This window comes from bacterium (assembly GCA_035307765.1).
Classification (GTDB): Bacteria; Sysuimicrobiota; Sysuimicrobiia; order Sysuimicrobiales; family Segetimicrobiaceae; genus Segetimicrobium.
In genome coordinates this window covers 1-57,671 of the sequence record DATGHU010000051.1, presented here as the reverse complement: position 1 = coordinate 57,671, position 57,671 = coordinate 1, and the positions used below count along the sequence as shown (strand labels likewise).

The window sequence follows — 57,671 nt, the reverse complement described above, 5'->3', positions numbered from 1 at the left end:
GGACGTTGCGCCCCCCTCTACCCTTCGAGAGGTTGTGTGCAATTGGAGCGACCAAACGATAGACGCCGCGAGGGGCCTGAATGTCGGGCCGAGATCCTCGATTGTTGCGGCCCGCCCCGACGGGGCCCGAGAGCCAACTCGCGTAAGAGGATCCGCGGGCTGACCGCCTCGCACGCCCCCTGGGGGGAGCCCTACAACCGGCAGGTGGGCAGGCGCGGGATCAACCGCCCCGTTCCCGGCGATCCCGTGACCCGCCCGTGATCGAACACCACTTCCCCGCGACGCATGGTCAGAACGGGCCACCCGGTCACGGACCGCCCGGCGAACACCGAGTAGTCGCATCGAGAGAAGCGCGGGGCGCCGACCGTCCGCGTCAGGTTCGGGTCGAAGAGCACCACGTCGGCGTCGCTGCCGACGGCGATGCACCCCTTCGCGGGGTAGAGGCCGAACAGCTTTGCCGCGTTGGTCGACGTGACCTCGATGAAACGCTCCAGCGAAAGTCGCCCGGTCCGCACGCCCTCTGAGTAGAGCATCGGCATCTGCAACTCCAAGCCCTCCACCCCGGGGCGCAGCGTCGCGACCGACAAGGCGGGGTCCAACTTCGCCGCCAAGCTCCACGGCGCGTGATCGCTGCAGACGGTGTGCACGGACCCCTGCCTCAAGCCGTCCCAGAGAGCGGCGACATCGGCCGCGTCCCGCAGCGGCGGCTGTCCGACGTACTTCGCCCCATCCGGCTCGCCGAAACGCTCCCGGGTCAGGTGGAGGTAGAGGGGCCGCGTCTCCACGTACACCGGCAGTCCGTGCGACTGGGCGCGGCGGCAGACGTCGAGCGCGGCTGCGGCCGACAGATGCACCACATAGACGGGCGCCCCGGTCGCCGCGGCGAACGCGACGGCGCGCTCGGTGGCCACGGTCTCCGACACCACCGGCCGGCTCTCGGCGTAGTGGCGGAGGTCCGAGCGACCCTCGGCGATCAGGCGCGCCGTCGCCCGAGCGATGATCGCGTAGTCCTCGCAGTGTATCATCGTGATCAGTCCGGCGGCGGCGGCGCGCTCGGTCGCCTCGAGAAAGCCGGCCACCTGGCGGTCGAATCCCGGGGTCACCATGAAAAACTTGAGGCTGGTGTGCCCCCGATCGCGCAGGGTCAGGATCTGATCCAGCGCCGCGGGGGTCGGCTCACGCAGCACCGGGTGCAGGATGAAATCGGCGATCGCCCCCTCGCGCACCAGCGCGGCCTCGCGGTCGAGCCCATCGAGGGGCAGCTCGCCGTCGCGCAGAAAGGTCATATTGCCGAGGGTCGTGATTCCCCCGGCCAGGGCAGCCGCGGACCCGCTGGCGATGTCGTCGATCCACACCGGCCCCTCCTGGGGTGAGCGCAGGCCGGGGGTGAGGTGCACGTGGGCGTCGACGCCCCCCGGCAGAACCAGAAGGCCGGCGGCGTCGATCTCGTTCGTGCCGGACATCGGGCCGCCGATCTGGGCGATCCGCTGGCCGTCGATCCCCAGATCGGTCCGCGCCGCCCCCGCGGGGACGGCCAGGCGGCCGTTGCGGATCACGATGTCGAAGACGGGCATGTCGGGCTCCCCCCTCATCGTGATCGATCGCCCGCGAGCGCTACGGAGACAGCCGCTCGATCCGCCAGCGCCCGGCCTCGACCAGGCGGTAGCAGAGGCGGTCGTGCAGCCGGTTAAGGCGCCCCTGCCAGAACTCGACCACATGAGGGGCGATCCGGTACCCGCCCCAGAAGGGCGGCCGGGGGACCTCGCGATCCCGGTACTCCTCGGCGAGCGCGCACACCCGCGCCTCGAGCACCGCTCGGGCGGGGATCACCTCGCTCTGGCGCGAGGCCCAGGCGCTCAACTGACTCTCCCTCGGGCGGGTGCGGAAATAGGCGTCCGACTCGTCGGCGGAGATCCTGACCACGGGGCCCTCGGCGCGAACCTGCCGCCCGCCCCTCGGCCAATAAAACAGAATCGCCCCCGCGGGGTTCTCCGCCAGCTCGCGCGCCTTGCGGCTCTCATAGTTCGTGTAGAAGACAAAGCCCCGCCCGTCGAGCCCGTTGAGGAGCACCGTCCGGACCGAGGGGGCGCCGTCCCGCGCGGACGTGGCGACGATCATCGCCGCGGGAAGCCGCAGTCCGGCCGCCACCTCCTCATCCAGCCAGCGGTGGAACTGGACGAACGGATCCGGGTGAACGTCGGCCTCGTCGAGCGACCGCCCCGCGCGGTCTGCGTGCGCGGCGGCGGATGTGCGGTCCGCGGGACCCTCCACGAGACGCGCTACAGGATCTCAGACTGGGGGTTGGGCTGGCCTTCGGCGAACCGCGTCGGACGAAGGGCGTGGATGTCCAGCGTGTGGGCGCGCCCGTCGAGCATGATTTCGGCGAGCAGCTGGCCGAGCACCGCGGAGTGCATCACCCCGTGTCCCGAGGAGCCGTTGATCAGATACAGCCCGTCCATCCCCGGCGCCGGCCCGACCAGCGCGTGTTTGTCCGGGGACATCTCGTAGAGCCCGCACGAGCACCGGCCCAGATCGATCTCCGCCTCGCGGAGGCAGGGCACGCGGTCGTAGGCCCGGGGCAGCAGCCCGTCCAACCATTCCCGGTCGAAGGTCGTGTCAAACGGATCCACGGTGGGCGTATCCTGGGGCCACAGCAACCACGCCCGCCCGTCCCGAACCCGGAAGTGGAAGCCGTCGTCCACGTTGATGGTCATCGGCGTCTCACCCGGCAGCCGGGGAAACGGCTGGGTGACGGCGGTCTGCCGCCGCAGCGGACTGACGGGAATCTCCACGCCGGCCGTCCGCGCCACCAGCCCGGCCCAGGCCCCCGCGGCGTTGACCACCCGGCGCGTCGCCACGTCCTCCCGGCCGGTCCGCACCCCCACGATGCGGTCGCCGTCCACGAGACACGCCGCGGGTCCGCACCCGTACTCGAACGCCACCCCCAACCGCTGTGCCGCCTCGAGCAACCCGCGCATGATCTCCAGCGGCACGATGTACCCGTCGGTGGGTCCGAAGATCCCGCCGATCAGATCGTCGGCGCGCACGGACGGGGAGAGTCGGCGGAGGTCCGCCTGGTCCACCTCCCGCACGTCCGTCAGGCCCGCCGCCCGCTGGACGGCCATCGCCGCCCGCAGGCTCCGCAGCTGCGCCTCCGTCTTGGCCATGAAGAGGTAGCCCACCGGCCGGTAGCCGGGATCGACTCCCGTCTCCTCGTGAAAATGTCGCAGCCGCTCCCGCGCCAGCAACGAGAGGCGCACGTAGACCTCGGTGGTGAACTGGCTGCGGAACCCCCCCGTGGCCTTGCCGGTGCTCCCCAGGCCGGACGCGTCGAACTGCTCCAGCACGACCACGTCCCGGCACCCGCGCCGGGCCAGATGGTAGGCGACGCTCGCCCCCATCACCCCGGCCCCGATGATCACCACCTCCGCCGTCCCGTGCATCAGTGGCGGCGGGGGGGTTTCCACGGAATGGGAGGCGTGCGGCGGTGCCAGTCGGTGATCCCCTGAAACGCACGCCCGAAGTCGATCAAGGTCCCCTCCTCAAACGGCCGGCCCACCAGCTGGATCGCCACCGGCAGCCCCGAGGAGGTGAACCCGCACGGCAGCGACAGGGCGGGAATGCCGACGAGGTTTCCCGCCGGCACGAGCGCCACGCCCATCCCGCCGCCGCCGCGGGAGCGCCACAGCGGATCAATCGGCTCATCGATCCGCCCGGCCGGCGCGAACCGGGTGGGCGCGATGATCACGTCGACTTCGGTGAAGAGGCGGGCGAACGCGTCCTGCAGCAGGCGGCGGATGCGCATCGCGTTGAGATAATCGACCGCGGTCACCTCGAGGCCCGCGCGCAGTCCGATCGCCTGCCGGCGGTCGGCCAGCGGCGGCAGTCCACGGCCCCTGAGCAGCCCCTGGAACGCCGCCGACCCCTCGGCACGGATGATCGTCCTCGCCGCCGCGTCGATCGGGAGATCCGGGAGCGCGATGCGCTTCCATCGCACGCCGAGGCTGCGCACCGCCGCCACCGCATCCTGCATCACGCCCCGGGCCGAGCGGTGCATGCCCTGCTCAAAGTCGCCGGCCACGTACCCCACCCGCAGCGCGGACAGCCGCTGCCGGGCCTTGCGCGTCATCCGGAAGACACGGCCCGCCGACCCCGGGTCGCGGGGATCCGGGGCGGCGATGGCCTCGAGCACCAGCCCGCAGTCCTCCGCACTCCGGCACATCGGGCCGATCTTGTCCATCGTCCAGGCCAGCGCCATCGCGCCGTACCGGCTGACCAGCCCGTAGGTGGGGCGCAGTCCGGTGACCCCGCAGTTCGAGGAAGGAGAGAGGATCGATCCCGAGGTTTCCGATCCGATGCCGAACGGCACCAGGCCCGCCGCCACCGCGGCGCCCGTCCCGCTGGACGAGCCCCCCGACCAGTGCTGCGGGTTCCACGGGTTCCGGCACGGCCCTTGCAGGGACGCCGAGGCATATCGGTACCCTCCGCCCCCCGCGAGCTCGATCATCGCCAGCTTCGCCGTCAGCACCGCGCCCGCGCGCCGCAGCGACTCCACCACCGCCGCGTCGTAGTCGAAGGTCTGGCGCGCGAAGGGCGGAGCCCCCCAGGTCGTCGGCGCGCCCACGGCGGCGAGGAGGTCCTTTGCCCCGTAGGGGATCCCCAGCAGCGATCCGCGGTGCCGGCCGTCCCGCAACATGCGGTCCGCCGCGTGGGCCTCGCGCACCGCGCGTTCGTGCATGATGCTGGCGACGGCGTTGTATCGGCCGCCGATCGATTCGAGACGGTCGAGCGCCGCGCGCGTCAGCTCGACCGACGAAAACTGCCGGCGCCGCAGCCCGTCCCCCAGTTCGCCGATGGTGAGGTAGAGGGGCGTGTCCATGGATCAGACCCTGAACACGACGGCCGGCTCTGTGGCCGGCGGCACTTTCACGTCCTGGAGACGCTGGCCGGTCTCGCGCTGGGCTTTCTGCACCTGGCGCAGCTCGGCCGCGGCGGAACCGCGGGGCCGCCGCCTCGGGGGTGTTCGGGCGGGGGACCGTCGGGCCTGCGGGCGGGACCGTCGGGTGGGCATGTCACTCAGTACCACGCCGCGCGATCGTTTTCCTCGGAGCCGCCGAGGCGGCCGCGCCCTCAGCCACGCCGGCGGCGGGACCAGACCTCGGGGTTCACGAGGCGCGGCGGCCGCTCGTCCGCCAGCACCTGCAGGACCTGTTCGGCGGCGGAGACGGACAGCCGGCGGTTCGTTTCGTCGCTCAGCCCGGCGATGTGGGGGGTGACGATCACGTTCTCCAGAGCGTAGAGGGGGTGCGGGTGCGCGGGTGGTTCCGGATCGAACACGTCGATGCCCGCGCCGGCGAGTCGGCCGGCCCGAAGCGCATCGGCGAGCGCGTCCGCATCGACCACTCCGCCGCGCGCGCAGTTGATCAGGTACGCCGTCGGCCGAAGCAGGGCCAGTTCTCGCGCGCCGATCACGTGGCGCGTCTCCTCGCTCAGCGGCGTGTGGACCGTGAGAAAGTCCACCTCGGGGAGGAGCGCGTCGAGATCCCCCCGCCGCTCCACCCCCGCCGCCGCGAACGCCGCGTCCTCCAGGAACGGGTCGTAGGCCAGGACGCGGCTCCCGAAGGCGGCGGTGCAGATGCCCGCCACCCGCCGGCCGATGAATCCGAACCCCACGATGCCGACGGTCTTGCCGGACAGCTCGGTGCCGAGCTCCGCGCCCAGCAGGCGCTCACGGCAGGCCCACCCGTCCCGCCGCAGCCGACGGTCGCCGGCCACGATCCGCCTGGCGAGCGCGATCATCAGGCCGACCGTGTGCTCGGCGACCGGGTTCGGGCCGACCCCGGCGTTGTTGACGACGGGGATCCCGGCGGCGGTCGCCGCGGCGACATCGATGTTGTCGAATCCCGCCCCCGCGGTGCCGATGACGCGGAGCCGGGACGCCGCGGCGATCACCTCCCGGGTGATCCGGGCGGGCAACCGGACGAGCACCGCGTCGGCATCGCGCAACGCCGACCGAAGTCGGTCGGGGGCCGCGGCGGCGGGGACGATCTCCACCTGGGCGCGCGCGGCGAGGAGGTCCTCGCCGACGCGGTGGAGCATCGAGTTCAGCAGGACGATCCGAGCCATCCGGCGCGCTCACTACCCGCTTCCCGTGGAGGGCGCTCCCCCCACACTCGCCGACGCCGACCGCTCAGGGGGAGATGGCCCCCATCGCGAGCAGCGCTTCGACCGTCTCGCACAGCGGCAGGCCGACCACGTTCGTGTACGATCCGTCGATCCGCTCCACCATGAACGCCGCCCGCCCCTGAATCCCGTAGGCGCCGGCCTTGTCGAAGGGACGATCCTCCTCGACATACGCCGCGATCTCCCGATCGCGCAGCGCCTTGAAGGTGACGCGCGTGCGCACCGCCTCGACGTGCACCCGATCGGCCGCGGCGTCGTACACCGCCACGCCGGTGACAACCTCGTGCACCCCTCCGGAAAGCGCGCGCAGCATCCGCTCCGCATCGCCGCGGTCGCGGGGCTTGCCCAGCGCCTCCGCGCCCCGCACGACCACGGTGTCGGCGCCGATGAAAAACCGCCCCGCCCCGGCCGCGGCGCGCGCCACGGCCCGGGCCTTCGCCTCGGCCAGGCGGCGGACGCGCGCCTCGGCGTGCTCCCCCGGATGATCCTCCTCGGGGATGCCGCTCGCCACCGCCCGCACGGCGATCCCGGCGGAGGCCAGCAGGTCACGCCGCCGCGGCGACGCCGACGCCAGCACGATCGTCTCCCTACAGGTGAACACGGGACACGCGGCGGGTCACGCCACGCCGGCGCCGGAAAGATGCAGCGCCCGCGCCAGGTGGGCCACCTGCGCGAGCGCCTCGGGCAGCGTCAACCGCCGATAGTCGACGTCGGCGACGAGCAACCGGACGCCCAGCGCCTCGTAGCGGGCCGCGAGATCGACCGTCACCGGGTTGGCCAGCCCGGGACGGACGGTGAGCAGCAGGTCGGCCATGGAGCGTCCGGCGTCCGCCACGTACCGGCGAAGCCGGTCGAGACGCTCCGCCACCTGCTCGGGGGTCAGGTTCAGGGGATGCCAGCCGTCGCAGACTTCGGCCACGCGCCGGAGCGCGACGTCGCCCTCGCCTCCCCCCAGCACGGGCAGCCGGGGGCCTTGGACCGGTTTGGGATCCATCCCGAACGGCGCGAGATGATAGAACGCCCCCTCGAACCGCACCGGATCGGGACCCCAGCACGCCCGCAAGATTCGGATCGCCTCCCGCATCCGCCGACCGCGGTCCTCAAACGGTTGCCCCAGCAGGTCGAACTCCTCGCGAAGCCACCCCGCGCCCACCCCGAGGAGCATCCGGCCGCCGCTCAAGTAGTCCAGGGTGGCCACCGTCTTCGCGACGATCAACGGGGGACGCAACGGAAGGATCAGCACCGAGGTGCCGAGGCCGACCCGTCGGGTCACCGCCCCCACCCAACTCAACGCGGTGAAGGCATCGAGGTAGGAAATGGTCGACGGCCACGGGGCTTTCCGGTCCGCTCGGTACGGGTAGGCGCTGGTGTGCTGCTCGGGAAACGCGATATGATCGGTCACCCACACCGACGCGTACCCGAGCGATTCCGCGAGCGTCGCCACCGCGGTCAACGCCTCGGGGGTGGCGAGCGGCCCCGCGCCCGGCAGGGTGATCCCGTACTCCATGGCGGATGAGGGTTAGCGACCCGCGGCGAAATGTCCTGCCGCCTCCGGGGATGTGGGAGGGGCGCCTGCGCCCCCGGAGAATGTTGTGCGGAACCCGAAAGGGCAGACCTCATTCCCTGCGCATGCCTGAGCAGACGACCGACCTCGACATCATCCGGCGGGCGTACGGCGTCGCCGTGCGCGACCTGCGGGCGTGCTACAACCCCGACGGCATCGTCGCCGGGCGCCTCCACTTCAATGCCTACTGGGCGCGGGATGGGCTGTGGGCGTCGTTCGGCGCGCTCGCGCTCGGCGATCACGCGCAGGCGCTGGCGGAGCTCGATACCTTCATCAAGTACCAGTTCCCGTCGGGGAAGCTCCCGGTCCGCGTGGAGTTCGTCGGGCACCACATCACCGGCTACAACACGCTGAGGAGCCGCCCCAAGGTCGTGGGGCGCGCCGGCGGCATCTTCTCCGATCCGATCGACCCCACCGCGCTGTTCATCATCGCGGCACGGGAGTATTTCGAGCGCAGCGGCGACGTCTCGTTCTGCCGGCGGTTCGATCCGACGATGGACCGGGCGATCCGCTGGCTGGGGCGCCACGATCGCGACGGCGACGGGTTGATCGAGAGCTACTGGCTCGCCGATTGGATGGACTCCATCATCAAGGCCAACAAGGTCTTCAACCTGAACGTCATCTACTATCAGGCTCTGCGCGCCTACGCGGCGCTGAAGGACGTGAACGGTCAGGCCGACGAGGCGCGGGAGATCGGCCGCGCGGCCGACCGGACCTTCCAGCGCCTGCAGATCTTCTGGAGCGGCGACCACTTCACCGACTGGATCTGGGGAGCGAAACGCGGGGGATTTTCCTCGGACGGCAACGTCCTCGCCATGTTCTTCGGGGTGGCGACCCTGGCGCAGGCCCGCGGGATCCTCGGCCGCATCCGGGCCGGCCGGCTCGACGCGGACGCGCCGCTCCGCGTGGTCGATCCCGTCTACCCCCCGTGGCAGGTCTTCCCGATGTACTATCTCGCCGGGATCCCCGACTACCACCGAACGATGATCTGGCCGTGGTTGGGGACCCTCAACGCCGTGTGCAAGGAGCGGTACGGGGACCGAGCCGGGGCGTTCGCCGACCTCGCGCTGATCGGGGGGTGGTACCTGCGCCACAACGCCGTGAACGAGGTCTACGATCGAACCGGCACGCCGATCTCCCGGCGATTCTACACCGCCGAGGTCCCCTTCGCCTGGAACGCCGGGGTGTACGTGTACGCGGTCCACGCCCTCGGGCTCGGCGAAGGCTTTACCGTCTGAGCGTCTCCCGCATCGGCCCCCGCCTTTCTAGGTGATCGTCACGTCCAGCCACCCGTGCGGGGTCACGCGGACGCCCTCGCCGCGGTGGGCGACCACCGTCGTGGTATCCGACTCGAAGATCGCCGGACCGACAACCCGCGCCCCTGGGGGGAGGTCGTCCCACCGGTAGACGGGGACCTCCGTCCACCCCCCGAGGTAGGCGCGCCGCTGCTTCGCCGGCGCGGCCGTTCCCCCGGCCGGGATCCGCGGCTCGACGGGGGTGACCGGGAGCTCGCCGACGACCGTGAGGCGGGCGTTGACCAACACGACATCCTGATCGGCGGCGCTGTACGTGTACAGCGCCTCGTGGCGGCGCAGGAATCGCGCCACGACCTGGTCGACCAGGTCGGGCGCCTCCAGATCGAGCCCGTCGAGCGGGACGTTGATCTCGAAGATCTGCTCTCCGTACCGCATGTCGAGCGATCGCCGAAACGTGGGGGCGACGGCGTCCGCCGGGCCGAGCCGCGTCCGCCCCTCGGCCTCCATCTCGGCGAAGAGGCGCCGGAGCCCCGCCGCCCCGACGCGGCGCACCTCACCCACGCGGGTGCGCACGAGCTCGTACCGAAGATCGGTGGCCAGCATCCCCCAAGCCGACAGCACCGCCGCGATCCGCGGGACGACGACGCGGGTGATCTCCAGCTGGCGGGCCACCCGGGTGACGTGTAGCCCGGCCGCGCCCCCAAACGCGAGGAGGGCGAAGCGGCGGGGATCGACGCCGCGGCGCACCGAGACGATCCGGATCCCCTCCGCCATCGTGGTGTTGACGACGGCGTGGATCCCTTCCGCCGCCTCCACGGCCGAGCACCCCAACCGGCGGGCGATCCGCGTCACTTCCCGATGCGCGGCGTCGGCGTCGAGGTGGGTGCGGCCGCCGAGAAAATTGTCGGGGTCGAGGTACCCCAGCACCACGTTCGCGTCGGTGACCGTGGCCGCGTCTCCGCCGCGCCCGTAGCAGGCCGGCCCGGGAACCGCCCCCGCACTTTGGGGCCCGACGTGGAGGATGCCGCCGAGATCGACGCGGGCGATCGATCCGCCCCCCGCGCCCAGCGTGTGGATGTCCAGGCTGGGCAGGGCGACCTTGTGGCCGCCCACGGCCTTGTCTCCCGTCAGCGGAGGCTCACCGCCCTCGAGCAGGGCGATGTCGGTGCTCGTCCCGCCCATGTCGAAGGTGATCAGATCGCCGTGCCCGAGGAGGTCCGAGCAGAATCGACTTCCGGCCAGCCCCCCCGCCGGCCCGGAGAGGATCACCCCGGCCGCCAGGCGCGTTGAGTCCTCGATCGTGGCCACCCCGCCGTGCGACTGCATGATCAAAACGCCCCGGTGGTAGCCGCTCGCCGTCAGGCGCGCGGCCAGCGCCGCGAGGTACCGGGAGAGGGCCGGTCCCACGTAGGCGTTCACGACGGTCGTGCAGACCCGTTCGTATTCCTTGATCTGGGGGAGGACCTCCGACGAGACCGACAGGTAGACGCCGGGCAGGCTGCGCGCGACCGCCTGCCGGGTCCTGGCCTCGTGCCGGGGGTTTCCGTAGGCGTGCAGGTAGCAGATCGCCGCCGATTCGACGCCGGCCCGGGCGAGCGCGCGGATCCCCGCGGCCAGGGACGCTCGGCTGAGGGGACGATCCACCGTGCCGTCGGACCGCACCCGCTCGCGTACGCCGATCCGGAGGTACCGGGGCACCAGCGGCACGGGCGGGGGCATCCTCAGATTGTAGCGGTCGTCCTTCAGGCCTTCGCGCATCTCCAGGATGTCCCGATGCCCCTCGGTGGTCAGCAGGCCGACCCGCGCGCCCTTCCGCTCCACCAGCGCGTTCGTCGCCACCGTCGTGCCGTGGACGAGGCGGTCGGTTTGGGCGAGCAGCGTGCGCAGGTCTCGCCCCACGGCCTCCGCGAGGAGGCCCAGACCCTCCAGGATCCCTCGCGAGGGATCGTCGGGGGTGGATGCCACTTTGGTCAGCGTGACCCGGCCGGCCTCGTCGACCGCCACGAGATCGGTGAAGGTCCCGCCGACATCGATGCCGATCCTGAACGCGTGTCCCTCCCCCGCCTGGGGATGCCCCCCGTGTCCCTGCGGCAGGTCAGACATGCGCCCGGGACGCTGCGCGCCGCGGGGCCCGCGTGCGGCCGGAGCGCGGTCTCGACCGCGCGCGGCGCGGGGTGACCACCCCGTTTTGCAGGTCCGCGGCGTGGGCGTCCGCGGGGCGTCCGCGCGGGTCTCCGTAACCGCCGCCCCCCGACGACTCGACGAAGAACACATCGCCCGGCCCGACGGGAATCCCGACTTCTTTGGTCCGCAGGACCCGATCGCTCCCGTGCGAGCGCAGGCGATAACGGTGCAGCAGACCATCCGCGCCGCCGAAGAGGCCGTACGGAGCGTGGCGGACTCCGTCGCCGGCGGTGTTGGCGCTTGCCGGCTCGGCGATCTCCACCCGCATCTCCAGCACCGAGCCCACCCCTCCTCGATACCTGCCCGTCCCGCCCGAGTCGGGGCGGAACTCGTGCCGGCGGAGGTAGAGCGGGAACCGGACCTCGGTCACCTCGACGCTGCCGAACTTGATCCCCCCCGCGGCCTGTCCCTCCCCCGCCGTCGGCCACCCGTCGCCGGCGGCGGAGGCGCCGCCGCCGCCCCGGGCGTGAAACATGTGCCAGATAAACGGCCGCCGCGTCCGGGGGTCGATGCCGCGGATGGCGATGCGAAACCTCCGCGACCACCCCGCGATCGCCCGCTCCGGGCACGACGCGGCCAGGGCTTTGATCACCGCCTCGCAGATCTCCTGGCCGCAGTGGTTCGTCGCCAGCGTCACCGGAGCCGGCGGGTACGGCCACACCACGGTCCCCTGCTTCGCCACCACTGTCACCGGGCGGAACGTCCCGTCGTTTTTGGGGATGTCCGGATCGATGAGGTAGGCGATCGCCATGAAGACCGCGGACATCGTGTTGGGGTACGACGAGTTGACGAACCCCGTCACCTGGGGAGCGCTCCTGCTCAAATCGACGGTCAGGCCGTCGCCCGCTTTGCGCACCGTCGCGCGGATCGCGATGTCCCGCGCCCCGTGGCCGTCGTCGTCGAGCACCGCCTCGCCTCGGTACACCCCATCCTTCCAGGTCCGGATGCAGGCGCGGGTCTGCCGCTCGGTGCCATCGAGGATCTCCCCCACCGCGTCCGCGACGGTCGCGACGCCGTACTCGTCCGCGAGGCGCAGCAGGCGGCGCTCGCCGAGCCGGGCCGAGCCGATCGAGGCGCGGAGATCCCCGAGAAAGTCGCTGGAGTGACGCACGTTCGTCGCGATCATGTGCATGACGTCGTCGCGGAGGTCGCCGGCGTCGTAGAGCTTGAGCGGAGGAATCCGAATCCCTTCCTGCCAGATCTCCGTCGCCCCCGGATTGTAGGCGCCGTGCGTCGAGCCGCCGATATCGCTCTGGTGCGCCCGGTTGATCGACCAGAAGATCAGCCGCCCCCCCGCGAACACCGGGAGGAGCACGGTCAGATCGGGAAGGTGGTTCCCGCCGTGATACGGATCGTTGAGGAGGTAGAGGTCGCCGGGGCGGATCCGGCCGGCAAACGTCCCCAACACCGACCGCACCGCCCAGGGGAGCGCCCCCACGTGAATCGGCACGTGCTCCGCTTGCGCCACCAGCCGCCCCTCCCCATCGGTGAGCGCGGTCGAGAAATCTCGGCTCGAGTTCAAGATCTGCGAGTAGGCGGTGCGCAGCATCGCCTCGCCCATCTCCGCGACGATCGCCACGAAGCGGTGCTGCACCACCGAGACGGTAATCCGGTCAAGCATCACGACACTCCTGGGTGGAGCGTGACCTGCCTCACGAATCGGTGAGCTCCTGCTGGCCGGCCGCCAGCCCGAAGAACTGGGGAACGGGGCCGGGCCCGGGAACGACGGGGGGAGGCGGCGGCTCGCCGGTGTCCGCCGGGGGGGCCAGCCCGATCAGGTCGTCCGCCCGGACCGGCACGCGGTTGAGCGGGAGCCCGGTGGCGTCGCGAAGGGCGGCCGCCACCGCCGCCGTGGAGACGATCGTGGAAGGTTCCCCCACCCCTTTGGCGCCGAACGGGACGTCGGGTTCGGGCTCCTCGACGAGCGCGGCGACCACCGGCGGCATGTCCAGGATCGTGGGAATCAGATAGTCGGTGAACGACGCGTTCTTGATCCGGCCGCCCTCAAGCTGGACTTCCTCCATCAGCGCCAGGCCGATCCCTTGGGCGGTGCCGCCCTCGATCTGGCCGTGCACGCTCTGGGGGTTCAGGGCGCGCCCCACGTCCTGAGCCGTCGCGATCTGGACGACCCGCGCCAGCCCGAGCTCGGTGTCCACCTCCACCACCGCGCGCTGGGCGGCAAACGCGAACGCCACGTGGGGATCGCCCGCGCCCGACGCGTCCAGCCGGGTGGTCTGGCGATGGTGGTACACGCGGGTCACCTCGATCGGGTCCCCCAAGTAGGCATCGACGGGCCCGACCGGGTGCCCCCCCACCAGGATCCGCCCCTCCTCCACGCGCAGGTCGCCGCGAGCGTCCCTGCCGCCGGAGCGCACCCGCGCCGCGAGGACGTCCCTGACCGCCGCACAGGCCAGCTGCACGGCCCCTCCCGACATCATCGTCTGCCGCGACGCGGAGCTCGACCCGGCAGAGCCCATCGTCGTGTCCGGGGGATGCACGACCACCGCTTCCACGCCGAGTTCGGTCCGAACGATCTGGGCGAGGACCGTGTGCACCCCCTGTCCCACCTCGGCCGCCGCGCACCACACCTCCGCTCGCGGCCCGCCGGGCGTGGTCGCGAGGCGAACGCGCGCCTGTGACGAATCGTCGAACCCCTCGCTGTAGGCGATGTTCTTCCACCCCACCGCAAAGCCGACCCCCCGACGGAGCCCCTCGCCCCGGGATACGTTTCCGGCGCCCCCCGGGTAGCGAAGGCTCCCCGCGCCCGCCGCACCCTCCCCGCGCGCCTCGGGCATCGGCAGGGCGGCACAGCGGGCAATCACCTCCCGCACCGGCGCGCTGCCGCGGAGCCGCTGGCCGGTCGCCAGGACCGCCCCGGTGGCCAAGGCGTTCTGGAGGCGCAGGGCGACGGGGTCCCGGCCGAGCGCACGCGCGAGCTTGTCCATCTGCGCCTCGTAGGCGAAGCAGGCCTGGACCGCGCCGAAGCCCCGCATCGCGCCGCAGGGCGGGTTGTTGGTGTACACGCAGGTCCCCTCGATCAGCACGTTCGGCACCTCGTACGGACCGGTGGCAAAGGTGCTGGCGTTCGCGATCACCGCGGACGACGAGGAGGCATACGCTCCGCCGTCGACGAGGAGCCGCGCGCGCACGCAGACCAGCCGCCCATCGCGGGCGGCCCCGTGCCGCATCCAGATCCGGGATGGGTGCCGGTGCACGTGGCCGAAGAACGACTCCTCGCGGCCGTACACCATCTTGACCGGCTTCCCGGTGCGAAGCGCGAGCAGACAGGCGTGGACCTGCATGCTGACATCCTCGCGCGCCCCGAACGCCCCCCCCACCCCCGCCAGGTGCAGCCGGACCTTCTCCAGCGGGAGACCGAGGCAGGGCGCGACCTGCTGGCGGTCCACGTGCAGCCATTGGGTCGCGACGTACAAGTCTACCCCGCCGTCGGCGCCCGGCACCGCCATCCCCGCCTCCGGGCCGAGCATCGCCTGATCCTGCATCCCCGTCTCGTAGTACCCGTCGACCCACACCTTGGCGGAGGCGTCGGGATCGCCGCGCACGATCCGCGTGTGGCGGAGCACGTTCCCGAACTCGTGCACGCGCGGCGCGGCCCCCTCGAGCGCCCTGGCCATGTCGGTCACCGCCGGCAACACCTCGTAGTCCACCGCCACTCGCTCCGCCGCGCGCCGGGCGGTCTCCGGGTCGGCGGCCGCCAGGATCGCCACCGGCTCTCCCGCGTAGCGCACCCGATCCCACGCCAGGACCGGTTGGTCGGCGAACTCCAGCCCGTACGTCTTCTTGCCGGGCACGTCCCCGGCAACGAGCACCGCGTGCACGCCGGGGGTGGCCAGCGCCTTCGCGATGTCGACGCTCCGGATGCGCGCGTGCGGGTGCGGGCTTCTGATCGTGTGCCCCCAGAGCCCTCCCGGTGCCCAGAGGTCGCTGGCGAAAGCAAAGCTCCCCCGCACTTTGGGGACGCCGTCGATCCGGCGCGCGCTCTCCCCTACGCCGCCCCGCACCGGCCCCACCGTGCGGATGCTCATCCCCCGCCCCCGCGCATCCGCTCGGCGGCGATCCTCACGGCGTCGAGGATCTTCTCATACCCCGTGCACCGGCAGAGGTTCCCGGACAGCGCTTCGCGCACCACCGCGTCGTCGGGGGAGATGCCCCTGGCGAGCAGATCGGCCACGGCGACGATGAACCCCGGGGTGCAGAAACCGCACTGCGCCGCGCCCGCCTCGAGAAACGCCTCCTGGACGGGATGGAGGCGATCGCCGTCCGCCAGCCCCTCCACGGTGCGCACCTCGCGTCCGTCCACCTGCGCGGCGAGCACGAGGCAGGAGCAGACGAGGTCGCCGTCGAGCCAAACTGAGCACGATCCGCATTCCCCCTGTTCGCAGGCATTTTTTGCGCCGGCGAGGCCCAGATGCTCGCGCAGCATGAAGAGGAGGCTGGCCCCCGGCCAGACGTCGGCCGCCCGCACCTCGCCGTTGACGCGCGCCGTGACCCGCGTCATCCACTACCGCCCGCGGCTCGCCCCTGGACCGCGGCGCGGGAGGCGATCGCGAAGGGCCCAGCCGAGCGCGCGCCGCGCGAGGACGCCACAGGCGTGGCGCCGGTACGCGGCGGTGCCGCGGACATCGTCGATCGGCCGGGCGCCGTCCGCGACCTCCGCCCCGAACTGCTCCACGGCCCGGGCGGGCAGCGGGGCGGCCCGATCGTCCCACACCCCGGCTGCCGCAAGCGCCTCCGCGAGGTGCATCTCCGCGCCGCGGACCCGCAGCACCGTGGGGCCGACGGATCCCAGGGCGACCCGCACCTCCCGGCGCTCCTCATCGACCACCAGGCAGAGGCTGGCGATCGCGATGACCATGGCGTTTCTCGGACCGACCTTGGAGAACGACCCCGGTCCCGAGGGCACGCGCCACCGCGCGCCGACGATCAACTCGTCGGGGCGGAGCGCGCTGCGCCTGGGCCCGACCAGGAATTCGGCCCACGGGACCGTCCGCTGCCCTCCGGCGCTCGCCAGCGCCACCTCGGCGTCGTACGCCGCGAGCACGGGGAGCGCGTCTCCGGCCGGCGAGGCGGTGCCGAGGTTTCCCCCCACCGTGCCGCGGTTGCGGATCTGCGGCGAGCCGACGGCCCGCGCCGCCTCGGCCAGCGGGGTGACCGCCGAGAGGTCCCGCACGATGACCGCGTACGTGACGCCGGCTCCCAAGAACAGCTGGCCGTCTTCCCACCGCCACCGCGCCAGCTCGGGGAGGTGCGAGATGTCGATCAGGCGTTCCGGGCGCCGCCGGTCAAAGTTGAGATCGACCATCAGATCGGTCCCGCCGGCGATCGGGACCGCCTCGGGGTGCTCGGCCTTCATCGCCAGCGCCTCGGGCAAGGTGCGGGGCCGGAGGACGTCCCTCATCCGCGGTGCCGCGTGTACCCGATGATCCCGTAGGGGGGACGCGGATCGCAGTAGACGTTGACCCGCGGATCCCGCTCGCACGTCTGCGCCGTATCCCAGAGGCGGTTTTCCGCCTCAAACGAGACCTCATCGATCGCCGGAAAATGCCCGAGCACGCGCTCGCCCATCTCGTGGAGCAGATGCTGGATCGACTTCGACACGAACTCCGCAAACGTCGCCATCACCACGTCCCGCACCGCCGCGCTCGGCACCCGGTCGGCAAACGTCCGGTACCGCCAGTAGACGTTGAGGTGGATAAACAGCGGCCGGTCGGCCGTCTCGGGCAGCGTCGTGTAGTCGTCGCGGGGAAACCGGGCGAACGAGCTCCCCGTGATCTTGATCAGCCGCAGCGCCTCGCGCCCGGAGCGGTGCCGCCGGATGCCGGCGCGATCCATGGTCAGCTCGGCCACCTCGTAGTCCTCCTCCAGCTGCTGGAACAGCACCGTCCCGCGGCGCGCGAACACCAACTCGCGTCCGTGTAGGGCAAGGTGCTCGATGTGGGCGTAGGCGTCGAGAAACCGCCGGCCGAGCAACGCCAAAAACTCCTCCAGCGCCGCCCCGTCGTAGCCGAGCGCCGTGGCGTGGATGAAGTTCTTCATCGTGTCGGTCGGGACCACCATCGCGTTGTCCCCCTGCGTATACGCGGGCAGGAAGGCTTGCCCCGACACATCCAGCCGGATCTCGGCGGCGAACAGCGTGCTCCGCCCGTCCGTCCGGTAAACCCTCACCGCCGCCTTGCCGTAATGGATGCTCATCGGGACCGATACCGGTCGAGGGCGATGGAGACGAGCTCGTCCAGCCCGGTCCGGAGTTCCTCCTCGGGGGTGTGCGTGATCCGGGCGCGGAGCAGGCGAAGGATCTCCGATCGGGGGCGCCGGTTGACGAAGACCACGAATCGGAACCCGAACTTGGCCTCGTAGGCGCGGTTCAGCCGGGCGAGCTCGGCGAGCACCTCGGGGTCGTCCTCCCGTCCCTGCTCCCGCGCCGACGCCGCCGAAAGGCGCCCCGCGCCGATCGGCGGGTGCGCGTTCAGCGCCTCGCGCTGCTCTTCCTCCGGTAGGCGCGCGAGCAGGGTCCGGGCCTCCGCAAGCGGATCGGCGCACGCCGCCAGCCGCTCGACGAATCGGGTGCGACCCTCGAAGAGCGCGGCGAGCTCGTCCGCGGTCAGCTGCCGCGGTACGTGGTGCATGCGTAGGGGGCGACGAGCAACGGGACGTGATAGTGCCGCCCGGGGTCGTCCACGGCGAACTCGATCTGGATGCACGAGAAGAAGCGCCCGCCGAGGCGGAACACCAAACGGTACGAGCCCCGCTCCAGCGGCCCCTGCACCAGATCGGTGATCCTCCCGTCGGCATCGGTGGCCTGAGCCGAGAGGAGCACATCCCGCCGGAACAGCTCGACGCGAAGCCCGCGCGCGGGTTCCCCCCGTTCGGTGTCGAGGACGTGGGTCGAGATCGACGGCCTCACCCTTCGAGCGCCCGCTCCGTGGCCCGGACGAAGGCGGCGATCTCCGCCTCGCCCATCGGCGCGGAGAGGCATCCCATGCCACGCGGGGCCACGAAGATCCCCTCGTTGAGCAGCCGGAAGAAGACCTCGCGCAGCCGATCCGCGTCCCCGGTCCGCATCGTCCGGAAGTCCACGACCTCGACGTCGGTGAAGTGGAGGTTGAAGAGGGAGCCCATCCCCGTCACCTGCGCCGCAATCCCCTTGCGCGCGAACACATCCCGCAGCCGCGAGCGGAGGTCGTCGCCCATGGCGTTGAGGCGGTCGTACACCGCGGGGGTGAGGGCCTCGAGCGTCGCCGTGCCGGCGACCATCCCGATCGGGTTCCCATTGAAGGTGCCGCTCTGGGGAATGGACGGGCGGCCCCCCCGAGGATCGAGCGGCGCCATGATGTCCGCGCGGCCGCCGAACGCGGCGACGGGGTATCCGCCGCCGATGATCTTGCCCATCACGGTCAAATCGGGGACGATCCCGTAGGCGCTCTGGGCGCCCCCGGATGCGACGCGCAGGGTGATGATCTCGTCGAAGATGAGGAGGACGCCGTACCGCGCGGTCGCCTCCCGCACCCGGGCGAGGTACTCACGCCGCGCCGGGATCATCCCGCTGGACCCGAGCACGGGCTCGATGATCACCGCGGCGAGGGTGTCCTGGTGCTGGCGGATCAGCGCTTCGGTCGCCTCCGCGTCGTTGAACGGGAACACAACGACGTCGTCCACCACGCGCTCGGGGAGCCCCTCGGTCGCCGGCAGGGACGCCGGCCGGCGGGGATCACCGGCACGCGAAGGGTCGGGGCTCACGGAGACGGACGCGTACTCGGACGTCCCGTGGAACCCGCCCTCGGGTTTCGCGATCTTCGTCCGCCCGGTGAACGCTCGAGCGAGCCGCAGCGCAAACATCACCGCCTCGGTCCCCGAGCTCGCGAATCGGAGCCGCTCGACCGACGGCACGCGCCGAGTGATCAGCTCGGCGAGCGCGATCTCATGACGGGTCGGCGCGGCGAAGGCGCTGCCGAGGGCGACCTGGGCCTGGACCGCGGACACGACGGCCGGGGGGCAGTGGCCGAGGATCAACGACGTATAGTTGTTCGAGAAATCGATCCGCTCGTTGCCGTCGACATCGGTAATCCGGCACCCCTCGCCGCGCTCCATGTACGGGGGATACGGGTCGAAGTACACCGAGGTGCGGGTGATCCCGCCCGGGAGCACGGACCCGGCGCGGTCGCCGAGGGCCTGTGACCGCCGATTGGCCCGGAGGTACTGCTCGACGACCGCCTTTCCATATACTGTCGCCATCGGCGCGCCTCGGTGGAAGACGTTCCTCACGATCAGGGGAGTATTCGCTGGGCGGCAGGGGCATCCTTTGCCCCGCTCGGTGTCACAATTCCGCACCCGCCGCCCTCTGGAGAATGCGGGGCCCCTCACGATGGGTATATATCGGATAGTGCCAATGTGGAGTGAGAGGAGACAGAACCATGATCGCCGCTGAGAGCGCGCACTGCCCGCACGACGAAAACACCCCCGAGGCCTTCGTGCGAGCCGTGATCGGGGTGCACGAGCACACGCTGGCGAAGCTGCACGCGTTGATCGCGGGGACCGTGCTCCCGAACACCGTTCGGGCGGCGCGCGACGCTGAGATCATCCGCCGCTACTGCGCCCGGCACGGGCTGAACCCGGCCGGATCCGGCGGCCGCCCGGCGCACCACCCGCTGCCGGCCTACGCCTGATCGCGGGGGGCGGGACGGCTCCCCGCCTCCGCGGTCGCGCCCGGACGGGCGGGCCGCTTAGCGCGCGCCGCCGAGCACCGCCTCTGAGGGGACGGCCTCCCGTCCCGCGGGCACGGTCAAATCGCAGACGGCGTTGTAGTCCGGTTCCCCACAGCTGGGGTCGTAGTGTCCGGTCCTGATCAGCGTGTTGCCTTCCGGCCAATGCACGGCCAGGTTTCCCGGGGTGATCGCGGCGATGCGGACCTTCCCCCGGAACTCTCCCGCCTCGGACCGGAGGATCACGGGGTCGCCCCGCTTGAGGTTTCGGCGGCGGGCATCCGCGGCGGAGATGAACACGTCGTCGCGGTCCGATCCGGTCAACGGGTCGCGGTCGCCCCACACCATGCTGTTGAACTGGTTCCCGCGGCGGGTGGAGACGTAGAACTTCCCGGGGGGCAGGCGCCGATCCGGCCACCGCGGAACCACGAAATGCGCCTTACCATCGGGGGTGTTGAACCGGTTGTCGGCGCAGAGCCGGGGACCGCCCCACTGCACCTGGTCGCCCTTCCTCGTGAGGCGCTGGATGCCGTCGTACGAGGGGATCACGCTGGCGATATCGTCCCGGATCTGCTGGGTGGTGTCGTAGTGGATGAGCCGGCGGCGATCGGGGTGCACCCGCTCGGCGATGAGCATGGGGATCTCCCACTCCGGCTTGGCTTCGCCGATGCGCCGCCCGGGGATTTCCGGGCTGAACACGATCCGCCGCTCGGTCGTCGTCTCCGTCACCCCGCCCGGCGTCTCGTACCTGGTGGCCCCGGGGAGGATCACCGAGACCTCTCCGGGATCGAGCAGCATCATCGGGCTGATCACGATGTCCTGGAAGATCCGGACCGGCACCCGGGCCAGCGCCTCCCGCACGTAGGCAGGGTCGGGCATCGTTTCGATGAAATTACCCCCCACCGAATACAGCAGGTCGAACTTCCCCTCGTGCGCGGCGTTGATTGAGGCGGCGGCGGTCACCCCGGGCTTCGCCGGAACGTCGAAGCCCCACAACTCCTTCATCGTCGCCATCGTCTTGGGGTCGCCCACCTTGCGCCCCTGTCCGTAAGTGTTCGGCACCGCGCCCATCTCCGCGCCGCCCTGGACGCCGGAGTGGCCGCGGATGGGATTCAGTCCGGTGTGGGGCCGGCCGATGCGGCCCATCGCGAGGGCGAGGTTGGCGATGGCGAACACGTTCTGCTGGCCGTGCTCGTGCTGGGTCACGCCCATCGACCACGTGGAGATCGAGGTCTCGACGCCGGCGTAGAGATCGGCGAACCGGCGCATCTCGGCGGCGGTCGTCCCGGAGTCCTGCTCCAGCGATTCCCAGGCCAACGCGCGCACGTGAGTCCGCAGCTCCTCGAACCCAACGCTGTACTTGGCGATGAAGTCCTCGTTCAGCCGGTTGGTCTCCACCAGGTGCTTCAGCGCCCCGGTGAGGAACGCGGCATCGCCGCCGATCGCCACCTGGAAGAACTCGTCCATGATCTTGGTGCCGAAGACGGCGCTGTCCCACGACGACGGCACCCAATAGCGGTCCAGCCCTTCCTCGCGGTAGGCGTTGATCACCACGACGCGGGTGCCCCGTTTCTTCGCCTCGTCGATGTACTTCACGGCCACGGGTTGGTTGTTGGCGAGGTTGGTCCCGATCAGCACGAGGAGGTCGGTCCCGATCCAATCGCGGTAGGAACAAGTGGTCGCGCCGTACCCGATCGCGACGCCGAGGCCCGTCGTGCTGGGGGCATGGCAGATCCGCGCCGAGTTATCCACGTTGTTGGTGCCGAAGAATCGCGCGGCCTTCTGCAGCACGAAGTACGGCTCGTTCGGCATGCCGCGCGACGTCATGTAGAAGTACATGCGGTCCGCATCCCGGGCCACCACCCCGCGGATCTGCTCCGCGCACACGTCGAGCGCCTCGTCCCAGGATACCCGCCGGTACCCCGGCTCGCCCTTGCGCCAGACCATCGGGTAGGGAAGTCGGCCCAACTGCCTGAGCGCTTTCGCCGACCGGCCGCGCAGCCGCTGCGGCTGCTCGAGCACGCGGTGGTCGACCGCGGGCATCGTGTTCAGGCGGAGCATCTTGAGCCGGATCGTGCAGAGGTGGATCCCTTTCATCGTCCAGTCCCGGAGCCCCACCGTGCCGAGGGAGCACCCGTCGCAACACCCGTCGTTCAGGATCCGCCAGGCAAACCCGAGTTGGTCGCTGTTCTCCCCGAGCACCTTGGCCATCTCGAGGTAGTGGTTGGGCTTCGTGTAGCCGATCCCGATCGGAGAGGGACTGACATACCGCCGCGCCTTTCCGGTGCGCCGCTGCCCGTTTACGTCCATACGCCACCTCCGCTCGCAGATCTTCGCGCGTGCCGGCCCCCCCCCCCACGGGGCGCCCGGCGTCAGTCGATCCCCGTGATCGCCTGCCCGCGGTGCCGGATCCGGTGCGCGCCGCAATACACCGAGAACCGATCGCTCCGCACGAAACCGATCAGGGTCATTCCAAATGTCCGGGCCACATCGCAGGCAAGGCTCGACGGAGCGGAGATGGCCGCGACGACGGGGATTTCGGCGACCGCGGCCTTCTGCACGATCTCAAAGCTCGCCCGTCCGCTGACCATCAAAAGACAGCGGTGCAGCGGCGTCGACCGGTTGAGCACGGCGTGGCCGACGAGCTTGTCCACCGCGTTGTGGCGCCCGACGTCCTCGCGGATCGCCAACAGGTGCCCCCGCTCATCGTAGAGGCCGGCGGCGTGGAGGCCCCCGGTCTTGTCGAAGATCGCCTGCCCGCCGCGCAGCGTCTCGCCCAACCGCCCGACGACGTCGGCGTCCACCTCGAGGCCGGGCGCGGCGGGGCGGACGCCGCGGACCCGGATCGCCTCGATCGACGCCTTCCCGCACACCCCGCAGCTGGAGGTGGTATAGAAGTTGCGCCGAAGGCGCTCGGTATCGACCTCGACGCCGGGCCGGAGGAAGACGTTCACGATGTTGTAGCGCTGCGTACTCTCGAGGGAGTGGTCGGCGCAGTAATTGATGTGGTCGATCTGTCCCGCGTCCTCCACGATCCCTTCGCTGTACAAGAACCCCGCGGCCAGCTCGAAATCATGCCCGGGGGTGCGCATCGTCACCGCAACCTGGACGTACGGGGATCCGACGCCGGGGTACAGCCGGATCTCCAGGGGCTCCTCGACCGCGAGTTGATCGTCACGGAGGCGCACCTCGTCCGCCCGCACCTGAGCCACGCGGCGTCGTGTCGTGCTCGTGCGGGGGGACTCGGGCTCGCGTTCGCGACCCGCGGCCTCCGGCCGGTTGGTTCGAATCGCCACACGCGGCTCCGCACCATCAGACGTCTGCACAGTCCGACCCTTTCGAGGGTATCGTAGCATCGCCCCCCAGGAGCGTCAATTAATCGGCCGGGGCGCTGTTCCCGCACCCATTCGCGCCAGAACCGCGTCCCGCACGCGCCGCAGCTCATCCGCCCGTGCCTCCGCGTTCATCCCCGGCAACGCCGGGATCGACACGAGCACCTCGCCCGAGGCGGCGCCCGGTTTCTGCTGGCCCACCTGTATCACGGGGTCGGCGGGGTGCGTGAATCCCTCGACGAGCACAAGATCGGGGGGCTTCCCCCAGACCCGCTCCGCGGCCGCGGCGGCCAGGGCGACGGCCCCACCGGGGTGAGCCGCCGGCGCGGCGATGCGCAGGACGGTCTCCACGGGCCCGGCGAGCACAACCACGCGGGCGCCCGCCTCGACCATGCGGGCGCTGTCGCTTCCCTCGCGGTCGGCGTCGTACCCGTGTGCGGCGTGCTTTACGGCGACGGCGCGGATCCCGTCGGCGACCAACCGCTGAATCAGGTCGACGATCACAATCGTTTTCCCGGATCCGGATGCCCCAACGATCCCGATCACCAGCGGTCCCGGGTGGACCGGGGGCAGGATCAGGCGGTCGCGATCCTCATCGCGATCGAGCCGCAGCGCCGAGACCGGGGTTCCCGACGGCAGAGGCGGAGTCCCCGGTGGGATCAGGACAAGGGCGTTGGCGCCGAGGAGCGCGCCGACCGTCCCGGCGGCATCGCCGTACAGGATCTCCGCCGAGGGAAGCCCCGTCGGTGTGGGGACGATCCGCGCCCACAGCGCGCGCGCCTCTTCCGCCGGACGGGAAAACCCGACGGCCAACGCGGCGTCCTCGAGCGGCCTGATCACCCGACGCCTTCCCCCCAACCGCAACAGAAACGGGCGTGCCAGGAGGTGGAACGCCGCGAGGCAGGCCACCGGCGTCCCCGAGAGTCCGACGGCCCACGACGCGGCGAAGCGACCGGTAAAGAAAGGGCCGCCGGGCTTGAGGTCCACCCGCCCCACAATCCGCTGGGCTCCGAGGTCGAGCCAGGTGCGGTGGACCGCGTCGTACCGGCCGATGGACACGCCCCCGGTGGAGAGGACCACATCGTATGCATCGCGCAGCGCGGCGAAGATCCGGCGCATATCGTCGGGCGCGTCGCGGACGATGCCCCGGTAGTCGACCTCACACCCCGCGGCGCGGAGCAGGCCCCGCAGGGTCACCGCGTTGCTGTTGAACACCCGTCCCGGCGGCGGGGCCGCCGCCCCATCGGTCGCCTCAACCAACTCATCGCCCGTCGCCACCACCGCGACCCGAGGACGCCGGTACACCGACACCGTGCCCAACCCGCACGCGGCCAGCGCGCCCGCCGCGGTCGGTCCCACCACCTCGCCCGCGGCGATCAGCGCAGCCCCCTCTCGAATCAGCTCTCCGGGTGGGGAGATATGCGTCTTCCGACCGGGGGACTGCGCGATCTGCACGTCATCGCCCTGGCGCCGCACCATTTCCACGGGGACCACCCGGTCGCCGCGAGGGGGCATCGGCGCGCCGGTCGTGATCGCCCAGGCCTCCCCGCGGGCCGGCCCGCCCTCCGGTCCCTCCCCCATCCGGACCCCGCCGGTGAGGCGGAGGACGACGGGCCGATCGGGGGATGCCCCGCGAACGTCTGCGTCGTGACACAGGTATCCGTCCATCGCCGCGCGGGCGAAGTGCGGCACAGGGGCGGTGGCGCGAACGTCTTCCGCCGCGACCCGCCCGGCCGCGTCCGCGGCCGGGACGGATTCCGCCGACAGCGGCACCGCCGCCGCCAGCAACCGGCCGAGCGCCTCTTCGAGTCGCGCCACAATCCCCCCCCATGCGGCGCGGGAGGAGTGGGTCCCGCGCGGGTGAATCTATTGTTAATTTTATTGGAAGGGGTGTCAATCTACCGTGCGAGGGGAGGTGAAGCCGACGTGACCATTCGGCGTGCTCCGCGCGCCGATGAGCGAACCAATCGACGATGCGATCAGAGGGGGGATTTCACGTGGCTCGGGACGAGCTTCCGAATCGATGGGGGATCGCCGTGGCCGCCGTCGTCATGCAGTTGTGCCTGGGGGCAGCCTACGGCTGGAGTGTCTTCAATAAGCCGCTGATTGCGAGTGAGCACTGGACGATCACCCAGACCGCACTGAATTTCACGCTCGCCATCCTCTTCCTCGGCGTAGGCACGGTGATCGGCGGCCTGTGGCAGGACCGCGCCGGCCCGCGCAAGGTGGCCACCACCGCCGGGGTCCTCTACGGGGTCAGCTACATGCTCGCCGCCCTTGCCGCAAAGAACCACTCGCTCGGCGGACTGTACCTCAGTTACGGCGTGCTGGGCGGGATCGGCATGGGCATGGGCTATATCTGTCCGGTGGCGACGCTGGTAAAGTGGTTCCCGGACAAGCGGGGCTTGATGACCGGGGTCGCCGTCTGCGGCTACGGGGCCGGGGCCTTGGTCATGAGCCCGATCGCCGCCCGCGAGATCATCCTCTACGGCGTCCCGGCGACCTTCCTCACGCTCGGGATCGCCTATTTCATCTTAGTGATCGCCGCGGCACAGTTCTACGCCAACCCCCCCGCCGGCTGGAAGCCGGCCGGGTGGGAACCGCGCGGAGCGGTGGCGAAGGCGGCCAGCACGTATAACTACGAGGTCGCCGAGGCGATGTCCACGCCCCAATTTTGGGTCCTGTGGCTGATCCTCTTCTGCAACGTCTCCGCGGGGATCATGGTGATCTCGCAGGCGTCGCCGATGGCGCAGGAGATGGTCGGCCTCTCCCCGGTGGCGGCCGCCGGCATCGTTGGACTGATCTCGATCTTCAATGGGACCGGCCGGGTCTTCTGGGCCTGGGTGTCGGACATGATCGGCCGAAGGACGGTCTTCATCATCATGTACGCGATCCAGGCGGTTATCTTCTTCCTCCTGCCCACGCTCAAGGACGCGACGACCTTCAGCATCGCGATCGCGATCATCGGCCTCTGCTACGGCGGCGGCTTCGGCAGCATGCCGTCGTTCACGGCCGACTTCTTCGGCCCGAGGAAGATGGGTGGAATCTACGGGTGGATCCTGCTGGCGTGGGGTGCCGCCGCCATCCCGTCGCCCATTCTGATTGCGCGGATCCGCCAGGCCACGGGGCACTTCGAGTCCTCCCTCTACATCGTCGCGGTGTTCATGGTGGTGGTGCTGATCTTCCCGCTGATCGCCCGCAAGCCCGCGAAGGCGCAGCCGGCGGTCCTCTCCCCGGCGCGGTGAAGCTCGCACGGACGGGGGCGGGACCGGAATTACCGGGTCCCGCCCCTGCCCCGTCGGTCTTCCTCCGCATTCACCTGAAGAGCGGCCCCCCGATGACGTAGAGGGCGATCCCACCTCCCACGCAGGCCCATACCGGCACCCCGCGCCAGGAGAGCCACCCGCCGACGCCGACCACGAGCCAGCGAAACCACGTATCGGTGCGGAGCTCCAAACTCGACGCCGTAAGGGCGGCGAACGCCGCCACCGGCACCAGCGCAAGGGCCCGAACCGCCCACCCGCCTCGGATCGGCGCGCCGAGGAGGCCGACCAAACGGGTCAGGTAGGTGGCCACGGCCATGGCGACGATCGTTTCAGTCATGCGCCCGCAGCCCGCAGAGCATCCCGAGCACCGTGGCCACCACAAACCCGGCCCCGCCCGGCAGCCTCGGCACGCTCACCAGCGCCGCGAGGAAGGACGCCGCGGCCGCCTGCCGGTTCGCTGGACCGCGCAGGAGCGGCGCCAGCAGCGCCGCAAACGTCAGCGGAAACACCAGGTCGAGCCCCGCCGACCTCGGGTCGGGGACCGCGGCCGTGACCACCGCCCCGAGCGCGGTCCCGACGTTCCAGGCGACGTAGAGGGAGATCCCCGCGCCCAACAGGTAGGCCACGCTTCCCCGTCCGTCGAGATAGGCGCGGGTGCCGAGGCCGTAACTTTCGTCCACCAGGAAGAAGGCCACCACCCCGCGGAGGCCGGGCCGCGCCTCGCGGAGCGGCTGGGCGAGCGACAGCCCGTAGAGCACATGGCGAAGGTTGATCAGCGCGGTGGCGACCACGAGGACGCTCCGCGGTGCCCCTTGGGCCAGCAGGCGCACCGCGGTGAACTGCGCGCCCCCCGCGTACACCAGCAGCGACATCACCTGGATCTCCCACGCGCTGAGCCCAGCGCGGCGGCCCACCACCGCGTAGACGACCCCAAACGGGACGACCCCCAACCACAGGGGGAGCGCATCGACGACGCCCGCACCGAATCTGCGGCGCGGCGGCGGATCGGTCACACGATCACCCCACGATCGGCCCGGGCCGGTGGCCTTTCACCCCGCGCCGCGGCCGCGGCGCCCCCCCCGCCCCAGTTGGAGCCGACCCCCCTCGCGATGGTCACGCGGCGATCACGCAGCTGGATAAGGTCGCCGTAGACCGTCCCGCTCCCCGAGGAGCCGGTCACGCGTAGGCTTCGTAGAGGGCCCGTCCCACTTCGGCGATCGCCATGCGGCCCGCCAGATCGTCCGCCAAATCCCGCGTGAACACCGTGACGATACACGGTGATTTCGGCGCGTAGAGCACCCCGGCGTCGTTGCTCACCCTGGCCAACGAGCCGGTCTTGTGCGCGATCTCGATCGCCAGCGGCAGTAACAGCGGAAGTCGGTCGCGCACCTGCTGACGCCGCATGATGCCGAGCACCTGCCTCGAGACCGCTACCGGCAGCGGCCCGGCCCCGCCGCGGCCGTTGCCGAGGGTCGGGCCGACGATGTGTCCGATCAACATTCCCATCTCGCGGGGTGTGGCCATGTTGGCCTGTACGTCGTGGTAGACGCGGCAGTGCGGATCGAGTTCCCGCTTCCGGAGACGATCAACCGCCTGCCGTCGGGTCTCCGGCGAGTCGGGGGCGCCCCCCAGGCCGACGAGGTCGTTGAGGAGCTCCCGACAGCCCATGGCGACCGTCGTCCGGGGCAGCCCGCACGATCGGAGGCGGGCGTTCACCGCGTCCTTGGTCACGAGCCCGAGCAGGATGTCGGTTGCGGTGTTGTCGCTGATGATGATCATCAGCGTCGCCAGGTCGCGGATGGTCAAGGGGGTGCCGGCGGAGAGCTCCTTGAGCACGCCCGACCCCGGCACCTTCATGTCATCGGTCAGGGTCACCCGCTCCTCCAGGGACCGCCGTCCCGCCTCCACCTGGGACATCAGCTCGACCAGCAGCGGCACCTTGAACACGCTCGCCATCTGAAACGGCTGATCGGCGTTGAGGGCGATCTCTTCCCCGGAGGGGAGCGCGCGAATGTAGACCCCCATCATCCCATCGAGCCGTGCCGCGATCCCATGAATGCGCTCGTACAGTTGACCGGCCATCCTCGCCTCCATCTGTTAATTCCGGCGCGACGAAACCCACCCTGGGACGGCCGCGCGACGCGGGCCCGAGCGCGACGTGATCGGACGGAGGTCAGGCGCGACCCGCGCCAATCACATAGCGCTCCACCCATTCGACGACGCGCCGCGTGAAGTCAATCCGGTGACTGGGGCGACCGTTGCCGAGGAAGAGGTGGCTCTCTCCGGGATACCGCACGAACTCCGCCGGCACCCGGCCCTCGGAGATGAGCCCAATGAAGAACTCCTCGCCCTGGCCGATCGGACAACGATCGTCGGCTTCCCCGTGCAGGATCAGCGTCGGGGTCCGGACCCGATCGACGTAATTGATGGGCGAGAGACGCCGATACCTCTCACGGTGGGCGATCAACTCGCCATCCATCTCCCACGGCGTGAACCACATGCCGATGTCCGAGGTCCCGTGGAAGGACTCGAGGTTCGTGACCGGGGCACCGACCACCCCCGCCTTGAAGCGGTGGGTGTGGGTAATCGTCCACGCGGCCATGAAGCCGCCGTACGAGTACCCCGCCACGGCCAGTCGGTCCGGATCCGCGATCCCCTCGCTGACGAGCGCGTCCACGCCGGCCAGTTGCTCGGGGAGATCGCGCTCCCCCCATCGCCCTCGGGCGGCATGGGCGAACGCCTTGCCGTACGATCCGGACCCGACCGGGTTGAGCGCCAGCACCGCCCACCCGCGGGAGGCAAGGACGTAGCGGTAGAAGTAGCCGAGCGGGAACTGGTTGCCGTGGAAACTGGCGGGGCCGCCATGGATGTCCAGCAGGAGCGGCGCCGGCGCGCTCCCGGCCTTCGACCGAATCAGCCATCCTTCCACCACGCCCCCGTGCGGGCTGGCGATGGTCCGACGTTCCACGCGGGGCAGCGCCAGCTGCGAGAGGACGGCATCGTTCGTAGCCGTCAGCCGCCGCTCCTCCGAGCCGTCCCACCGACACGCGTAGACGTCGCTCGGGAGCTGTGGATCCGTTGCCACGAACGCGATCCGGCCGGGGCCGGGGACGGCACTCGCACTCATCACCTGGCGCTCGCCGCCAACGACCGTGCGCACCGAACCGCCGCCCACCCGGGCACGGACGATATGGATGTTGCCCGAGTCGGCCGCGAGGAAGGTCACCGAGTCGCCGTCGGGAGCCCACACCGCCCCCGGCGTGACCGCGGGTCGGGCGACGAGCACCACCTGCCGATCGTCCCCCTCGGTGAGCCGCCGCGGCGGACCGCCGGTCGTCGGCACCAACCAGACCCGCACCATCGGATCACCCATCCCGGGCTCCTGCATGTCCGTCCCGTAACACACGATCCACGCGCCGTCGGGGGACCAGCTGGGAGACGTCGCCCGCCCGACGTTCTCGGTCACGCGCCGCGCGTCGCCGCCATCCGCGTCCATCACCCAGATATCGCACACGTTGAAATCGGCGACCCCGCCGCGCGCGCGGCTGAAGGCGATACGGCTTCCGTCGGGCGACCAGGCGGGCGCCACGGCGTCCCCCTCTCCCCGGGTCACCTGAGTGGGGGTGCCGCCGTGCACCGAAAGCACGAACAGGGAGCTGGTGGCGCCCCCGATGTACCCTTGGCCGTCCGACTTGTAGTGGGCTTTGGTCACGACCTTGGGCCGCTCCGCCCAGCGCGCCTGGGCCGCCGGGTCCGCGGGCGGGGGCTCGTTCGGCACGCGCGCCGCGAGCACGATTCGCGTGCCGTCGGGGGACCACACGGCCGGGCTGCTCACGTCTCCGGGCGCGCTGAGCTTCCGCGGCTCACCGCCCCGGGCGGGCATCAGGTACATCTCCGCGCGGGCACCGTCGCGGTCGGAGAGAAAAGCCAGCCACGTCCCGTCGGGAGACCAGCGCGGGGCGCTGTCCCGCTTGGGGCCTCGGGTCAGCTGAACCGGGTCCCCGCCCCCGACCGGCACCGTCCAAATCGTCGAGCGATACCCATCCTCTTCCACTGCCATCTCGGTCCGCGTGTACGCCACCGCGCCTCCGTCGGGCGAGAGCTGGGCGTCGGCCACGGCCTTGATCGAGATCAGATCATCGGGGCGCAGGGCGCGCGGTGTGGGGGTGGGCATGAATCGTCAGATCCTCCGCGGTCACGACATGCAAAAACCTGGCGGTAGGGTTCCAGGAGGCCTGCACGAAACCCTAGGACCCTACCCCCTCCCGCCGGGAGCAGGTAAACCACCCCCGGCGAGGAACCCAACCGGGGGGAGCACCCAGGAGGCGCTGATCGGGTGGGACGACGAATCTTCTCGGCCTTGCCAGGGGTCCTGACCGTGTGCCTGGTCGCGGTCGCCTCCGCATATTTGATCGCGCATCCGCCAGCCCGGACGACGACCGCCGCGACGACATCGGGCACGGCCGAACCGTCGATCGGCCCCGCAGCGGCCCCGGCGGGCCCCCCGGCACCTGCCCCACCCGCGGCCGCCCTTCCTCCCGGGGTGATCGCGAACACCCCCGCAGTGGGGATCCCGGAATCGGCTCCGGTCCCGGCCCCGTCGGAGCCCAAAGCGGCCCCGGCAATTCCCCCATCCGAACCCCCACCCGCGATCGCGTTGCCCCAGCCGATCGCTCCCACCCCCCCGGCCCCGATAGTGCCGGAGGCGAGCCCGCCGGCATCTTCCCAGTTTCACGTGCAGGCCGGGGCGTTCAAGATCCGGGGGAACGCGGAGGACCTTGTGCAGCAGCTCCGCGCCAGCCACTATCCCGCCGCGATCATCAATCAGGGGCCGCTGTTCCTCGTCTGGGTCGGCCCGGGGGTCGACCGCCCGGCGGCGGAGCGTCTGATGAAGGCGCTGCAAACCGACGGGTTCGACGCCGCCTTAAGCGTCTCGCCGTAACCGCTCCGCTAGACGGACCGGCGCGGAACAAACGGGAACGGCGTCGCCAACTGCTCCAGAATCATCCGCTCCAGCATGACGTGAATGCCCTTTTCGCCGTTCACCACCTGGGTGACGCGCAGGTCGGCGGCGATGCTGGCCAGGCGGTAGGCGTCGCGCCACGCCATGCCTCCAAACCGCACGAGCAGGTCGAGCAGCGAGCGCACGGCGATGCGCGCCGCCCGGTCCAAGCTCGCGTCGAAGCCCATGGCGATCAGGTGCGACGGTGTCACGGCAACGGGCAGGGCGAGCTCGAAATCCGAACGGATATTCAGTCGAAACTCCCCGTCCAGCGAGGTTTCGATCGCGGTGATGTTCACCTCCCCATCCCCCTGCGCGGCGTGCCCGTCACCCACACTCAGCAGCGCCCCCTCGGTCCAGATGGGCAGAAACAGCGTCGTCCCCGCAACCAGCTCCTTGTTGTCCATGTTTCCCCCGTGGCATCGGGGCGGGGCGGTGTCCACACGCCCCCAGCCGATCGGCGGGGCCACGCCGATGACGCCGAAGAAGGGCCGAGTCGGAAGCGTGAGGCCCGGCGGGACCGTGGCCACGCCCGTCTCGCGATCGATGGGAATGATCTGACGATCGCGCCGATCGATGGCCTCGGGGAAGATCCCTTCGAGTGGAGCGAGGGTATTGTATCCGTAGGGTGCGCCCAGCGTCACGGATAGAATGTCCACCTGCAGGACGTGGTTCGGCCGGGCCCCCCGCACGGCAATGGGGCCGGTCAACAGGTGTCCGCCGGGGCCCCGGTCGTGGACCTCGGCGTAGATGCCGGGGATCTCGGGGGGGATCCAGCCGCTCGGGACCGGATCGTCGGGGGCGCCGGAGACGCTGCGGAGGTGGATGACCTCTCCGGGGACGACCTCGGCGACGGGCGCGAGCGAAGCGTCAAAGTACCCCCAGTGCACGGTGCGCGGCGATGGCTCTAGGCGCTTCACCTCGGTGGTGCCTCCTTCGCGGGAGCCCGTGGGATGGTGGCACTGAGACATTCGGAGGGGATGGGTCGGTTCTCCCCCATGTCACGGACAAGGCATGACGGAGCGCGTCCACGAACAGCATGGAGCCGCCGCCCCGACCTGACGACGACCCGAGGGCAGGCGCCCGATCGCCGAGAGGCGGGCAAGGAATCCCAGTTCGGGCGAGGGGAGGAACATGACACTCAAGGTCGCAATCGTGGGCGGGGGAGCGATCGGCAGCGCGATCGCGTCCTTTGTCGCCGGCCATCCGAAATTCTCCGGTGAGGTCTGCGTGGTGGAGCGGGACCCTTCGTACAAGGTGGCCTCCTCGGCCCTATCGGGAAGCGCGATCCGCCAGCAGTTCTCGACCCCGGTAAACATCGAGCTGTCTCGTTTCGGCATCGCGTTCCTCCGGACGATCAGCGCGGACATCGGCCTCCGCGAGCCTGGATACCTCTTCCTGGCCACCGGCGCGACGCTCTCGACGCTGCAGGCGGTCCACCGCCTGCAGCGGCAGCACGGGGTCGAGGTGGCGCTGCTCGAACCCAAGGCGCTGTCCGCCAGGTTCCCGTGGCTGTCGACGGAGGGGATCGCCGCCGGATCTCTGGGCCTCTCCGGCGAAGGGTGGTTCGACGGATACTTGTTGCTCCAGGCGTTCCGCCGCCGGGCGGTGGCGCTTGGCGTCAAATATCTGACTCAGGAAGCCACCGGGTTCGTGCGCACCGGTGGGACGGTGAACGCGGTCGTCCTCGGCGACGGGTCGCGGGTTCCCTGCGACGTCGCGGTCAACGCGGCGGGCCCCTGGGCGGCTTCCATCGCCGCGATGCTCGACATTGAGCTCCCCGTGCGGGCGCGGCGGCGGACGATCTTCGTATTCGCCTGCCGCGACGCCGTTCCCGACTGCCCGCTGGTCATCGACCCATCCGGGGTCTACTTTCGTCCCGAGGGCGCGCAGTTCATCGGGGGAACATCCCCCAAGGAGGGCGAAGCGGACCCGGATGATCTGCCGCTGGAAGTGGACTACACGCGCTTTGACGAGGTCATCTGGCCGGCGCTGGCCCGGCGCGTCCCGGTGTTCCAGGCGGTCAAAGTCACGGGGGGCTGGTCCGGGTACTACGAGCTGAATACGTTGGATCACAACGGAATCGTGGGCCCCCATCCCGCCTTCAGCAACGTGTTCTTCGCGAACGGCTTCAGCGGCCACGGGCTGCAACACGCCCCGGGGGTGGGACGGGGAATCGCGGAACTGATCGTCGACGGCGGATACCGCACGCTGGACCTCAGCCCGCTGTCGTTTGACCGGATCCTGGCTCGGAGGCCGCTGCACGAGCTCAATGTGATCTAACCAAGAACACCCTTCGTCCGTCCCCGGAGGCATCCGGCCTCGCCGGCGCGATTCTCGAGACGTACCGCGGGAGAGTTTCGCCCCCGGACGGCGAATCTGGTCAGGCGGAGCGGTCCGAGCATCGCCGGAATGAACGCGACGGGGGAGGCATGTGGATGAGTGAGGGTGCGTTTTCGGGACGGCGTGTGGTGGTCACCGGAGCGGGCGCGGGAATCGGTCGGGGAATCGCGACGGCGTTCGTGCAGGAAGGGGCTTGGGTGGCGGCGGTCGACGTGGTCGCCGATCGGGTCAAGAGCGTCGTGGCGGAACTCGGGGGCGGGCCGGGCCGGGCGTTTGGCGTCGCGGGGGACGTCCGCACCGCCGCGGGGGTCGACCGGATCGTCCAAGGTGCCGTCGGACACTTGGGGCGGATCGAGGTGCTCGTGAACAACGCCGCGGTGTACCCCAACTGCCCGGTGATCGAGATGCCGGAAGAACAGTGGGATGCGGTCATCGAGACCAACCTCAAGGGGACATTTCTGATGTCACGGGAGGTCGCGCGCCGGATGGTATCGGAACGCGTGGCCGGACACATCGTCAATATCGCTTCGGGCGCCTACCGATCGGCCCGGCGGGGCGCGTCGCACTACTGCGCGTCGAAGGCGGCAATCGTGATGTTCAGCAAAGTGCTCGCGCAGGAGCTGGCCGAGCACCGCATTCACGTCAACGTCGTCTCTCCCGGCCTGATCGACGTGGGGCGCCGCGGCGACGTCAATCCCGCCTATCGAGAGACGCTGATCACGAATATCCCCTGGGGCCGGATGGGGCAGCCCGCCGAGATCGCCGAGGCCGTCCTGTTCCTCTCATCCACGCAAGCGGAGTACATCACCGGGTCGGTCTTGGATGTCAGCGGTGGGTCGAGCGCCGGCCGATATTTCCTGCCCTATAGCCGCGGCTAGCGGGGCACGGTCGCTCAGCAGAGCCCTGTGACGGAGACCACCCTCCGGCGAGCGCGAGGAAACCACCACCTGGACCGCCGATCACCGACGGAGGAGGACCGCGTCGGATGCCTGATGGTCACCGCTCAGTGTTCGACAGAAGACCTCCACAATCTCTGGATCGAACTGCACCCCCGCACAACGCCGGATTTCCGCCTCCGCCTCTTCTTGGGTACCCGACTTCTTGTAAGGGCGCTCGTCAACAATCGCGCTGTAGGCATCGACCACCGCCAGAATGCGAGCCCCAAGGGGGATCGCTTTCCCACTGAGGCCGTCGGGGTATCCGCTGCCGTCCCATTTCTCCTGGTGATGGCGGACGATCTTGGCCACCCCTCGCATGCGTTCTACGGGACGCAGGATTTCCTCGCCGACGATCGGGTGCCGGCGCATGATCATCCATTCGTCCTCGGTCAACGGCCCGGGTTTGCACAGGATGCCGTCCGGAGAACCGATCTTCCCGATGTCGTGCAGGAGCGCCGCCCAGCGGATGTCCTTCGCCTCGTCATCCGGAAGGTCGAGCGCCCGGACCACGCGATCGGCCAGTGTGGCCAGGCGGTCGCTGTGGTCTCCGGTGTACGCGTCTCGGGCGTCCATCGCCCGTGCCAGAGCCAGCACCATCTGGATGTATGATTCCTCGAGGTTGTGGTGCAGCGTTTCCAGTTCGCGCGCGCGCTCGACCTGCACCTCGTAGAGCCGCGCGTTCTCGAGGGCGGAAGCGGCCTGCCAGGTGAACGTCTGAAAGACCTCCCGCTCCGGCTTCGACCACTCATGGGGCTCGTCGTAGTAACACAGCACCCCGGCGATCTCCCGTCCCTCGTAGGTGAGCGGCCAGATCCCGAGGGCCCGGAAGCCCTGACGGCTCGCGAAGCCCCGGATCGCGTCGTCCGGAGCTAAGGCCGACACGTCCGAAAACAACCCCGCACTCCCCTCCGGCAGGCGGTCGGGGATGGCGGAATCAGCGGGCAGCCCTTTGGCCCACGGGCAGGCGACGGCGCCTTCCGGTCCGCGGAGGTAGACGGCCCCTCCCGTCGCCCCGCTCAGACTCAGCGCGGCCTGTCCGATGGCCGTCGCGATGTCCGCGACGATGGCGGGACGATTCAAAGTGTCGCTCAGCGCGACCAGGCGCTTCATCAACCCGGCGTGCTGCTGGGACTCCTGGAAGATGCGAAGGCCCTCGGCCGTCGCCGCGACTTGCTGTCCGACCGCCTCAGCGAGGACGACTTCCTCCCATGTCCATGGCTTGGGGTACGGGGAGGCCAAGATCAACGCCCCGATACACCGGCCCTCGGCCACGATGGGCACGGTGAGGGACGCCCGGATGCCAATGTGGATCCACCTCTCCGCCAGCGGGTGTGCCCCGTTCCCAGACGTTGCCTGCCAGTCGGCTACGCTGGCCGCGCTGGCGGTCTTCTGCTGAGAGGACTGAGCGGCCTCCACCACGGTCTTCCCGATCTCTGGGGAGAGGCCTCGAACGACGTGGTGGTCGCCCGCCCAGATCCCGCCCATCCCGAGGGCGAGCGCCTCCAGGATCCGGTCGATCACCACCGTCAGCAGCAGTGGAAGATCGGGCGCGGCATCCGCGGCCGCAACGATCGCGTTCAACGCCTCCAAATGAGCGGTGCGCTGCTGGAACTTCCGATCGGTCCGCTTGCGCATGCTGATGTCGCGGCCGATCCCGTGGACCCCCACCACCTCCCCGTCCTGGGTGATTGGACGCGAGCATACCTCCAGCGGGACCTGACGGCCGTCCTTGGCCAGGACTTCGAGTTCGCAGGTCGTGGAGCTCAAGCCCCTGACGGCGTGGTCCAGCATTTGCAGAACCGTGCTGAGGCTCTCCGCCGCAACGATCTGACCGATATTCGATGCGAGGAGTTCCTCGCGCGTGTACCGCGTGAGTTTTTCCCCAACGGGATTAATAGATGTGAAATTCCCCGCCAGGTCAGTCGTGTAGATCAAGTCGCTGGCGTTCTCGAACAACTCGCGGTAGTGGGCCAGATCCTCGCTCGCGCCCTCCCCGCTTTGGAGAACGTTGGCGACGCGGTGAAGCGGCCGCACCGGCTTTCCCGTGCCGCCATGCTTGTGGACCTCGCTCGCGGATGATCGCATGATTCCCTTTCCAGACCCTACCGCGAGTTGTTGCCGGTGCCCCCGCTCGTACCCCCGCCTCCAGAAACGCCCCCACCACCGCCGAGGTTGAGCCCCACACCGATGTTGATTCCACCAAGGTTGAGCCCAATGCCAATGCCGATGCCGATACCCCCACTGCCTGTGCTGCTGGCGCCGCCCCCACTGGCAGTGACCCCGCCGCTCGCGGTAACCCCGCTCCCGCTGGCACTGGCCCCACCGCTCGCGCTGGCCCCGCTCCCGCTGGCACTGGCCCCACCGCTCGCGCTGGCCCCGCCGCTCGAACTCCCACCTACGTTGGCGCCGCCGGCCTCGCTGCTACCGGCGGTCCCTCCTCCAGCGCCACTGCCACCTGTGCTCACAGTGCCCCCCCCGCTCACGCCGCTGGTGCCCAGGGTAACCCCGTTGGTCACGATGACGCCTCCACCCCCGCCGTTCACGGTGGTCCCGGCACCGACACTGACGCCGCTGCCGGTCACATTCGCCCCGGCGCCGACACTGACGCCGCTGCCGCTCACGTTCGCTCCGGCGCCCACACTGACACCGCTGCCGCTCACGTTCGCCCCGGCCCCGACACTGATGCCGCTGCCGCCTTTTACGCCGGTCCCACCACCGACGCCCACGCCCAGGCCGCCGACGGCGGCCTCGCCGCCGGCGCCTGTCTTATCGCTGCGTGCTCCGATGCCGACGTTAACATGGTGAGCGCCAGGGCCGCCTACGAGTGTGGCACCGGCACCAACACGGTTGCGACCGGTGGGGACCGAGGAAGCCGAGTCGATGCTAGGGTTGGGCGTAGGCGAGTCGCCCGTGACGCCGATGCCACCATGCACGCCGAGGTCGATATTGGGCGCGGCGCCACGAACTCCGGTGTCGCCCTGCACCGAGGAACCGCCGGCGATGCTGCTCGCGCTGGAGGCGGGGCCGACGGGACCCGTTCCCCTGGATCCGCGGGCGTGGATGCCATCGCGAGCGTCAACCACGGCCCCCTGCTTCGTGCTGAGATTGGTGCCCTTGGGAGCCCCCGTTCCGCCGTTTCCACCCGGGCGCCCGCCGGTCTTCTCGTTGGTCACCGCGTCCTTGACAAGGTCTCCGACCGTGAGCCCAGCCGGCAGCAGCCCGCTCGCCTTCAACTGCTCGGCCGCCGCGGCGACATGATTCACCCAATCCCCGAGCGAGTTCATCTTGGATCCCAGCTGCCCTTCGCTTGCCCCCGATCCTCCCACCGACACTCGGGATCCGTTCACCTCAGCGAATATTCCCGTCGCTTCGGTCACCGTCAGGATGCACCCACCGGAACCGCAGGCAAACGTCCCTCGAAGCTCCCCGAGCCGTGTGCGTGCCTCGGTCGAGAGTCCGGCCACCCCCACGACAAACTTCCCGCAGGGTCCGCCGGCCGGGCATGCGCCCGACGCCGTCATTGTCAACCGCACGGGCAGCCCGCCGATTTTCCCATCGGTCGTGGTCACGCCACCCGCGCTCGGCACCTGGACGGGCGAGAATTGGTAGTTCAGCGCGTACTGACCCGTTACCGGGTAGCCGGGGATGAACACGCCCCGCGCTTTGTCCACCGCGAGTCTCAAACCGTACACCGGACTGGAGGGCGGAGCGAGGGGATCGAGCAGACCAGCGCCCAGACCAAATGCTCCCGCGATCGCGACGAGGGCCGCCACGCTCAGCCAGAGTCCCGCCCGCCGCCATGCCGCTCTCCCCGGCGCCACGGAATCCCGGACCTGCTGCGCCGCAACCAGCAGCGCCTGCCGCACCGCAAATCGCCCTTCGGGGAGCGGCGCCCGCAGGCTGACGACCCGGAGCCGCCGAGCTGCCTCGCCAAGTTCGGCGAGGTCCGGAGTCTCCGCGGTAATGCGCTGCCACTCGGGGCGTTCCTTCCCCAGCAAATCCCCGAGCAGCGCCTCTAGGCGGTTCTCGCCCAGCGGGTCAGAACGCTCAGCTGCGTAGCCCTGCATCGGCCTGTGCCTCCCTCCAACGAACTCGGAATGCATGAAGCGCACGAAGCTGCAGACTCCTCACGGCTTCCTCGGTCTTTCCCGTGAGCCCCCCGACTTCGCGCGCGCTCAACCCCGCAACGATCCGAAGCAGGATGACCTGTTGATGCTCCGGGCTCAACGCGTCCACGCAGCGCCAGATCTCATCCCGCTCCAATCGCGCCAGAACCAGCTCCTCCGGATCCCGCTCGGTCCCGGGACTCTCGGACAGTGCCGCTCGCTCGGTTCGCTGCCTCCGCCAGGACCGCAAGGCGAAGTGGTCCGCGATGCCGACGAGCCAGCTCCCGACGTGCTTCGGCGTCGTCCCCTTCTGAAATGCGGCGAGCGCCGTGGCAAACACCTCCGCCGTCATTTCCTCAGCGGCGTCCCGGTTGCGCAACCGCCACAGCAGGTAGCGGAACACCCGCGGATACTGCACGTCGTAGATCCCGGCGAAATCCTCTCGGTTCATTCCGCGCGCTCCTTCCTGTCGCTCAGTGCCACCAGACCCCGCAACGTGACGAAGAACCCTCCGAACGTATGAGGTGCGCCATCCGTCCGGATGTCTCGTTTCCCTACCCCTTACCTACCGCAGGGGGGAGAGGTTCAGTCTATTCCGGGTGATGGTTTGGGTTATCTTTCGGATTAGCGCAGTCGGTGGCGGGGCCGGAGTCTTCGAAGAAGTATGGGAGAAGATCGACCTAACCCTGGGCACCGCGGCCATCATCGCCTGCTCCGGGGCCGCCGGGTGGGATATGGGGGTCAGGATGCGGGGGGTCTTCCGCGCCGCCGCTCCACTGATGCGCCCGGACGGTGCTCTCGTCCCAAGAGCCTCGCCAGCGCGCCGATATCCTCGACGTCCTCCAGGCGATCGATCATCGCCCCGATCTCCTCGCCCCGGCCCGGGGAAATCACCTCGCGGGTCAGGGTCGCGAACTTCTCCCGAAGTTCGGGGGGGTCAGCGGGCACTCCGGGGCACCTTTCGGATACGTCACGTCGCGGCGGAACCGGCGTCCGCCCGTCGTCTCGATCTCGATGATGGACCGGTAGAGATCGGGGTAGGTTTGATCCAGCTCCTCGTCGCCGACCACCTGGATGTTCTCGGAAAGCCGCCGGATCTCGGGATCGCCCCGACGGTCGTGGAGAATATCGGAAAACTCCACTCCGCCTTTATGGGCGGCGAGCGCCAGCACGTACTGGGCGCAATGCGAGCGCAACGGGTTGCCGTCGATCACGTGGTAGCCGGAGCGGGGGCACCGCAGGGTGATCCGCCGCATCGCCTCGGGGGCCACGGCGTCCGCCGCCCGGATGTCCAGAAGGCCGTCGAGCCCGGGGTGGATGAACGCACAGCAGGCGTAGCGCTTGAACGTCATCTCCATGACCTTGAACCGCTCGCCGAGCCCGTCGCAGAGCGCCCGTCCGTCCCACCGCCCGCTGAACGCCTGACCCAGCGGATACTTCCCGGCAAACACCGCCGGGGGGCCGCCGAAACCGCAGGAGGCCAGGTGCGCGGCCCGCACGCCGTGCCCGGCCGCGAGCCCCATGTTGTACGGGCGGGAGTGCTCGCTCGGATCGCTCACCCAGGCCAGCAGACCTGAGGCCGAGGTGCCGGCGAGTCCAAACGCGTGCCGCCGCGGCGCCCCCCGCAGCCCGATCAGGCGCGCCGCGGCCGCGAGCACCCCGAACGTCCCGGCGACGCACGACGGGTGAAACCCGCGCGCATACCAGGGCGGCGCCTCCGAGCGCGGCGCTGACCCGGCAGCCGACGTCGATGCCGACGACGATCGCGGTGAGCACGTCCCGGCGGCACTTCTCGCCGACCGCCAGGGCAGCGGGACCCACGATGGCGATCGCGTGCATGATCGCGCCCGGGTGGTGGCTTTCCACGTCGCAGTAGTAACCGAATGTCCCGTTGATGAGCGCCGCCGTCTCGATGTTGGTCCTGAACTCCGCCCCGAACACCTGCGCCTCAGGAGTGCCGCCCACCTCGCGCCCGAACCGCCCCAGGACCTCACCGTTGTCGTACCGGGCGGAGGTGGCGGACAACAGGGCGCCGAGGCCGTCGTAGAGCACCTCCTTGGTCCTCTGCACCACCGCAGCCGGGAGCCGCTCAAACGTGGCCCCCTCGACAAACCCGGCGATCCGGTCGGTCCCCCCTCGATCCCGCCGTCCACCCGCGCCACCGCCTGCGCTCCGACGTTCCGGGTCAGCGCCCGGTCGACCCGATCGCCTCCATGAAACGATACTTGTCGTAGATCGGGCGGCGGGGGACTTTGGACGCGGTGGTCGCCGTCCCCTCCATCCGGGCAACGATCAACCACGGGCCGGGCTCCGCCAGGCCGCGGCGCACCGCCTGTGCCAAGGCATCGAGATCAACGACGGCCTCGACGTGCGAGAGCCCCGCCCCCCGGCCGATCGCCGCGAGGTCCGCGGCCACCGCGGTGTGAGAGGCCTGCCCGCCCGTCGTCTCATACGTCTGCGTATCGCAGACGATGTGCACCAGGTTCGAGGGGCGCAGCGCCGCGATCGTGGCGAGCGAACCGAGGTTCATGAGGAGCGAGCCGTCGCCGTCGAGGACGACGACCCGAAGATCGGGCCGGGCCAGGGCGAGCCCCAGTCCCACCGACGAGACCGTGCCCATCGCTCCCCAGGTGTAGAAGTTCTCCGGCCGGTGCCCGGCGGCGAACAGGTCGTAGGTGTTCTTCCCCAGGTTCGCGAGGACCGCCGCCCGGCCGAGCAGCGGGAGCAGCCGCTGAAACGCCTCGAGGCGAGTCATCGCCATGTCTTCCCCCCGCTCAGCGCCGTCGACAGGATGAGCGCAACGGGCAGTCCACCGCCGAATGCCAGTTTTGTCGCCCCCTCCACAATCGGGGCGATCTCCTCGGGATGGTTGATCCAGAACGCCTGCACCCCGAGGGCCTCAAAGATCCTGGGGGCCGCGCGCCCGAGCGGCACCTGCACGCTGTTGAACTCGCCGAGCCGCCCCCGCTCGCTGATCACCATCAGGAAGGGAATTTGGTAGCCGATCGCCAGCCCGCACAGGGCGTTGATCGAGTTCCCGAGGCCGCTGCCCTGCATCACCAGCACACCCTTTTTCCCGCCGAGGAACCCGCCGCACAGGATCGCCAGCGCCTCTTCTTCGCGGGTGGCCGAGACCATCGTGAGCGCGCCGTCCCGGTGCAGCAGCTGCAGCAGGCGATCGGCCACTTCGTCGGGGACGTACGCGACCATCTGGTACCCGTTGCTCTTGAGCGACTCGGCCATCTTCGCGCTCCAGTCCATCCGATGCCCCCTTCACCCCGAGCGGCCTGCGTGCGCGGCGGCGCCGGTTCCCGCCAGCCGGCCGAAAACCGCCCCCGCCATCAGCCCCGTTCCCCCGGGGTAGTTGTCGTAGAACAACCCGCCCACAAGTTCGCCGCAGGCGAACAGTCCCCCGATCCTCCGATCGTCGGCGCCCGCCACGGACGCGTCCGCTCCCACCCGGAGCCCGCCGAAGGTGAACGTGATGCCGCAGGTCACCGGAAAGCACACGTACGGCGGCGAGTCCAGCCGTTGGGCCCAGTTCGATTTGGGGAGCCGGAGGGCGGCGGCGGCCTTCCCGTCCCTGATCGCGGGGTTGAACGGGCGGTCGCCGACGGCCGCGTTGAACTCGGCGACCGTGCGCGCGAACGTGCGCCCTTCGAGACCGGCGGCGCGGGCCAGCTCGTCCAGCGTGTTCGCCTGGATGCGGGTCGTGCCGGTAAGCGTATAGGGCTTCTTCAGCAGCCGGACGGTCTTCTGATCGAAGATTTGAAACGCCACCCGCTGCGGCTGGCGCATGATCTCCCGCCCGAAGCGCGCGTAGGTGTAGTTGCGGAAGTCCTCCCCCTCGTCGACGAATCGCTCCCCGTGGATGTTGACGTACATCCCCAGCGGGTAGGAATCCCGCTCGAAGTGCTGGACCGCCCGCCGGTCGTTGGCCGCCGGGGCGTTGATGTCCCAGGCCACCGCGTGGGCCCCGCTCCACTGCCCGAACGGCCGGGCGCCCACCCCCAACCCCATCTTGATGCCGTCCCCGGTGTTGTGCGGGGTGCCGCGCACCTTCACCCCTCTCCACTTCGGCCCGAGGTGTGCCGCCCGCATCTCGGGGTTGGCCTCGAACCCGCCGCAGGCCAGGACCACGCTCCGCGCCCGGTGCTCCAGCGCGCGGGTTCCGGTCGAGACGCCAACCCTCCACTCACGGGCGGCGGCGTCCCACGCCAGGGCGGTGGCCCGGGACTCGTACATGACGGCGACATCCGCCGCCTGCGCCGCCCGGTACAGCGCGGCGATGAGGCCCGGCCCCTCCCCCCTCACCTTCACCGCCAGGCCGCCCCAAAAGCGATACGTCTCGCCCACGAGGAAGGACTGTCGATCGTAGGCCAGGACGAATTCCACGCCCTGCCGGCTCAACCAACCCATCGTCGGGAACGCCTGCGAAGCGAGCGCCCGCCCAAGCGCAGGGTCCGTCTGTCCGTGCGTGACCCGCTGGAGATCGCCAAGGAAGTCGTCCTCGCTGTATCGTCCGACGTCGACCTTGCCCGCTTGGGTGAGGGCCGGATCCTTGACGATCCGGCTCAGGTCTTCCACCCCCCCGTAGGGAAACCGCAGCGCGCCGGCGGTCACCGCGGAGTTTCCTCCGCGCGCCTCAAGCGGCGCGCGTTCCAGCAGGAGCACCCGGGCCCCGTGCTCAGCGGCGGCCAACGCCGCGCAGAGGGCGGCGTTCCCGCCGCCGATCACGATCACGTCGATAACGTCCACCGCTCACCCTGGTCCGTCGAGGCGGGGGTCCAGCGCCCGGTCGAGAAACGCCCCCAACGCCGCTTGAAAGGCGGCCGGCTCCTCGACGTGCGGGGAGTGGCCGCTGTGTTCGAAGACGTAGAGTTCGGCACCGGGGATCAACCCCGCGATCTCGACCGACTCCTCAACCGGACAGATCCAGTCGTGGCGTCCGACCCCAACGAACGTGGGAGCGCGCACCGCCGCGAGGCCCGCCCGGGCGTCGTAGACGGCATAGTCCCGGATGAGGGCCCGGCGCGTCTCGGGGTCAAACTGTCGTCCGGCAAGGTTCGCCGGACAGCGGCGCCGATCATAATAGTACATGGGCAGTATCGTCTCGAACGCGCGCCGGAAGGCGTCGGGGTCGGTGAGAGATCCATCCCACAGCGTACGGTACGCCTCCTGCATCGCCGGGGTGCCGAGCCGGCCCATGTTGGCGGTGGCGCGCGCCATGAACCCTCGGCTGGCCGAGGTGCCGACCAGGATGAGGGCGCGCGGCTCGGTGGGATGCCGTCCGGCGTAGAGCAGCGAGACGAACCCCCCCGCCGAGGCGCCGAGCACGAGCGGACGCTCGAGCCCGAGCGCGCGGCAGAATTCGTGGAGGTCCTCGGCCAACTGTCGTTGGGTATAGGTCTCCACCGGCGCGCGGGAGGATTCGCCGTGCCCCCGGTGCTCGTAGGCAATGAGCCGCACTCGGTCCGCGAGGGGCGCGAATGCCGACAGCATCTGCGGGTGGCTCATCCCCGGCCCGCCGTGGACCAGGATGCACGGCGGCCCCGACCCCGCCGACTCGTAGTGCAGTTCCACCCCGCCGACTCGAACCTTCATCGCCGCCTCGGGTCGAGCGCGTCGCGGAGCCCGTCCCCGACGAGGTCGGTGCTGAGCCCGACGAGGAAGATCGCCGTCCGGGGAAAGATCGCGATCCACCACGCGCTGTCCACGTAACGTCTCCCCTCCACTAACCATGTTTCCCCAGCTGGGGGCGGGGGGCTGGAACCCGACGCCGAGATCGCTCAGCCCGGATTCGATCAAGATCGCATCGGCGATGAACAAGGTCGCCTGCACGATCAGCGCCGTGAGGAGGGTGGGCAGCAATGAACGCCGCAGCATCCCGAGGCGCCCACCGCACGGGTCGCCTCGATACACTGGTGCTGCCGAACACACCTCCGGGCGATTCGTTCCAACCGCGGGACGGGTCGAAGACTGCGCGGGACCGTTCGCTGCCGAAACGGAAGACCCCTGCGATCTGCGCGTGGGTCAGGAAGGGCGAAGCACGTGGCACGGGGTATGATACACATGGTCTTCGCCGCACGCACAACTTCACGACACCACAGGAGGTCGGCCGCTTATGGAAGAACGCACGATGCCATGCTTGGCGGCCGTCGGCGCGCGCATCGCCTCCTGCGCGCGCCGGGCAATTGATTAGCGGTGCCGGTAGAAGTTGGCCAACAGTCGGGATGATCCGGGTCGCACGGCTGGGCCTGATCGCGGTCGCCATCTTGGCCTTCGGGCAGGCCGCGTCCGCCCACGCCCTGCTGAGCGCATCTGATCCGGCATCGGGAGCCACGCTCGACCGCCCGCCGCAGACGATCACGCTGACGTTCACGGAGGAGCCGGAACCGAGCCTCTCCAGCATCAGGGTTCTCCTCCCCACCGGCCAGCCGGTCTCGCAGGGGTCGATCCAGACGATCCCGGGCCGGCCGCGCACACTGCAGGTGTCGGTCGGCCCGATTGCCGCCGGCGTCTACACGGTGGCGTGGCGAACCGTGTCGAAGGTCGACGGACACGTCACCGGCGGCGCCTTCGCGTTCGGGGTGGGCACCTCCCCCGCCAATGCCACGTTGCCCCAGGTCGTCAGCCCCCCGCCCTCCGTCCTCGGTGGAGCAGCGCGCTGGGCGTTCTATGCGGGCCTCAGCGTGCTCCTCGGGGCGTCCTGGGTGTGGACGATCGCGCTCCCCTCCGTCTCGACTCAGAACGGCCGCTGGCTCTGGATTCCTTGCCTCCTCGCGCTCCTCGGCGTTGTCGCCCTGGGGGAGTCTCAGCGCCAAGACGCCGCGGCACCGCTCGCGCAGTTCTTGAATACATCCCTCAGCCGGGCCCTGGCGTGGCGGATCCTTCCTCTCCTCGGCGTCGCCGCCGCCCTCGCCGCCCGGGGAGGGACCGAGCGTCGATGGCGCCTGAGCCTGTGGGCGATCGGGATCTTAGCCGCGGCGGGTGCCCTCGCTCACGTCGTCGCCGGCCATGCGGCGGCGGCGTTGGGGCCGTGGCGCTGGGCGAACGTCGCCGCGCAATGGATCCACGTGGTGTCGGTCGGCGCGTGGCTGGGAGGGCTGGCGGTCCTGATTCCCGCGCTCGGACGGACGCCGAGCGACGCGAAGGCGGGCGCGGTGCGGCGGTTCTCGGGTGCCGCGGGGATCCTGCTGGTGCTCGTCGCCGCCACCGGCACGCTCCGAGCGGTCAACGAGGTCGGCGGGTGGGGGCAACTGACGGCGACGGCGTACGGTCGGTTGGTGATGCTCAAAGCGGCGCTCCTCCTGCTTCTCGCAATCCTGGGCGGCGTCAACCGCTTCCGGAGCGTCCCCCGCGCGATCCAAACCCTGGCCGGCCTCCGGCGGATCGGCGCGGCGGAGCTGGCCGTCGGCGCCCTGACGCTGGCGGTCGCGGCGACGCTCACGCAGATCGCCCCCGCCAACTTCCCCACCACGCAGGCGGAGGGTCCGCCGCCTCTCGTGGCCACGGGAAGCGACTTTGCCACCACGACGCACGTGCGGCTGGAGGTGGCCCCGGGCTACCCCGGCCCGAATGGCTTCACGGCAAGCCTCCGCGACTTCGACACCGGGCGGCCGGTCGACGCGGATCGGGTGAGTCTGCGGTTTACCCCCAGGGACCGCCCCGACATCGGTACCTCCTCATTGGATTTGGCCCGAAGCACGGACGGGAGTTACCGGGGTCAAGGGAGTAACTTATCTCTAGAGGGCCCGTGGGCCGTCACCGTGCAGGTGGAACAGGGGGCGAACTCGGTCGAGGTTCCCCTCGCGCTCGACGTGCGCGCCCAGCCACAGCGGATCCGGACAATCGAGGCGCCCGGACAACCCACGCTGTATTCTATCGACCTCTCAGGGGGGCGGGTGCTCGATGCCTATCTCGATCCGGGGCGGGCAGGGCTCAACGAGGTGCATGCGACGTACATCGATGCGGCCGGCCACGAGATGCCCCTTCCTCAACTGGCGACGATGACGGCCAACCGCCCGGGGGGAACCCCCGCCCCCCTTCCGGTCAGACGGTTTGGCCCCGGCCACTTCATCGGGGATGCGCAGCTGTCGCGAGGCGAGTGGGACCTTACGTTCACCGTAACCACGGCGGCGGGTGAGGTGCTGCGATCGCACCTCCCCGTCCGCCTCTAACCCATCCATGGAGGGAGGCGTGAGCACGTCACCGCGATCCCGATCGACCACCGGGGGGGTGGGATTCGGAATCGGGCCGCTGGGACGGGCGGGGGCGGTGCTCGGGGCGGCGGTCCTGCTCGGCGCGCTGGCCGGGTGTGCGCCGCGCCCCCAGACCGGAACCCCGTCGCCAGCCGCGGGCGCCCGCCCCCGGTCGACCGCGACCGTGGCGATCGTCTCGCCGATTCCCGGGGAGGAGATCACCGGGCGCACCCTCCACGTGCGCATCCGGCTGACCGGTGGGGTGATCGTGCCTCAGACCTCGACCCAGCTCAGCCCGGACAAAGGGCACGTCCACCTCAGCCTCGACGGCAAGGTCGTGTCGATGAGCTACGGGGTGACGCAGGACGTCCCGGTGACGCCGGGCGCCCACATCCTGACGGCCGAGTTCGTGGCCACCGACCACTTCCCGTTCAACCCGCGGGTGCTCAGCACGATCACGTTTACGGTCAAATGAAGCGGGACGGCGGCGATCTCATCGCGCCGATGAGCGAGGCGTCGTCGCGGAGCGGGGAGATCTGCCGACTCCCCCGGCGAGATTCCCGGACCGCCGCGATCCTCGCCGCGGCGTGTATCGCGCTGGGGTGCGCGGCGCTCGCCGCGCGGCCCCCGGCCACCATCGCCGCGCTTACCGTGCTCGGCGCGATCGGGATCGTCGGCGCGATCGCCCCGGTGCCGCTGCGGCGCGAAGCGCCCCCGACCCCCGCGGGGTTGGCCGTGGTGGTGGGAGTGGGGATCGCCGCGTTCGCGGCGGGCCGACTGCTCACGGCCCCGGTCGGACCGCCGGCGACGCTTGTGGCCATCGCGGCGACGGTGATGGCCGCCGCATGCGAGGAGATCTTCTTTCGACGGCTGGCGTACGGCTGGCTGTGCCAGGCCGGGGCGATCGCCGGGGTGATCGGCACGGCCGGCCTGTTCGCGGTGGTGCACGTCCCGGCCTACGGGGTCCGAGCCCTTCCGCTCGACCTCGCCGCGGGGATCATCTTCGGCTGGCAGCGGTGGGCGACGGGGGGATGGCTCGCCCCGGCACTCACCCACGCCACCGCCAATCTGCTCCAGATATTCTGACATGCCCCCACAATACCGTCGCGCGGCCGGCATCCGGGTGTGGATCTGGGGGGCAGTCGCGGTCGGCGTCTACCTTGTGGCGGGAAGCTCGACATGGCCGCAAATCCCGACGCACCTCCTCTACGAAGGCATCGCCCCTCCCCTCCCATATCGCTGGGTCCATCCCCCCGCTAACCTCCCCGAACCCAACCAGTCCCCACAGACGGGGCAGGAGTCGATCACACTCGGCGCCGCCGGCTCCCCCTCCACATCCGTGGTGACGGGAGATGGGCAGGCCGGCGTGATCCTCCGGTCCGGGGCGATCGCGCCGCGCCCGGGAGCCCGCGCGGTCGAGGTGACCATCACCCCGCTCGACCCCGGGACGCTGTCCCCACCCCCGGCGAGACTCCAGTTTGACGGGAACGCCTACCGCGTCGAGGCGACCGACGCCACAGGAGGATCCGTGCTCCTGGGGGCGCCCATCACCGTGGTCCTCCGCTACCCCAGGCACGCCACGATGCTGCTTCGCTCCACGGGGACGGGGTGGACCCCGCTCGAGGCGCACGTCGTCCCGGGGTCGCTGCAGATCTTCGCCAGCACGGATCAGCTCGGCGTGTTTATCGCTGCCGCGCCCGAGGGGGCAACGGGCATCTCCTGGATCGCGACCGTCGCCGTAGGCGCGGCCATCGCCGGCCTGCTCGCGGCGCTCATCGCCTTCGCGGCGGGCCGGCGGCGCCGCCAGACGGCGCGCCCGGGCGCGTGAGGGGGAGGACCATCCTCGTGCGCGTGGACGGGTACAAGCGGCCCTCTGCCGACTCCGCGTCAGGCCACGAAGGCACGACGGGGGGAGCGCGGACCGCCGCGTCCCGGAGCGAGTATTCAACGATACGGGGACACCGCGAAGACGTGCCATCCTTTGGATACGCAGAAATTGTTCTCTCGGGGGAACGCGGGGTCGCCCTCGCCAGGGTATCATGGACAGGCAACGACGCGGCAGAAATCGGTGATCGAAGATGTCCAGACCCTGCAGAATCTGCGGCCACGACAGGCGCAGCGAAATCGAAAAGGCGATCCTCAGCGCTGAACCGCATGATCTGATCGCGCTGCGCTTCGGGACCTCCGTCTTGGCGATCCTGGGCCATCGAAGCCACATTTCCGCGGGGGCGGCAGAGACCCCCCCGGCCCCTCGAGGCCCCGAGCCCTTGTTGGATCAAATGCGGATCTTGCAAGAGAAATGCCTTGGCATCTTGCAAGCTGCGGAGTCCTCGACGGAAGTACGAAGGGTATTCTTGGCCACCCACCAAGTCCGGGTGCACTTGAAACGGTTAGGCGATTTGATGGAGCGGCTGCAAAAAGAGCACGGGGAAAGTGCCGCGCAAGTACCCTCAAGCACGCATCTTTAAACCGCGGGGGCTCATCACGCCGCCGTGCGCACGGGGTAACGGCCGGGCGGGTATCGGCGGATCTCCGAACGACTCAGACCGCGCCACGGCGCCGGGTTGGCCCGAATCGTGGGACGGCCGCCGCTCCCCTCGATGGGGCGGCATTTCTTCGGTATTCGGGCGGCGGTTAGGTCAGCGCCGGACGCGTCACCGCCCAGGGGGCTGCGGCCTCGAACGCGGCGGCGGCGCGAAGCACCAGGGCATCCGCCAGCCGGGGGCCGATGATCTGCAACCCCACCGGCAGTCCCTCCGACGTCCGGCCGCATGGGACCGTCGCCGCCGGAAATCCGGTCATGTTGATGGGGTAGGTGAAGGCAAACCACCCCGTCAGCGCCACTTTGCGCCCGCCGATCTCTTCGTAGAGGTTGACGCCGACCGGCAGCGGGGGCGCGGCCAGCGTCGGCGTGAGCACCAGGTCGTAGCGGGCGAAGCACCTCCGAAACGACTCCCCGAGCGTGCGCCGGCAGTTGGCAGCGTTGATGAAATCCACCGCCGTCCAGCGCATTCCGCGGTTGATCATCGTCACCAGGCCGGGGTCGAAGCGATCGCCCCACTCGGTCAGCTTATCACCCAACCGCGCCGCGATCGAAGCTGAGAACAGCACGTCAAACGCCCCCTCCGGGCTGGGGAAGCCCGGGGTCGCGGCGTCTACCCGGCATCCGGCGTCGGCGAAGTGCTTCACGCCGGCCTCCGCGATCCGCCTGACCTCGGGGTCGACCGGAGCATACCCCCAGTCGGGCGTCCAGGCGAGGCGGAGTCCTGATACCCCGCGGTCGAGCTCGGCGAGGTAATCCGTCCCGTCGGCAGGCAGCGAGCTCAGGTCGCGCGGATCGGGACCCGTGATGGCATTCAGCATCAGCGCGGCGTCGCGCACGGTCCGTGTCATCGGCCCGGTGTGCGAGAGCGTCTCGAGGCCGCCGTAGGTGGGCGCAGCGGCGACGAGCCCCAGGGTCGGCTTCAGCCCGAAGATGCCGCAGCAGCTGCACGGTATTCGGATCGACCCGCCGCCGTCGGTGCCCACCGACAGCGGCCCGAGCCCGGCCGCCACAGCGGCGGCGCCGCCTCCGCTCGACCCTCCGGGGGTGTGCCCGAGGCTCCACGGGTTGCGGCTCGGGCCGAACACCGGGTTGTCGGTCACCCCTTTGAATCCGAACTCCGGGGTGTTCGTCTTCCCGAGGCCGATGGCCCCGGCCTGCCGGAGGCGCTCGACGACCGGGGCATCCTCCTCGGGGACATAGTGCTCGAACATCTTCGACCCCCAGGTCGTCCGCACGCCTTTGGTCATGATCAGGTCTTTGATCGAGACGGGAACGCCGTGCAGGATGCCCAGCCGGTCTCCCCGCATGACGGCCGCCTCGGCATCTTTGGCAGCGGTTCGCGCTGCGTCCGCCGTCACCGTGCAGAAGGCGTTGAGCGCGGGATTGAGCCGGTCGATGCGGGCGAGCACCGCGTCAACGACCTCGACGGGAGAGAGCTTCTTGTTCTTGATCGCCCCGGCCAGCTCGGTTGCCGGCGTGTAGCACAGCCCAGTAGTGTCCATCGTCCGATCCTCCTGGAGCGGGGTGCCGCCCGGCCGTCACCTTCGACATCGCCTGAAGTTCTCCTGAGGAAACCGCCGGGGGATCATCGCCCCTCCGCAAACAACCCGGCCACGGCCGTTGCGGGGCGTATCGGTCTCGCCGGCCAGGTATTCGCGGTGGGGTGATCGGTGCCCGGCGCCGTTCACCCACCCGACGCTCCCTGTATATTCACGTAGAGTGAATAGATCGACGTGCTGGCCGCCATGAACACCCGGGTCCGGTGCAGCCCGCCAAAGCACAGGTTCGCGCATCGCTCGGGGAGCGCGATATGGCCGATCGGCTGGCCGGCCGGGGAGAATATACGCACGCCATCCAGGTCGGGATCGCCCATGCCCCACCCGCACCAGAGATTGCCGTCGACGTCGCAGCGGAGCCCGTCCGGCGTGCCGGGGCCGGCATCGATCAGCACGCGGCCGTTGGCGAGCTTGGTACCGCCTTCCACAACGTCGAAGGCCCGAATCTTGCGCGGTGATGAACGCGATTCGACGACGTAAAGCTTGGATTCATCCGGCGAGAAGGCCAGCCCGTTCGGGCTGCTGATCCCCTCGGCCACCACACTCGTCCGACCCGTCCGGCCATCAACGCGGTACACGTTCATGGGCAGTTCCTGGGTCGCGGGGTGCCCTTCATAATAGCCGAGAATGCCGAACGCCGGATCGGTGAACCAGATCGAATCATCCGACTTCACCACGACATCGTTCGGGGAGTTGAGCGGTTTCCCATCGAACCGATCGAGCAGAACCGTGATCGTACCGTCGTACTCGGTGCGCGTCACACGCCGCGCGTCATGCTCGCAGGTGATCAGGCGGCCTTGACGGTCGCGGGTGTTGCCGTTGGCGTTGTTGGTGGGCTTTCGGAAGACGCTGACCGCGCCGGTTTCCTCCTCCCACTTCATGATCCGGTTGTTCGGGATATCGCTCCACAATAGGAACCGTCCATCGCCGAACCATACCGGCCCCTCGGCCCAGCGGAATCCGGCGGCCAGGCGTTCAACGGCTGCCTGAGCGAGACGGTACTTTGCAAAGCTTGGATGCAGCACCCGCACCGCAGGATCAGGGTATCGTTGAATCGACTCCCACATGGCGTCAATCCTCCTAGCATATCGACATGAGCGGCGGCACCTGCCTAATCTGAGGCGACGGCCGGCGCGCACATTTACCGAACTCAATTCTCCCCGTCCGAATTTGGCCGACGGCGCCGATGGACACATCCCCTGGCAGGGGACACCATCGTCCGAACACCATCGCTGTCCGATGGGTTGGATCCACGTTAGAATTAGGCCTGCCGATTTGCAAGGGACGGCCCGGACCGTACGCTTCGAACCCCGACGACCCACGCGTGCAAAATGGCGCCCTCCAACTCCCCTACGAGCTCGCCATCCGCATCCCACGCTTTGGCTCGTTTTTGAGACCGAGCGTGTAATTTCCTACGACCGGCGATCCGCAAAGACTCTTCGCCTCGCCCGCGTTGGACAACCGTCCCGCGTCGTTCGGATACCGTAATGCTATATTAAGCACTGTGGGGGCCGGCGATACACACCGCCCGTGCGGGAGGCTGCGATGACACTGCGTGATCGCGTGGCAATTGTCACGGGCTCGAGTCGCGGGATTGGTCGAGGGATCGCCGAACGGCTGGCGGCGGAAGGGGCGCGGATCGTCGTCAACGGACGCCGGCCGGAGACGATCGAGCCGGTAGCGAAGTCCATCCGCGCCACGGGAGGGGAGGCCGTGGCGATCGCTGCGGACGTCGGGTACAAAGGGGACGTGGACCGGTTGTTCGACGAGACGGTACGCGCCTTCGGCGGGGTGGACATCCTCGTGAACAACGCGGCGTGGGCAACGGCGTCGGCGCATTTCCTAGAGATGGATGAGACTCACTGGGACACCGTCATCCGCACGAACTTGAAGAGCGTCTACCTCTGTTCCCACCGGGTGGCAGAGTTCATGGTTGACCATCGCCGCCCCGGGAGCATCATCTCCATCAGCTCGTTCGCGGCCGCCCGCGCGCATCGGATGCAGGGGGCCTACGACGCCAGCAAGGGTGGCCTCGAAGCGCTGACCCGAGCGATGGCGGTCGACCTCGCGCCCTTTCGAATTCGGGTCAACGCCGTGGGGCCCGGCGCGATCCACACGGAGGAGTACGAACCGCTCGGCGAGGAGGCAAAGGCGAAGCGGGGGCGGGTGGTGCCGCTGGGACGGGTTGGCTACCCCGCGGATATTGCCGGAGCAGTGGCGTTTCTCGCCTCCGACGACGCGAGCTATATCAGCGGCCAAATCCTCTATGTCGACGGCGGCATGCTGGCTCAGCTCCGCTCCCCGCAGGTGGACACCCCGTTACCGCTATCCGTCTCGGCGAAGCTGCGCGAGTAGCCTCCGCCGAGACCGCAGACAACTGCACGGATGCTCCCGGGGCCTTGCACCGACGGCAACGTGTCCGGGGCGTACGACCCCATCAATCGCCGACGGGGGCAACCTGGATCAATGTAGGCAGTCTGCATCTGTGTGCGTGATCGAAAACCCTTAGCCCCCGCTCCGATCGCCTCGAAGTGGTCGTGCGGAACGCCGGCTTGAGCCAGCTGTCCTATTTGAGGCCGGTGAGCGTCACACCCCGGATCATGAACCGCTGAGACGCGGCATAGGCGATGAGCATCGGCGCCGTCGCGATCACCGCTCCAGCCATCAGGGGGCCGTAGTCGATGCCGTAAGGATCCTTGAAGAGGGCAATGCCGACCGGAAGCGTGCGCAGCCCCTCGGAGTTGATAACAATCGTCGGCCAGAGGAAGTCGTTCCAGCTGCCGAGGAACAAGATCAACGCCACAACGACCAGCATCGTCTTGATCGATGGGGCGACGATCCTCAGGACGATGCCCACCTCGCCCGCACCGTCGATGCGTGCGGCTTCGATCAGATCCATCGGGATCGTGCCGATCGCCTGACGAATCAGAAACACCCCAAACGCGCTGGCAAAATTCGGTGCGAGAATGCCGGCGTAGGTGTCCACCCACCCGATCCGGGCGAGCAGCACGTAGAGCGCGACGCTGCTCACTTGGACGGGCACCATCAGCGTCCCCAAGATGAGGAGGAACAGCGGCGTTTGAAGAGGGAATCGGTAGACCGCGAACGCGTATGCGGCGAATAACCCAAAGAGCATCGACAAACCGACGGAGATGACCGCGACGATCAGGCTGTTCTGATAGTAAACGAGCCAGGGCGCCCTGGCCCAGGCGTCGGCGAAATGCTCGAACGTGATGTGCGAAGGGAACCACCGCGGCGGGAAGGCGATGATATCCGAGGCCGGGCTCACGGCAGTGACGAGCATCCAGTAGAACGGAAGCACCATCACCACCCCGCCGAGTGTCAGCAGCGCGTACACAAGGGACCGGCGGATCACCTTTCCCGTCTTTACCCCTCCCGTCCGGGATTCGCGGGGATCAATACGCCACCTCGTACCGCCGGCTGTAGATGTACTGGAAGACCGTCACGACCAAGATGATCACGAAGAGCACCGTCGCCTCCGCGGACGCGTACCCGAAGCGGTATCGGCGGAACGCCTGATGGTAGAGTTCCAAGACGACCACATTGGTGCTGTTCGCCGGCCCGCCGCTCGTCAGGACGAAGACCTGGTCGAACGCCTGCAGCGCGAAGATCATGTTGTAGATCACGATGAAGATCGTGGTAGGCGCAAGGAGCGGCACCGTAATCGACAGAAACCGCCGGAACGGTGACGCCCCGTCGAGGGTCGCCGCCTCATGAAACATCGTCGGGACGGCCTGCAAACCCGCGATGTAAATCACCATATTGTAGCCGAGCGTCTTCCACACACTGAAAATGATGACGGCGGACAGCGCCATGTGGCTGGACATCAGCCACGGTTGGGGAGGGAGATGCAACAGCTTTAGGATCACGTTGAAGAGTCCGAACTGCGGATTGTACATCCACCACCAGACGACGGCGGCGGCGGTTGTGCTGGTCACCGTTGGGGAAAAGTACACCGCCTTGAAAAGATCCTTTAGGCCGAACTCCTCAGTGAACACCACCGCCAGCAGCAACGCCAGCACCGTCGAGACCGGCACGATGACCGCGGCGTAGATCAGCGTGTTCACGAGCGCCTGGCGGAAGACGGGGTCCTGCAGCATGTCGCGGAAGTTGCTCAGCCCTATGAACGTGAGCTGCTGCTTGAGGAGCTCCACGTTGAAGACGCTGAAGTACAAAGTCTCGAGGGACGGCCAGACGCGAAACAACCCAAACAGGATGACGACCGGAGCGATAAATGCGTATGCGTGCAGGTAGTGGCGACGGTAGATCCGACGCAGAGCGTACGCGACGCTCGGCATGCTTAGACTGAACCGAGGAAGGGGCGTACCGCGTCCATCACGTCACGCGGTACGCCCTCCCCCGCCGTGCTACTTCGCGGCGTCCGTTATCGCCTTGTTCCCTGCCTGCGCAGCTTCCGTCAGCGCCTGGTCGACGGTCGCCTCGCCGTGCCACGCTTTCTGGATCGACGCACCCAACGCCTCCATCACGCCATCGAGCCCGAGGTTCAGTGGGTACCGGCGACCGTATTTCGCGATCTTGAGCAACGCCTGATCGTAGCTGTCGGACTTGAACGGCTCTTTGGCCCAGTTGCTCTTGTACCGCGGGGTCATTCCGAACTTCGCCGCAACCGAGTAATCGTTGGCCTCGGTGCTGAGCCATGCGATGGCCTTCCAGGCCATCGCATCGGACTTCGCCGCCTTCGGGACAGTAAAAATCCAGCCGCCCAGCAACGTCACGGGTTTGTCGCCCGCCTTGGGTACCGGAGGAACCTCCATCCCCCACCCGGTCTGCCACGGCATGTCGGGGGCTTCCTTGGGCTGGCGGGCCCGGATACTGACGGCTTCGCTGATTTGCATCGAGGCGATCCCCTTGAGGAACGCGGCGCGCGGGTCCGGGAAGTTCAGGCTGGTGCATTTGTCAACATTCAGCATGTTGAGCACGAGCTGCAGCGCGGACCGACCGCTCGCGTTGTCGAACATGACGTGGCCGCCGCGCAGCGCATTCTGATCGTTGATCAGATCACCGCCGGCGCCCCACAGCGCCCAGGCGAACTTGTCCACGATGCCGTGAGGCTCGCCGACGTGCCGGATGGCGAATCCCACGCGGGTCAGGTTGCCGGAGGCGTCACGGCGGGCAAGCTTCTTGCAGTCGGCGCGAAGTTCGTCCCACGTCTGCGGCCCTCGATTCGGGTCGAGGCCCGCCTCCTTAAACTGCTGTTTGTTCCACGTCAGGGCATACACGTCATACCCCAGTTGCGGATAGCCATACATCGTCCCATTGCCAAAATCGGAAAGCGCCACCACGTCGGGGGAAACGGCCGCAAGCCATCGCTTGGCTACGGCGGGGGGGAGCTGCTCCAACATCCCCTCCTTGAGAAACCCGGAGACCCAAGAGCGATCAACAAAAATGATGTCCGCAATGTTCTTCGCCGCCGCAGCCGCGAAGATCTTTTGCTCCATCGTGTCGTAATCCAGACCAACAAGGTTGACCCGAACGTTGTTGGCGTCTTCGAAAGGCTTAAAAAGTGCGGGGTCATGAAACGGGGACGTGGGGCCGGCGGCAACATCCCCCGCCGGATACCAAAGCGTGATCGTCGTCTTGGCCTGTGCACCCACGTACGAGGTGCCAACGCCGAGAATCAACATCAGGACCACCGTGATCACTAAGCGACCTCTCATCACTCCCTCCCCTTCATTATGCCAAGCTCTGAAACCGCACTTGGACGACAGAAGATTGAGGAACCGGCCTCGTACCGACAACCGATGCAAGCAGACACCATTCTTGAGATTGGAATCTGATCGCTTGACTCTCTCATCTCCTTCCAAGGTATTCACACTTTGCGAAAAGGTGTTCTGGAGTTTCCACGATAGATTCCCGAACACCTTCCGATCGGAAGCCCCTCGGGAATCCAGCCGCTTCTGAGAGCGAAAATCACCCCCGGGTCGTTGAAAGTTCCGGCGCCGGGGGCAACCTTCATCTTGAATCGCCGCCAAACCGTATAGTAAGAATAGGTTGACCGGTAATACCGGTAGACCAATCCCCGGGCCGCGTTGGAGGAACAACCCGAGGGGATGCTAGCGGCCCGCCCTTGCGCTCCCCGCTCACTTGACGGAGAGCGCCAGGTTGAAGATCGGCAGATACAGCGAGATTAGCATCGCCCCGATCACGACGCCCATGCCCACGATCAGGATGGGCTCGAGGATCGAGGTCAGGCTGGCCACGGTGTTCTCGATCTCGGAGTCGCAGAAGTCCGCCACCTTCGTCAGCATGGTCTAGGCGCACACAAGTACCTATACATGGACGTCGCCTAGGCTGTACTGTTTGGATGTAGTGTTGACACTTGGAGGGCTACCTCCCGTGACAGCAAGAGGGTCACAGCCCAGCCTCCGAATACTCCAACCGAGACCTGCCGGGTTTCGGGAGGAGGGAGACGGACGTGACCCTCGAGGACAGC

Annotated in this window: 50 protein-coding genes; 11 read left to right on the top strand and 39 right to left on the bottom strand. The window is 69.4% G+C overall.

The window, feature by feature from the left end; translation table 11 throughout:
* Positions 1-191: 191 nt before the first annotated feature.
* The 7 genes from VKV57_17725 to VKV57_17695 form a co-directional block, all read right to left on the bottom strand.
* Positions 192-1,574, bottom strand: a complete 1,383-nt coding sequence (locus VKV57_17725) for an amidohydrolase family protein (GenBank protein ID HLW61745.1) — start codon at positions 1,572-1,574, stop codon at positions 192-194.
* A gap of 40 nt (positions 1,575-1,614) precedes the next feature.
* Positions 1,615-2,271, bottom strand: a complete 657-nt coding sequence (pdxH, locus tag VKV57_17720; GenBank protein ID HLW61744.1) for a pyridoxamine 5'-phosphate oxidase — start codon at positions 2,269-2,271, stop codon at positions 1,615-1,617.
* A gap of 8 nt (positions 2,272-2,279) precedes the next feature.
* Positions 2,280-3,425 (bottom strand): FAD-binding oxidoreductase, encoded by a 1,146-nt coding sequence (locus VKV57_17715; protein HLW61743.1) that lies wholly within the window; start codon positions 3,423-3,425, stop codon positions 2,280-2,282.
* Positions 3,426-3,442: 17 nt separating this feature from the next.
* The gene (locus VKV57_17710; GenBank protein ID HLW61742.1) at positions 3,443-4,879 is read right to left on the bottom strand and encodes an amidase; all 1,437 of its coding nucleotides are present in this window, start codon (positions 4,877-4,879) and stop codon (positions 3,443-3,445) included.
* A gap of 251 nt (positions 4,880-5,130) precedes the next feature.
* Positions 5,131-6,126 (bottom strand): hydroxyacid dehydrogenase, encoded by a 996-nt coding sequence (locus VKV57_17705; protein HLW61741.1) that lies wholly within the window; start codon positions 6,124-6,126, stop codon positions 5,131-5,133.
* 64 nt (positions 6,127-6,190) lie between these two features.
* Positions 6,191-6,763, bottom strand: a complete 573-nt coding sequence (locus VKV57_17700; protein HLW61740.1) for a Maf family nucleotide pyrophosphatase — start codon at positions 6,761-6,763, stop codon at positions 6,191-6,193.
* Positions 6,764-6,799: 36 nt separating this feature from the next.
* Complete coding sequence (locus tag VKV57_17695) at positions 6,800-7,690, bottom strand: TIGR03619 family F420-dependent LLM class oxidoreductase (protein HLW61739.1); 891 nt, start codon at positions 7,688-7,690, stop codon at positions 6,800-6,802.
* Between the two features lie 122 nt (positions 7,691-7,812).
* Between VKV57_17695 and VKV57_17690 the strand changes: the two genes are divergently transcribed.
* Entirely contained in the window at positions 7,813-8,985 is a 1,173-nt protein-coding gene (locus VKV57_17690; protein ID HLW61738.1) for a hypothetical protein, read from the top strand.
* A gap of 27 nt (positions 8,986-9,012) precedes the next feature.
* On the opposite strand, the gene VKV57_17685 is transcribed toward VKV57_17690, so the two are convergent.
* Genes VKV57_17685 through VKV57_17645 form a run of 9 tightly spaced genes read right to left on the bottom strand, consistent with a single transcriptional unit; the run spans position 9,013 to position 19,440 of the window.
* Positions 9,013-11,106 carry a hydantoinase/oxoprolinase family protein gene (locus VKV57_17685; protein ID HLW61737.1) on the bottom strand — a complete coding sequence of 698 codons (2,094 nt, stop codon included), beginning with the start codon at positions 11,104-11,106 and terminating at the stop codon, positions 9,013-9,015.
* Complete coding sequence (locus tag VKV57_17680) at positions 11,099-12,808, bottom strand: hydantoinase B/oxoprolinase family protein (GenBank protein ID HLW61736.1); 1,710 nt, start codon at positions 12,806-12,808, stop codon at positions 11,099-11,101. Before VKV57_17680 ends, VKV57_17685 begins: the two co-directional genes overlap by 8 nt.
* A 31-nt stretch (positions 12,809-12,839) precedes the next feature.
* The gene (gene pucD / locus VKV57_17675; protein HLW61735.1) at positions 12,840-15,233 is read right to left on the bottom strand and encodes a xanthine dehydrogenase subunit D; all 2,394 of its coding nucleotides are present in this window, start codon (positions 15,231-15,233) and stop codon (positions 12,840-12,842) included.
* Positions 15,230-15,706 carry a (2Fe-2S)-binding protein gene (locus VKV57_17670; protein HLW61734.1) on the bottom strand — a complete coding sequence of 159 codons (477 nt, stop codon included), beginning with the start codon at positions 15,704-15,706 and terminating at the stop codon, positions 15,230-15,232. Before VKV57_17670 ends, pucD begins: the two co-directional genes overlap by 4 nt.
* Before the next feature lie 3 nt (positions 15,707-15,709).
* Positions 15,710-16,606, bottom strand: coding sequence for a xanthine dehydrogenase family protein subunit M (locus tag VKV57_17665; protein HLW61733.1), 897 nt, complete (start codon positions 16,604-16,606; stop codon positions 15,710-15,712).
* Entirely contained in the window at positions 16,603-17,400 is a 798-nt protein-coding gene (gene pucL, locus VKV57_17660) for a urate oxidase (GenBank protein HLW61732.1), read from the bottom strand. Before pucL ends, VKV57_17665 begins: the two co-directional genes overlap by 4 nt.
* Entirely contained in the window at positions 17,397-17,834 is a 438-nt protein-coding gene (locus tag VKV57_17655; GenBank protein ID HLW61731.1) for a 2-oxo-4-hydroxy-4-carboxy-5-ureidoimidazoline decarboxylase, read from the bottom strand. The genes pucL and VKV57_17655 overlap by 4 nt, the downstream gene beginning before the upstream one ends.
* A complete protein-coding gene (gene uraH / locus VKV57_17650) occupies positions 17,810-18,112 on the bottom strand; it encodes a hydroxyisourate hydrolase (protein HLW61730.1) in 303 nt (100 codons plus the stop codon). Before uraH ends, VKV57_17655 begins: the two co-directional genes overlap by 25 nt.
* Positions 18,109-19,440, bottom strand: a complete 1,332-nt coding sequence (locus tag VKV57_17645; GenBank protein ID HLW61729.1) for an aspartate aminotransferase family protein — start codon at positions 19,438-19,440, stop codon at positions 18,109-18,111. The genes uraH and VKV57_17645 overlap by 4 nt, the downstream gene beginning before the upstream one ends.
* Positions 19,441-19,619: 179 nt before the next feature.
* Between VKV57_17645 and VKV57_17640 the strand changes: the two genes are divergently transcribed.
* Positions 19,620-19,871 carry a hypothetical protein gene (locus VKV57_17640; GenBank protein ID HLW61728.1) on the top strand — a complete coding sequence of 84 codons (252 nt, stop codon included), beginning with the start codon at positions 19,620-19,622 and terminating at the stop codon, positions 19,869-19,871.
* A 57-nt stretch (positions 19,872-19,928) separates the two neighbouring features.
* Here the strand turns inward: VKV57_17640 and VKV57_17635 are convergent, their stop codons facing one another.
* The 3 genes from VKV57_17635 to VKV57_17625 all read right to left on the bottom strand — a co-directional run bounded on the left by VKV57_17635 (position 19,929) and on the right by VKV57_17625 (position 25,057).
* Positions 19,929-22,217 carry an FdhF/YdeP family oxidoreductase gene (locus VKV57_17635; GenBank protein ID HLW61727.1) on the bottom strand — a complete coding sequence of 763 codons (2,289 nt, stop codon included), beginning with the start codon at positions 22,215-22,217 and terminating at the stop codon, positions 19,929-19,931.
* A gap of 62 nt (positions 22,218-22,279) precedes the next feature.
* Positions 22,280-23,203 (bottom strand): formate dehydrogenase accessory sulfurtransferase FdhD, encoded by a 924-nt coding sequence (gene fdhD, locus VKV57_17630; GenBank protein ID HLW61726.1) that lies wholly within the window; start codon positions 23,201-23,203, stop codon positions 22,280-22,282.
* Between the two features lie 75 nt (positions 23,204-23,278).
* Entirely contained in the window at positions 23,279-25,057 is a 1,779-nt protein-coding gene (locus tag VKV57_17625) for a molybdopterin-guanine dinucleotide biosynthesis protein MobB (protein ID HLW61725.1), read from the bottom strand.
* Between the two features lie 155 nt (positions 25,058-25,212).
* Between VKV57_17625 and VKV57_17620 the strand changes: the two genes are divergently transcribed.
* Positions 25,213-26,484: an OFA family MFS transporter gene (locus VKV57_17620; GenBank protein HLW61724.1), complete on the top strand. Its 1,272-nt coding sequence runs from the start codon at positions 25,213-25,215 to the stop codon at positions 26,482-26,484.
* A gap of 70 nt (positions 26,485-26,554) precedes the next feature.
* On the opposite strand, the gene VKV57_17615 is transcribed toward VKV57_17620, so the two are convergent.
* The 4 genes from VKV57_17615 to VKV57_17600 all read right to left on the bottom strand — a co-directional run bounded on the left by VKV57_17615 (position 26,555) and on the right by VKV57_17600 (position 30,679).
* Positions 26,555-26,842 (bottom strand): AzlD domain-containing protein, encoded by a 288-nt coding sequence (locus VKV57_17615; GenBank protein HLW61723.1) that lies wholly within the window; start codon positions 26,840-26,842, stop codon positions 26,555-26,557.
* The gene (locus VKV57_17610) at positions 26,835-27,518 is read right to left on the bottom strand and encodes an AzlC family ABC transporter permease (protein ID HLW61722.1); all 684 of its coding nucleotides are present in this window, start codon (positions 27,516-27,518) and stop codon (positions 26,835-26,837) included. The genes VKV57_17615 and VKV57_17610 overlap by 8 nt, the downstream gene beginning before the upstream one ends.
* A 163-nt stretch (positions 27,519-27,681) precedes the next feature.
* Positions 27,682-28,587, bottom strand: coding sequence for a serine hydrolase (locus VKV57_17605; protein ID HLW61721.1), 906 nt, complete (start codon positions 28,585-28,587; stop codon positions 27,682-27,684).
* 91 nt (positions 28,588-28,678) lie between these two features.
* The gene (locus VKV57_17600) at positions 28,679-30,679 is read right to left on the bottom strand and encodes a S9 family peptidase (GenBank protein HLW61720.1); all 2,001 of its coding nucleotides are present in this window, start codon (positions 30,677-30,679) and stop codon (positions 28,679-28,681) included.
* 162 nt (positions 30,680-30,841) lie between these two features.
* Between VKV57_17600 and VKV57_17595 the strand changes: the two genes are divergently transcribed.
* Positions 30,842-31,447, top strand: a complete 606-nt coding sequence (locus VKV57_17595; GenBank protein HLW61719.1) for an SPOR domain-containing protein — start codon at positions 30,842-30,844, stop codon at positions 31,445-31,447.
* 8 nt (positions 31,448-31,455) lie between these two features.
* Here VKV57_17595 and VKV57_17590 read toward each other — a convergent pair whose 3' ends face one another.
* Positions 31,456-32,427, bottom strand: a complete 972-nt coding sequence (locus VKV57_17590; GenBank protein ID HLW61718.1) for an acetamidase/formamidase family protein — start codon at positions 32,425-32,427, stop codon at positions 31,456-31,458.
* A gap of 214 nt (positions 32,428-32,641) precedes the next feature.
* Between VKV57_17590 and VKV57_17585 the strand changes: the two genes are divergently transcribed.
* Both VKV57_17585 and VKV57_17580 read left to right on the top strand, forming a co-directional pair.
* Positions 32,642-33,790, top strand: coding sequence for an FAD-dependent oxidoreductase (locus VKV57_17585; GenBank protein ID HLW61717.1), 1,149 nt, complete (start codon positions 32,642-32,644; stop codon positions 33,788-33,790).
* 155 nt (positions 33,791-33,945) lie between these two features.
* The gene (locus VKV57_17580; GenBank protein ID HLW61716.1) at positions 33,946-34,728 is read left to right on the top strand and encodes an SDR family NAD(P)-dependent oxidoreductase; all 783 of its coding nucleotides are present in this window, start codon (positions 33,946-33,948) and stop codon (positions 34,726-34,728) included.
* An 81-nt stretch (positions 34,729-34,809) separates the two neighbouring features.
* On the opposite strand, the gene VKV57_17575 is transcribed toward VKV57_17580, so the two are convergent.
* The 9 genes from VKV57_17575 to VKV57_17535 form a co-directional block, all read right to left on the bottom strand.
* Positions 34,810-36,873: an HD domain-containing phosphohydrolase gene (locus VKV57_17575; protein HLW61715.1), complete on the bottom strand. Its 2,064-nt coding sequence runs from the start codon at positions 36,871-36,873 to the stop codon at positions 34,810-34,812.
* A gap of 17 nt (positions 36,874-36,890) precedes the next feature.
* Complete coding sequence (locus tag VKV57_17570; protein ID HLW61714.1) at positions 36,891-38,855, bottom strand: hypothetical protein; 1,965 nt, start codon at positions 38,853-38,855, stop codon at positions 36,891-36,893.
* Positions 38,836-39,345 (bottom strand): sigma-70 family RNA polymerase sigma factor, encoded by a 510-nt coding sequence (locus VKV57_17565; protein ID HLW61713.1) that lies wholly within the window; start codon positions 39,343-39,345, stop codon positions 38,836-38,838. Before VKV57_17565 ends, VKV57_17570 begins: the two co-directional genes overlap by 20 nt.
* Before the next feature lie 290 nt (positions 39,346-39,635).
* Positions 39,636-39,842, bottom strand: a complete 207-nt coding sequence (locus VKV57_17560; protein ID HLW61712.1) for a hypothetical protein — start codon at positions 39,840-39,842, stop codon at positions 39,636-39,638.
* A complete protein-coding gene (locus tag VKV57_17555) occupies positions 39,797-40,888 on the bottom strand; it encodes an MmgE/PrpD family protein (GenBank protein HLW61711.1) in 1,092 nt (363 codons plus the stop codon). The genes VKV57_17560 and VKV57_17555 overlap by 46 nt, the downstream gene beginning before the upstream one ends.
* Positions 40,889-41,079: 191 nt before the next feature.
* On the bottom strand, positions 41,080-41,655 hold the full coding sequence (locus VKV57_17550; GenBank protein ID HLW61710.1) for a thiamine pyrophosphate-dependent enzyme: 576 nt from the start codon (positions 41,653-41,655) through the stop codon (positions 41,080-41,082).
* A complete protein-coding gene (locus VKV57_17545; protein ID HLW61709.1) occupies positions 41,646-42,155 on the bottom strand; it encodes a phosphonopyruvate decarboxylase in 510 nt (169 codons plus the stop codon). Before VKV57_17545 ends, VKV57_17550 begins: the two co-directional genes overlap by 10 nt.
* Before the next feature lie 12 nt (positions 42,156-42,167).
* Complete coding sequence (tcuA, locus tag VKV57_17540; protein HLW61708.1) at positions 42,168-43,652, bottom strand: FAD-dependent tricarballylate dehydrogenase TcuA; 1,485 nt, start codon at positions 43,650-43,652, stop codon at positions 42,168-42,170.
* Between the two features lie 3 nt (positions 43,653-43,655).
* Entirely contained in the window at positions 43,656-44,498 is an 843-nt protein-coding gene (locus VKV57_17535) for an alpha/beta hydrolase (GenBank protein HLW61707.1), read from the bottom strand.
* A 629-nt stretch (positions 44,499-45,127) separates the two neighbouring features.
* On the opposite strand from VKV57_17535, the gene VKV57_17530 reads away from it, so the two are divergent.
* From VKV57_17530 to VKV57_17515, 4 genes are read left to right on the top strand one after another with little or no spacing between them, the layout of a single operon-like run.
* Positions 45,128-47,074 (top strand): copper resistance protein CopC, encoded by a 1,947-nt coding sequence (locus VKV57_17530; protein HLW61706.1) that lies wholly within the window; start codon positions 45,128-45,130, stop codon positions 47,072-47,074.
* A 19-nt stretch (positions 47,075-47,093) separates the two neighbouring features.
* The gene (locus tag VKV57_17525; GenBank protein ID HLW61705.1) at positions 47,094-47,570 is read left to right on the top strand and encodes a hypothetical protein; all 477 of its coding nucleotides are present in this window, start codon (positions 47,094-47,096) and stop codon (positions 47,568-47,570) included.
* The gene (locus VKV57_17520; GenBank protein ID HLW61704.1) at positions 47,567-48,181 is read left to right on the top strand and encodes a CPBP family intramembrane glutamic endopeptidase; all 615 of its coding nucleotides are present in this window, start codon (positions 47,567-47,569) and stop codon (positions 48,179-48,181) included. The genes VKV57_17525 and VKV57_17520 overlap by 4 nt, the downstream gene beginning before the upstream one ends.
* A gap of 1 nt (position 48,182) precedes the next feature.
* Positions 48,183-48,923 carry a hypothetical protein gene (locus VKV57_17515; protein ID HLW61703.1) on the top strand — a complete coding sequence of 247 codons (741 nt, stop codon included), beginning with the start codon at positions 48,183-48,185 and terminating at the stop codon, positions 48,921-48,923.
* Between the two features lie 806 nt (positions 48,924-49,729).
* On the opposite strand, the gene VKV57_17510 is transcribed toward VKV57_17515, so the two are convergent.
* Together VKV57_17510 and VKV57_17505 are read right to left on the bottom strand one after the other, a co-directional pair.
* Positions 49,730-51,142 carry an amidase gene (locus tag VKV57_17510; GenBank protein ID HLW61702.1) on the bottom strand — a complete coding sequence of 471 codons (1,413 nt, stop codon included), beginning with the start codon at positions 51,140-51,142 and terminating at the stop codon, positions 49,730-49,732.
* A 182-nt stretch (positions 51,143-51,324) separates the two neighbouring features.
* The gene (locus VKV57_17505; protein HLW61701.1) at positions 51,325-52,263 is read right to left on the bottom strand and encodes an SMP-30/gluconolactonase/LRE family protein; all 939 of its coding nucleotides are present in this window, start codon (positions 52,261-52,263) and stop codon (positions 51,325-51,327) included.
* A gap of 478 nt (positions 52,264-52,741) precedes the next feature.
* Between VKV57_17505 and VKV57_17500 the strand changes: the two genes are divergently transcribed.
* The gene (locus VKV57_17500) at positions 52,742-53,551 is read left to right on the top strand and encodes a 3-oxoacyl-ACP reductase family protein (protein ID HLW61700.1); all 810 of its coding nucleotides are present in this window, start codon (positions 52,742-52,744) and stop codon (positions 53,549-53,551) included.
* Positions 53,552-53,762: 211 nt separating this feature from the next.
* Here VKV57_17500 and VKV57_17495 read toward each other — a convergent pair whose 3' ends face one another.
* The 4 genes from VKV57_17495 to VKV57_17480 form a co-directional block, all read right to left on the bottom strand.
* Complete coding sequence (locus VKV57_17495; GenBank protein ID HLW61699.1) at positions 53,763-54,572, bottom strand: carbohydrate ABC transporter permease; 810 nt, start codon at positions 54,570-54,572, stop codon at positions 53,763-53,765.
* 40 nt (positions 54,573-54,612) lie between these two features.
* On the bottom strand, positions 54,613-55,515 hold the full coding sequence (locus tag VKV57_17490; GenBank protein HLW61698.1) for a sugar ABC transporter permease: 903 nt from the start codon (positions 55,513-55,515) through the stop codon (positions 54,613-54,615).
* A 69-nt stretch (positions 55,516-55,584) separates the two neighbouring features.
* Positions 55,585-56,880: an extracellular solute-binding protein gene (locus VKV57_17485; GenBank protein HLW61697.1), complete on the bottom strand. Its 1,296-nt coding sequence runs from the start codon at positions 56,878-56,880 to the stop codon at positions 55,585-55,587.
* Positions 56,881-57,318: 438 nt separating this feature from the next.
* A complete protein-coding gene (locus VKV57_17480) occupies positions 57,319-57,486 on the bottom strand; it encodes a type II secretion system F family protein (GenBank protein ID HLW61696.1) in 168 nt (55 codons plus the stop codon).
* Between the last annotated feature and the right edge of the window lie 185 nt (positions 57,487-57,671).

What these genes read in the sequence shown, in the direction of transcription:
- VKV57_17500 (HLW61700.1), top strand. Translation starts at nt 52,742, where the DNA reads ATGACACTGCGTGATCGCGTGGCAATTGTCACGGGCTCGAGTCGCGGG.
- VKV57_17535 (HLW61707.1), bottom strand. Translation starts at nt 44,498, where the DNA reads ATGAAGGTTCGAGTCGGCGGGGTGGAACTGCACTACGAGTCGGCGGGG.
- VKV57_17690 (HLW61738.1), top strand. Translation starts at nt 7,813, where the DNA reads ATGCCTGAGCAGACGACCGACCTCGACATCATCCGGCGGGCGTACGGC.
- VKV57_17530 (HLW61706.1), top strand. Translation starts at nt 45,128, where the DNA reads ATGATCCGGGTCGCACGGCTGGGCCTGATCGCGGTCGCCATCTTGGCC.
- VKV57_17695 (HLW61739.1), bottom strand. Translation starts at nt 7,690, where the DNA reads ATGGAGTACGGGATCACCCTGCCGGGCGCGGGGCCGCTCGCCACCCCC.
- VKV57_17600 (HLW61720.1), bottom strand. Translation starts at nt 30,679, where the DNA reads ATGCCCACCCCCACACCGCGCGCCCTGCGCCCCGATGATCTGATCTCG.
- VKV57_17575 (HLW61715.1), bottom strand. Translation starts at nt 36,873, where the DNA reads ATGCGATCATCCGCGAGCGAGGTCCACAAGCATGGCGGCACGGGAAAG.
- VKV57_17550 (HLW61710.1), bottom strand. Translation starts at nt 41,655, where the DNA reads ATGGCGATGACTCGCCTCGAGGCGTTTCAGCGGCTGCTCCCGCTGCTC.
- VKV57_17685 (HLW61737.1), bottom strand. Translation starts at nt 11,106, where the DNA reads ATGTCTGACCTGCCGCAGGGACACGGGGGGCATCCCCAGGCGGGGGAG.
- VKV57_17515 (HLW61703.1), top strand. Translation starts at nt 48,183, where the DNA reads ATGCCCCCACAATACCGTCGCGCGGCCGGCATCCGGGTGTGGATCTGG.
- pucL (HLW61732.1), bottom strand. Translation starts at nt 17,400, where the DNA reads ATGAGCATCCATTACGGCAAGGCGGCGGTGAGGGTTTACCGGACGGAC.
- pucD (HLW61735.1), bottom strand. Translation starts at nt 15,233, where the DNA reads ATGAGCATCCGCACGGTGGGGCCGGTGCGGGGCGGCGTAGGGGAGAGC.
- VKV57_17705 (HLW61741.1), bottom strand. Translation starts at nt 6,126, where the DNA reads ATGGCTCGGATCGTCCTGCTGAACTCGATGCTCCACCGCGTCGGCGAG.
- VKV57_17635 (HLW61727.1), bottom strand. Translation starts at nt 22,217, where the DNA reads ATGGACGTAAACGGGCAGCGGCGCACCGGAAAGGCGCGGCGGTATGTC.
- VKV57_17570 (HLW61714.1), bottom strand. Translation starts at nt 38,855, where the DNA reads ATGCAGGGCTACGCAGCTGAGCGTTCTGACCCGCTGGGCGAGAACCGC.
- VKV57_17480 (HLW61696.1), bottom strand. Translation starts at nt 57,486, where the DNA reads ATGCTGACGAAGGTGGCGGACTTCTGCGACTCCGAGATCGAGAACACC.
- VKV57_17520 (HLW61704.1), top strand. Translation starts at nt 47,567, where the DNA reads ATGAAGCGGGACGGCGGCGATCTCATCGCGCCGATGAGCGAGGCGTCG.
- VKV57_17645 (HLW61729.1), bottom strand. Translation starts at nt 19,440, where the DNA reads ATGGCGACAGTATATGGAAAGGCGGTCGTCGAGCAGTACCTCCGGGCC.
- VKV57_17605 (HLW61721.1), bottom strand. Translation starts at nt 28,587, where the DNA reads ATGGCCGGTCAACTGTACGAGCGCATTCATGGGATCGCGGCACGGCTC.
- VKV57_17670 (HLW61734.1), bottom strand. Translation starts at nt 15,706, where the DNA reads ATGACGCGGGTCACGGCGCGCGTCAACGGCGAGGTGCGGGCGGCCGAC.
- VKV57_17620 (HLW61724.1), top strand. Translation starts at nt 25,213, where the DNA reads ATGCGATCAGAGGGGGGATTTCACGTGGCTCGGGACGAGCTTCCGAAT.
- VKV57_17505 (HLW61701.1), bottom strand. Translation starts at nt 52,263, where the DNA reads ATGTGGGAGTCGATTCAACGATACCCTGATCCTGCGGTGCGGGTGCTG.
- VKV57_17655 (HLW61731.1), bottom strand. Translation starts at nt 17,834, where the DNA reads ATGCACCACGTACCGCGGCAGCTGACCGCGGACGAGCTCGCCGCGCTC.
- VKV57_17640 (HLW61728.1), top strand. Translation starts at nt 19,620, where the DNA reads ATGATCGCCGCTGAGAGCGCGCACTGCCCGCACGACGAAAACACCCCC.
- VKV57_17615 (HLW61723.1), bottom strand. Translation starts at nt 26,842, where the DNA reads ATGACTGAAACGATCGTCGCCATGGCCGTGGCCACCTACCTGACCCGT.
- VKV57_17725 (HLW61745.1), bottom strand. Translation starts at nt 1,574, where the DNA reads ATGCCCGTCTTCGACATCGTGATCCGCAACGGCCGCCTGGCCGTCCCC.
- VKV57_17510 (HLW61702.1), bottom strand. Translation starts at nt 51,142, where the DNA reads ATGGACACTACTGGGCTGTGCTACACGCCGGCAACCGAGCTGGCCGGG.
- VKV57_17680 (HLW61736.1), bottom strand. Translation starts at nt 12,808, where the DNA reads ATGCTTGACCGGATTACCGTCTCGGTGGTGCAGCACCGCTTCGTGGCG.
- VKV57_17580 (HLW61716.1), top strand. Translation starts at nt 33,946, where the DNA reads ATGAGTGAGGGTGCGTTTTCGGGACGGCGTGTGGTGGTCACCGGAGCG.
- VKV57_17565 (HLW61713.1), bottom strand. Translation starts at nt 39,345, where the DNA reads ATGAACCGAGAGGATTTCGCCGGGATCTACGACGTGCAGTATCCGCGG.
- VKV57_17665 (HLW61733.1), bottom strand. Translation starts at nt 16,606, where the DNA reads ATGAGGGACGTCCTCCGGCCCCGCACCTTGCCCGAGGCGCTGGCGATG.
- VKV57_17490 (HLW61698.1), bottom strand. Translation starts at nt 55,515, where the DNA reads ATGCCGAGCGTCGCGTACGCTCTGCGTCGGATCTACCGTCGCCACTAC.
- VKV57_17585 (HLW61717.1), top strand. Translation starts at nt 32,642, where the DNA reads ATGACACTCAAGGTCGCAATCGTGGGCGGGGGAGCGATCGGCAGCGCG.
- VKV57_17545 (HLW61709.1), bottom strand. Translation starts at nt 42,155, where the DNA reads ATGGACTGGAGCGCGAAGATGGCCGAGTCGCTCAAGAGCAACGGGTAC.
- VKV57_17710 (HLW61742.1), bottom strand. Translation starts at nt 4,879, where the DNA reads ATGGACACGCCCCTCTACCTCACCATCGGCGAACTGGGGGACGGGCTG.